General features: G+C 70.6%; 54 protein-coding genes (1 of these 54 only partly in view). 21 read left to right on the top strand and 33 right to left on the bottom strand.

Translation table 11 applies throughout. The features are described 5' to 3' along the window. The 12 genes from Acor_RS25610 to Acor_RS25560 all read right to left on the bottom strand — a co-directional run. On the bottom strand, positions 1-1135 hold a 1135-nt coding region (locus tag Acor_RS25610), incomplete at its 3' end, for an ATP-dependent helicase (protein WP_155339282.1). A gap of 428 nt (positions 1136-1563) precedes the next feature. Next, positions 1564-2094, bottom strand: a complete 531-nt coding sequence (gene rhuM / locus Acor_RS46660; protein ID WP_479688460.1) for a RhuM family protein — start codon at positions 2092-2094, stop codon at positions 1564-1566. Then, the gene (locus Acor_RS46655) at positions 1977-2471 is read right to left on the bottom strand and encodes a virulence RhuM family protein (RefSeq protein ID WP_479688459.1); all 495 of its coding nucleotides are present in this window, start codon (positions 2469-2471) and stop codon (positions 1977-1979) included. Before Acor_RS46655 ends, rhuM begins: the two co-directional genes overlap by 118 nt. A gap of 378 nt (positions 2472-2849) precedes the next feature. Continuing rightward, a complete protein-coding gene (locus Acor_RS25600) occupies positions 2850-5738 on the bottom strand; it encodes a CDP-glycerol glycerophosphotransferase family protein (RefSeq protein ID WP_155339281.1) in 2889 nt (962 codons plus the stop codon). Positions 5739-5789: 51 nt separating this feature from the next. After that, on the bottom strand, positions 5790-6092 hold the full coding sequence (locus Acor_RS25595; protein ID WP_155339280.1) for an MGMT family protein: 303 nt from the start codon (positions 6090-6092) through the stop codon (positions 5790-5792). 100 nt (positions 6093-6192) lie between these two features. Further along, the gene (locus Acor_RS25590) at positions 6193-6597 is read right to left on the bottom strand and encodes a hypothetical protein (RefSeq protein WP_155339279.1); all 405 of its coding nucleotides are present in this window, start codon (positions 6595-6597) and stop codon (positions 6193-6195) included. 101 nt (positions 6598-6698) lie between these two features. Next, positions 6699-7820 carry a S8 family peptidase gene (locus Acor_RS25585; RefSeq protein ID WP_155339278.1) on the bottom strand — a complete coding sequence of 374 codons (1122 nt, stop codon included), beginning with the start codon at positions 7818-7820 and terminating at the stop codon, positions 6699-6701. Further along, positions 7814-8647: a hypothetical protein gene (locus Acor_RS25580; protein WP_155339277.1), complete on the bottom strand. Its 834-nt coding sequence runs from the start codon at positions 8645-8647 to the stop codon at positions 7814-7816. Before Acor_RS25580 ends, Acor_RS25585 begins: the two co-directional genes overlap by 7 nt. A gap of 52 nt (positions 8648-8699) precedes the next feature. Then, on the bottom strand, positions 8700-9938 hold the full coding sequence (locus tag Acor_RS25575) for a S8 family serine peptidase (protein WP_246239098.1): 1239 nt from the start codon (positions 9936-9938) through the stop codon (positions 8700-8702). After that, on the bottom strand, positions 9932-10651 hold the full coding sequence (locus Acor_RS25570) for a hypothetical protein (protein WP_246239096.1): 720 nt from the start codon (positions 10649-10651) through the stop codon (positions 9932-9934). Before Acor_RS25570 ends, Acor_RS25575 begins: the two co-directional genes overlap by 7 nt. A gap of 61 nt (positions 10652-10712) precedes the next feature. Next, the gene (gene moeZ, locus Acor_RS25565) at positions 10713-11894 is read right to left on the bottom strand and encodes an adenylyltransferase/sulfurtransferase MoeZ (RefSeq protein ID WP_155339276.1); all 1182 of its coding nucleotides are present in this window, start codon (positions 11892-11894) and stop codon (positions 10713-10715) included. 112 nt (positions 11895-12006) lie between these two features. Beyond that, positions 12007-12909, bottom strand: coding sequence for an alpha/beta fold hydrolase (locus Acor_RS25560; protein WP_281353260.1), 903 nt, complete (start codon positions 12907-12909; stop codon positions 12007-12009). A 153-nt stretch (positions 12910-13062) separates the two neighbouring features. On the opposite strand from Acor_RS25560, the gene Acor_RS25555 reads away from it, so the two are divergent. Continuing rightward, on the top strand, positions 13063-13557 hold the full coding sequence (locus tag Acor_RS25555; protein ID WP_155339275.1) for a hypothetical protein: 495 nt from the start codon (positions 13063-13065) through the stop codon (positions 13555-13557). Between the two features lie 54 nt (positions 13558-13611). Continuing rightward, positions 13612-13950 carry a hypothetical protein gene (locus Acor_RS25550; RefSeq protein WP_155339274.1) on the top strand — a complete coding sequence of 113 codons (339 nt, stop codon included), beginning with the start codon at positions 13612-13614 and terminating at the stop codon, positions 13948-13950. Positions 13951-14067: 117 nt separating this feature from the next. Here Acor_RS25550 and ku read toward each other — a convergent pair whose 3' ends face one another. Further along, on the bottom strand, positions 14068-14931 hold the full coding sequence (ku, locus tag Acor_RS25545; RefSeq protein WP_155339273.1) for a non-homologous end joining protein Ku: 864 nt from the start codon (positions 14929-14931) through the stop codon (positions 14068-14070). A gap of 104 nt (positions 14932-15035) precedes the next feature. On the opposite strand from ku, the gene ligD (Acor_RS25540) reads away from it, so the two are divergent. The 5 genes from ligD (Acor_RS25540) (at position 15036) to Acor_RS25525 (ending at position 18046) form a co-directional block, all read left to right on the top strand. Beyond that, complete coding sequence (gene ligD / locus Acor_RS25540) at positions 15036-15956, top strand: non-homologous end-joining DNA ligase (protein ID WP_155339294.1); 921 nt, start codon at positions 15036-15038, stop codon at positions 15954-15956. After that, complete coding sequence (gene ligD / locus Acor_RS25535; RefSeq protein WP_246239094.1) at positions 15953-16819, top strand: non-homologous end-joining DNA ligase; 867 nt, start codon at positions 15953-15955, stop codon at positions 16817-16819. Before ligD (Acor_RS25540) ends, ligD (Acor_RS25535) begins: the two co-directional genes overlap by 4 nt. 43 nt (positions 16820-16862) lie before the next feature. Then, positions 16863-17027 carry a hypothetical protein gene (locus Acor_RS42350; protein ID WP_170317069.1) on the top strand — a complete coding sequence of 55 codons (165 nt, stop codon included), beginning with the start codon at positions 16863-16865 and terminating at the stop codon, positions 17025-17027. 77 nt (positions 17028-17104) lie between these two features. After that, a complete protein-coding gene (locus Acor_RS25530; RefSeq protein ID WP_155339272.1) occupies positions 17105-17737 on the top strand; it encodes a TetR/AcrR family transcriptional regulator in 633 nt (210 codons plus the stop codon). Between the two features lie 78 nt (positions 17738-17815). Continuing rightward, on the top strand, positions 17816-18046 hold the full coding sequence (locus tag Acor_RS25525; protein ID WP_155339271.1) for a DUF3107 domain-containing protein: 231 nt from the start codon (positions 17816-17818) through the stop codon (positions 18044-18046). Between the two features lie 293 nt (positions 18047-18339). Here the strand turns inward: Acor_RS25525 and Acor_RS25520 are convergent, their stop codons facing one another. Continuing rightward, the gene (locus Acor_RS25520) at positions 18340-19002 is read right to left on the bottom strand and encodes a ferritin-like fold-containing protein (RefSeq protein WP_155339270.1); all 663 of its coding nucleotides are present in this window, start codon (positions 19000-19002) and stop codon (positions 18340-18342) included. A gap of 370 nt (positions 19003-19372) precedes the next feature. On the opposite strand from Acor_RS25520, the gene Acor_RS25515 reads away from it, so the two are divergent. The 3 genes from Acor_RS25515 to Acor_RS25505 are packed head-to-tail and all read left to right on the top strand — an operon-like array spanning position 19373 to position 22429. Continuing rightward, complete coding sequence (locus tag Acor_RS25515; RefSeq protein ID WP_422664837.1) at positions 19373-21109, top strand: DEAD/DEAH box helicase; 1737 nt, start codon at positions 19373-19375, stop codon at positions 21107-21109. Positions 21110-21139: 30 nt separating this feature from the next. Beyond that, the gene (locus Acor_RS25510; RefSeq protein WP_155339269.1) at positions 21140-21496 is read left to right on the top strand and encodes a PLDc N-terminal domain-containing protein; all 357 of its coding nucleotides are present in this window, start codon (positions 21140-21142) and stop codon (positions 21494-21496) included. 57 nt (positions 21497-21553) lie between these two features. Beyond that, positions 21554-22429: an alpha/beta fold hydrolase gene (locus tag Acor_RS25505; RefSeq protein WP_155339268.1), complete on the top strand. Its 876-nt coding sequence runs from the start codon at positions 21554-21556 to the stop codon at positions 22427-22429. Here the strand turns inward: Acor_RS25505 and Acor_RS25500 are convergent. Genes Acor_RS25500 through Acor_RS25490 form a run of 3 tightly spaced genes read right to left on the bottom strand, consistent with a single transcriptional unit; the run spans position 22426 to position 24724 of the window. Continuing rightward, a complete protein-coding gene (locus Acor_RS25500; RefSeq protein WP_155339267.1) occupies positions 22426-23331 on the bottom strand; it encodes a RecB family exonuclease in 906 nt (301 codons plus the stop codon). The genes Acor_RS25505 and Acor_RS25500 overlap by 4 nt on opposite strands. Continuing rightward, positions 23331-24041: an MBL fold metallo-hydrolase gene (locus Acor_RS25495; protein ID WP_155339266.1), complete on the bottom strand. Its 711-nt coding sequence runs from the start codon at positions 24039-24041 to the stop codon at positions 23331-23333. The genes Acor_RS25500 and Acor_RS25495 overlap by 1 nt, the downstream gene beginning before the upstream one ends. A gap of 53 nt (positions 24042-24094) precedes the next feature. Next, positions 24095-24724, bottom strand: a complete 630-nt coding sequence (locus Acor_RS25490; protein WP_155339265.1) for a DUF6758 family protein — start codon at positions 24722-24724, stop codon at positions 24095-24097. Positions 24725-24797: 73 nt separating this feature from the next. Between Acor_RS25490 and Acor_RS25485 the strand changes: the two genes are divergently transcribed. Then, positions 24798-25172: an NUDIX hydrolase gene (locus Acor_RS25485; RefSeq protein ID WP_155339264.1), complete on the top strand. Its 375-nt coding sequence runs from the start codon at positions 24798-24800 to the stop codon at positions 25170-25172. On the opposite strand, the gene Acor_RS25480 is transcribed toward Acor_RS25485, so the two are convergent. After that, on the bottom strand, positions 25153-27519 hold the full coding sequence (locus Acor_RS25480) for a beta propeller repeat protein (RefSeq protein WP_155339263.1): 2367 nt from the start codon (positions 27517-27519) through the stop codon (positions 25153-25155). The genes Acor_RS25485 and Acor_RS25480 overlap by 20 nt on opposite strands. Before the next feature lie 745 nt (positions 27520-28264). Continuing rightward, positions 28265-29083 carry a CPBP family intramembrane glutamic endopeptidase gene (locus tag Acor_RS25475; RefSeq protein WP_170317073.1) on the bottom strand — a complete coding sequence of 273 codons (819 nt, stop codon included), beginning with the start codon at positions 29081-29083 and terminating at the stop codon, positions 28265-28267. A gap of 433 nt (positions 29084-29516) precedes the next feature. On the opposite strand from Acor_RS25475, the gene Acor_RS25470 reads away from it, so the two are divergent. Together Acor_RS25470 and Acor_RS25465 are read left to right on the top strand one after the other, a co-directional pair. After that, positions 29517-30221, top strand: a complete 705-nt coding sequence (locus Acor_RS25470) for a hypothetical protein (RefSeq protein WP_155339261.1) — start codon at positions 29517-29519, stop codon at positions 30219-30221. A 14-nt stretch (positions 30222-30235) separates the two neighbouring features. Beyond that, the gene (locus Acor_RS25465; RefSeq protein WP_155339260.1) at positions 30236-30796 is read left to right on the top strand and encodes a DUF6529 family protein; all 561 of its coding nucleotides are present in this window, start codon (positions 30236-30238) and stop codon (positions 30794-30796) included. A 59-nt stretch (positions 30797-30855) separates the two neighbouring features. Here the strand turns inward: Acor_RS25465 and Acor_RS25460 are convergent, their stop codons facing one another. After that, complete coding sequence (locus Acor_RS25460) at positions 30856-31791, bottom strand: HpcH/HpaI aldolase/citrate lyase family protein (RefSeq protein ID WP_155339259.1); 936 nt, start codon at positions 31789-31791, stop codon at positions 30856-30858. Positions 31792-31865: 74 nt separating this feature from the next. On the opposite strand from Acor_RS25460, the gene Acor_RS25455 reads away from it, so the two are divergent. After that, positions 31866-32237 carry a hypothetical protein gene (locus Acor_RS25455; RefSeq protein ID WP_246239092.1) on the top strand — a complete coding sequence of 124 codons (372 nt, stop codon included), beginning with the start codon at positions 31866-31868 and terminating at the stop codon, positions 32235-32237. Here the strand turns inward: Acor_RS25455 and Acor_RS25450 are convergent. Further along, positions 32214-33146 (bottom strand): EamA family transporter, encoded by a 933-nt coding sequence (locus Acor_RS25450; protein WP_308805688.1) that lies wholly within the window; start codon positions 33144-33146, stop codon positions 32214-32216. The genes Acor_RS25455 and Acor_RS25450 overlap by 24 nt on opposite strands. Positions 33147-33245: 99 nt before the next feature. Between Acor_RS25450 and Acor_RS25445 the strand changes: the two genes are divergently transcribed. The 3 genes from Acor_RS25445 to Acor_RS25435 are packed head-to-tail and all read left to right on the top strand — an operon-like array spanning position 33246 to position 36065. After that, a complete protein-coding gene (locus tag Acor_RS25445; protein ID WP_155339258.1) occupies positions 33246-34451 on the top strand; it encodes a magnesium transporter MgtE N-terminal domain-containing protein in 1206 nt (401 codons plus the stop codon). Continuing rightward, the gene (locus Acor_RS25440) at positions 34444-34908 is read left to right on the top strand and encodes a DUF1003 domain-containing protein (protein WP_155339257.1); all 465 of its coding nucleotides are present in this window, start codon (positions 34444-34446) and stop codon (positions 34906-34908) included. Before Acor_RS25445 ends, Acor_RS25440 begins: the two co-directional genes overlap by 8 nt. A 17-nt stretch (positions 34909-34925) precedes the next feature. Continuing rightward, a complete protein-coding gene (locus Acor_RS25435; protein WP_155339256.1) occupies positions 34926-36065 on the top strand; it encodes an Mrp/NBP35 family ATP-binding protein in 1140 nt (379 codons plus the stop codon). 64 nt (positions 36066-36129) lie between these two features. Here Acor_RS25435 and Acor_RS25430 read toward each other — a convergent pair whose 3' ends face one another. The 4 genes from Acor_RS25430 to sigE form a co-directional block, all read right to left on the bottom strand. Beyond that, the gene (locus Acor_RS25430; protein ID WP_155339255.1) at positions 36130-36483 is read right to left on the bottom strand and encodes a sec-independent translocase; all 354 of its coding nucleotides are present in this window, start codon (positions 36481-36483) and stop codon (positions 36130-36132) included. 53 nt (positions 36484-36536) lie between these two features. Then, positions 36537-37976: a S1C family serine protease gene (locus Acor_RS25425; RefSeq protein WP_155339254.1), complete on the bottom strand. Its 1440-nt coding sequence runs from the start codon at positions 37974-37976 to the stop codon at positions 36537-36539. A 136-nt stretch (positions 37977-38112) separates the two neighbouring features. Further along, positions 38113-38616 carry an anti-sigma factor family protein gene (locus tag Acor_RS25420; protein WP_155339253.1) on the bottom strand — a complete coding sequence of 168 codons (504 nt, stop codon included), beginning with the start codon at positions 38614-38616 and terminating at the stop codon, positions 38113-38115. Between the two features lie 46 nt (positions 38617-38662). Then, positions 38663-39292 (bottom strand): RNA polymerase sigma factor SigE, encoded by a 630-nt coding sequence (gene sigE / locus Acor_RS25415; RefSeq protein WP_155339252.1) that lies wholly within the window; start codon positions 39290-39292, stop codon positions 38663-38665. 141 nt (positions 39293-39433) lie between these two features. Between sigE and Acor_RS25410 the strand changes: the two genes are divergently transcribed. Beyond that, the gene (locus Acor_RS25410; RefSeq protein ID WP_155339251.1) at positions 39434-40060 is read left to right on the top strand and encodes an O-methyltransferase; all 627 of its coding nucleotides are present in this window, start codon (positions 39434-39436) and stop codon (positions 40058-40060) included. Here Acor_RS25410 and Acor_RS25405 read toward each other — a convergent pair. Both Acor_RS25405 and Acor_RS25400 read right to left on the bottom strand, forming a co-directional pair. Continuing rightward, positions 40053-41417, bottom strand: coding sequence for a leucyl aminopeptidase family protein (locus tag Acor_RS25405; protein ID WP_155339250.1), 1365 nt, complete (start codon positions 41415-41417; stop codon positions 40053-40055). The two genes, Acor_RS25410 and Acor_RS25405, sit on opposite strands and share 8 nt — an antisense overlap. A gap of 123 nt (positions 41418-41540) precedes the next feature. Continuing rightward, on the bottom strand, positions 41541-41708 hold the full coding sequence (locus tag Acor_RS25400; RefSeq protein WP_083502187.1) for a DUF3117 domain-containing protein: 168 nt from the start codon (positions 41706-41708) through the stop codon (positions 41541-41543). A 183-nt stretch (positions 41709-41891) separates the two neighbouring features. Here Acor_RS25400 and Acor_RS25395 point away from each other — a divergent pair, with 183 nt between their 5' ends. Both Acor_RS25395 and Acor_RS25390 read left to right on the top strand, forming a co-directional pair. Then, positions 41892-42665 carry a PaaX family transcriptional regulator gene (locus Acor_RS25395; protein WP_155339249.1) on the top strand — a complete coding sequence of 258 codons (774 nt, stop codon included), beginning with the start codon at positions 41892-41894 and terminating at the stop codon, positions 42663-42665. Next, entirely contained in the window at positions 42662-43795 is a 1134-nt protein-coding gene (locus tag Acor_RS25390; protein ID WP_170317072.1) for a low temperature requirement protein A, read from the top strand. Before Acor_RS25395 ends, Acor_RS25390 begins: the two co-directional genes overlap by 4 nt. Here the strand turns inward: Acor_RS25390 and Acor_RS25385 are convergent. From Acor_RS25385 to dapE, 5 genes are all read right to left on the bottom strand, one after another. After that, a complete protein-coding gene (locus Acor_RS25385; RefSeq protein WP_155339247.1) occupies positions 43764-44333 on the bottom strand; it encodes a DNA-3-methyladenine glycosylase I in 570 nt (189 codons plus the stop codon). The two genes, Acor_RS25390 and Acor_RS25385, sit on opposite strands and share 32 nt — an antisense overlap. Continuing rightward, positions 44327-44749 carry a hypothetical protein gene (locus Acor_RS25380; protein WP_155339246.1) on the bottom strand — a complete coding sequence of 141 codons (423 nt, stop codon included), beginning with the start codon at positions 44747-44749 and terminating at the stop codon, positions 44327-44329. Before Acor_RS25380 ends, Acor_RS25385 begins: the two co-directional genes overlap by 7 nt. 51 nt (positions 44750-44800) lie before the next feature. Further along, the gene (locus tag Acor_RS25375; RefSeq protein WP_155339245.1) at positions 44801-45367 is read right to left on the bottom strand and encodes an LOG family protein; all 567 of its coding nucleotides are present in this window, start codon (positions 45365-45367) and stop codon (positions 44801-44803) included. A 10-nt stretch (positions 45368-45377) separates the two neighbouring features. Next, entirely contained in the window at positions 45378-46172 is a 795-nt protein-coding gene (locus Acor_RS25370; protein ID WP_155339244.1) for an LOG family protein, read from the bottom strand. 199 nt (positions 46173-46371) lie between these two features. Further along, complete coding sequence (dapE, locus tag Acor_RS25365) at positions 46372-47418, bottom strand: succinyl-diaminopimelate desuccinylase (RefSeq protein WP_155339243.1); 1047 nt, start codon at positions 47416-47418, stop codon at positions 46372-46374. Positions 47419-47456: 38 nt separating this feature from the next. Between dapE and Acor_RS25360 the strand changes: the two genes are divergently transcribed. After that, positions 47457-48257, top strand: coding sequence for a hypothetical protein (locus Acor_RS25360; protein WP_246239090.1), 801 nt, complete (start codon positions 47457-47459; stop codon positions 48255-48257). Here the strand turns inward: Acor_RS25360 and Acor_RS25355 are convergent. Then, a protein-coding gene (locus Acor_RS25355) for a DUF4178 domain-containing protein (protein WP_155339242.1) crosses the window boundary here: on the bottom strand, positions 48254-48284 show its final stretch. 584 nt of this gene lie beyond the right edge of the window; the window shows 31 of its 615 coding nt (coding positions 585-615); the start codon falls outside the window, past its right edge — the gene reads right to left on this strand; its stop codon occupies positions 48254-48256. The genes Acor_RS25360 and Acor_RS25355 overlap by 4 nt on opposite strands.

Below are 48284 nucleotides of genomic sequence, written 5' to 3'. Positions count from 1 at the left end.
GCCCGGCAGTCGGCGCTTGTCCGCCAGCGCCAGCGTCATGAACGGGCGGGTGGGTGGGAGGAACCCCCGTTTCGAATGGCATGTCCCACAGCGTCGGTTGGATGTAGCGGTCGCGTTCGTTTGTGGGGAGAGGGGCCGTGGGGAGGCGGGTGGCGATGCGTCGGGAGGCGGTGAGGAGGTCGGGGCCGCTGCGGCGGGAGAGGGGGAGGGCGAGGACGGGGGCCTCGCGGCCGGTGACGGTGCGGAAACGGTCGGGGAATTTGAGGATGCCCTGGACGTCGGCGCCGCGGAAGCCGTAGATGGATTGGTCGGGGTCGCCTACGGCTACCAGGTTGCGGCCCTCGCCGGCGAGTTGGCGGAGGAGGGATTCCTGGGCGGGGTCGGTGTCCTGGTACTCGTCGACGAAGATCCAGTCGTAGGCGGCGCGTTCGCGGGCGCGGGGTTCGCCGGTGGTGAGGAGGCCGGCGGCTTCGCGGATGAGTTCGGCGTAGTCGAGGGAGGGGGTGGGGTCGAGGTCGAAGCGGTCCTCGTAGCGGTGGGAGAAGTGGCCGGCGGCTTCCCAGTCGGCGCGGCCGTGGGTGCGGCCGAGGTGAATGAGGGCGTCGCCGTCGAGACCGCGTTCGGCGGCGCGGGAGAGGAAGTCGCGGAGTTCTTCGGCGAAGCCTCGGGTCTTGAGGCCTTCCCGCATACGTTCCGGCCAGCCGAGGGCGCCGTCTTCGAGTTCGCCGTGCAGGAGCCGGCGGATTTCGAGGAGCTGTTCGGGACCGGTCAGCAGGCGGGGCGGCGGGTCGTCGGCGAGCAGGGCTTCACGGCGGAGCAGGGCATAGGCGTAGCTGTGGAAGGTGAGGGCGAGCGGCGTCCTGGTGGTCCTGCGCAGCCGCGCGGTGATGCGTTCGCGCAGCTCACCGGCGGCTTTACGGCTGAAGGTGAGAACCAGAACGCGTTCCGGGTCGGTTCCGCGCCTTTCGATCCGTTCGACGACACTCTCCACTAGGGTGGTCGTCTTGCCGGTGCCGGGCCCGGCCAGCACCAGCAACGGCCCGCCCCGATGGTCCACCACGGCACGCTGATGCTCGTCGAGCACGGGAGCGGTCCCCCGCCCCACACCCCCACGCCGCACCAGCCGGTAACTCATAGCGCTTCATTCCACCAGATCGCGGGGACAGATCGTGCACGCTTCACGGCACGCTAACCCCGTCACCCCCACAGACCCGACACCGACACGGTCACAGGCCGTTTCGGTCTACCACCCCACAAACAGACCCCACAGCAGACCACCGCGTGACCCGGCGGCCGGAAACGCCTGACGATCAGGTGGTCGACCACGGCGGCGACCGACTCGCCGTGTCATGTGGCGCGTACGTACGGGCGAACGCGGCATACCGATCGGCGAGCCGGAGGACCACCGAGTCGATCGTGCGCAGCACCTCCACCACTTCGGCCGAACTGGCCAGCCGCGAACCCGGCCGGTTGGCCTCCAGATCCAGGTAGAGCCCTTTTAATCCTCGTCAGTACGGCGATTTAGCCGGTCAATCTCACTTTCGGCTCGTTCAAGCTCATCGATCAGACCGTCGTCATCGTTTCCGGCCAGCATCCGCCACAGTTCCTCTTCCGCCTCCGCGTCCGCGCGGGCGGCCTCCAAGGCGCGGCGCTGGGCCTCGAAACCGGCGAACCGGTCGTGTGCGATGGCGGTGGCGTCCTCGCTGGAAACCCGCCCCGCCCTGCAAGCACGTCCATGTCGTTCATATCGATGAACCGCTCCGTGGCCGCCACCCATTCAGCCATCGTGATCTGCTGGCGACGCCGGGCCCGCAACTCGCCGAAGTCGAGAAACTGGGTGGTCAGCATGTTGAGCATGCCGATCTCATCGGAGTCCAGGTAGTTCTTCGACACCGTGACGTCGGCCTTGCGAACCTGACCCCCCTTCCAGGAGGTCAGCCCCATGTTGGGCTCGGCCGCATCGGCACGTTCCACGATCAGCTCGGCGGCGGTCCGGCCGGTGACGGCGTAGACCAGCTTGTTCTGGATCGTGGCGAAGAACGTCCGAGCCACGTCAGACGATTTGTCGTAATCCGCGCTGGTCGCGGCAAACAGATCACGAACCTTCTGATAGAACCGCTTCTCCGAGGCGCGGATCTCCCGGATCCGCTCCGGAGTTCGTCGAAGTAGTCGAACCCGCCAGGTTCCTTGAGACGCTCGTCGTCAAGCACGAACCCCTTGATCAGGTATTCGCGCAAGGTCATGCTCGCCCACTGCCGGAACTGAATCCCCCGCAGCGACCGGACTCGGTACCCGACCGCGAGCACCATATCCAGGTTGTAGACCAGAACCTCTCGCCGCACCTGCCGCGAGCCCTCCTGGCGAACTATTAACTCCGAGTTAATAGTTGCCTCAGTCAGTTCGCCGTCCTCCAGGATCGCAGTAATCCGCTGGTTGATATTCGGCACACTCGTGTCGAACAACTCGGCCATCTGCGCCTGTGTCAACCAGACAGTTCCCCCTGCGGCGCGGAGTTGAATCTGCGACCGTCCGTCCTCCGTCCGGTAGAGGATCAACTCCCCATCTTGGCCTCTCACGTCGCCTCCCCCACCAACTTCTCGGCATCCCGAATTCTGATCTCGCTGGATATGAGCTTCGGCAGCAACGTATCGCGCAATTCAGCGAGGCACGTGGACTCCTCCAACGCGACTAGGTAAGGGACGCCGTCAGATGGACCAGACGGGCGGTCTCCTGATGCTTGGAGGGGATGGGCGTCAGGTCGACGAATTCGGGCCGTCTGTAGCCATACAGACGGTCAGCAAACCGCCGCATGGCCTGAGGCCACGCGGCGGTTCGGACGACTCGGCTGGTCAGGTCTTGAAGACGTGGTCGACCACGGCGGCGGCCGACTTGCCGCTGTCGTGTGGCGCGTACGTCCGGGCGAACGCCGCGTATCGGTCGGCCAGCCGGAGTGAGACCGTGTCGATGCTTCGCAGTACCTCCACCACCTCGGCCGAGCTGGCCAGCCGCGGGCCCGGGCGGTTGGCCTCCAGGTCCAGGTAGAGGCCGCGGGTGGAGCGGTACTTGTCCAGGTCCGGCGTGAACAGTACGACCGGACGGCCGGTGGCCACGAAGTCGAACATGGCCGAGGAGTAGTCGGTGACCAGCACGTCGGCGATCGCCATCAGGTCGGTCATGTCCGGATACGTGGTCACGTCGATGGCGAAGCCGTCGTGGGAGTGCACGTGTGGGAACGCCTGCATCAGGTGACCGCGCACCAGCACCACGTGATCGTCGCCCAGTGCCCGCTTGGCGTCCGCGAGGTCCAGCTTCACGACCGCGTTCCTGCGGTCGTGGTCCCGGAACGTCGGCGCGTACAGGATGACGCGCTTGCCGTCGGGGATGCCGATCCGCCGCCTGATCTCGGCGGCGGTGTCGCCGAGGTTGAACAGGCTGTCGTTGCGCGGGTAGCCGGACTCCAGGATCTCGCCCTCGTAGCCGAACGCCTTGCGCAGGATCGAGGACGCCCACGGGCTCTGCGAGAGCAGCAGGTCCCAGCCGCGGACCTCGGTGGCCTGGCGGTGCCAGACCGGCGGGCGCGGCTCGCGGCGCATGTGGGCCAGGTCGCGGCCGACGTGCTTGGCGGGGGTGCCGTGCCAGGTCTGCAGGCAGACCTGCTCGTCCCTGGTACGGAACCAGGCGGGCAGGAACTGGTTGCTGACGATGTAGCGGGAGCGGGCCAGCGCCTCGTAGTGCTCGCCGCTGCCCTCCCGGACCACGGTCGGCTCGATGCCCTCGCCCAGGCCGAGCTCACGGGAGCCGGGCGGGACGAACGCGCCGTCCCGCACCACCCAGATGTGCTCGCTGGCGTCGCCCCGGCGCAGCCGCTCCTCGTAGATCGCGCGCGGGTTGTCGGAGTAGGCCCGGCCGTCGAACGACGCGTACACGGTCGCCTCGCGAACCGGCTTGGCCCGGTGGGCGGGGTAAAGGTTGCGGCTGAGCGCCCAGAGCCCGGCCGCGCTGCGCTCGTCGCCGGGGCGCTCCTCGGCGGCGACCAGCACCGGCACGTCGAAGCGGGTGGCGACGAAGCGGTAGACGCGGCCGTCAAGGGTGCGTGAGTCCTCGTCCAGGGCGGCCAGCGAGGCGTGGTGCACGCGGACCGGGACCATGGCGGGGCCGTACTTGCCTGGCGGGGCCACGGACAGGTTCCAGGTGCCCTCCGACAGGGCGACGGTTCCCCCAAAGCGGGGCATCGCGCCGGGCGCGAGCCGTACCTCGAAGGAGGTGCCCTCGCGCTTGAGCGGGACCCGGAAGGTGAGGCCGCCGCGGTGGCGCAGCAGCAGGTCGCGCGGGCCGGCCTCGGGGTCGGGGTAGTCGCCGGCGAGCAGCAGCGCGCCGTCCTGCCAGGTCACCGAGGTGAGGATCGGCTGGATCTTGTGGCCGGAGACGACCACCCGGTCCCGCCGGTCGCCCTGCACGGTGATCTCGCGGTCGCCGACCAGCAGCCGGGTCTCCGGCGTGCCCTCCAGCATGACCGAGGCGGCCGGGTCGCCCTTCGGCTCCACCCAGAGGCGGCGCGCGTCGGCGGTGAGCAGCGTCTGCACGGCCAGCGACAGCGAGAAGCGGCTGCCGCCCTCGGCCGGGACGAAGTCGGCCGCCATCCGGTGGCCGCCCACCCTGGCCTTGCCCTTGTTGACCGGGCGGCCGGGCAGGAAGCCGGTGAGCTCGATGGTCTCGCCCTCCAGCTTGACGCCGGTGAGCTCGGCCCTGGTCGGGTGCAGCACGACCTGGAGCGCCTTGTCGGAGGTCCAGACCGGGCGGACCCACCAGCGTTCCCGGACCTTGAGCCCGGCGGGGCGCTCGGTCCTGCCGATGGCGGGGCCGCGCAGGACGCCGGTGGAACGGGCGGCCCGGCTCCAGATCACTATCTCGGCCCGCCACGTGGTGGTGTCGCGGACGGTGTGGCGGCGGCGCAGCACCCGCTTGGAGCCGCGGACCACCGCGCGCAGCCCGGCCCGCCAGCGCAGCGCGAACGGGCTGAGTTCTGCGGTGAAGCCGGCCCAGTCGTAGTTGCAGCCGGGCTCGCGGGCCGCGTGGGTGGCCTCGGGGCGGAAGGTGCGCTTGGTCTTCAGGATCACCGGCGGCAGCCAGCGCGGCCCGCGCAGCACCACGGTGGCGCGGTTGAACCGGCCGCTGCGGACCGACAGGCCGGCCAGGTAGGCGTGCCCGCTGATCCGCAGGCGCTTGCCCTGCCAGGTGATGTCGTCGATCTGGGTGACCGGCACCATGTCGGCGGAGCGCAGCCGCAGCAGTTCGCGGTCCACCTCCACCGGCAGGTCGGCGTACCAGCGCAGCCCGTGCCGGACCCGCCGAGACGGTTCGGCGCCGGCGGCGGCCAGTTTGGCCAGCGCGTCGCTCTCGGCCAGCTCGGCCGCGTCGACGGTCTCGATCAGGTGGTAGGCCACCCGGCGACCGACCGGAAGGGCCTTCTTGACCTTGGGGTCTACGCTCTCCAGGTAGGGGCGGAGAACCGCGATCGCTTGAGCTCGGCGGGCCGCTCCCCGCTTGGCCGCGGCGTCCAGCCGCAGGCCCAGGGGTCCGGCCAGGACCTCGCCGTCCAGAGTCCGGCGCGCGGCCTTGTCGAGGCCTTCCGCGCGGACGAGCTGGACCAGAGCGTCGATGGTCTCGCCCCGGTCATAGAGCTCCTGGACAGCCCGCAGTCGTTCAGCGGCGACATCGCCCTGGCGTGCGGGTGTCATAAGGGGGCACCACCCTTCAGATGACCGGGTTTCTGGAAATAGTAATGCCGGTCACAGAGGAGTTCCGTCCCATCGTGCGGTACGCATCTGGGCCCGGACCCCCGCGACCGGGGTTCCCTCCTCGCGCCACCTGCGCAGACACTCGCTTTCGTGGCCAGGCGGCGGAGTTCCATCTGTTCGGATGACGCGCCACCACGGAACGCCGCCACCCCAGGTCGCCAGCACCCTGCCGACCTGCCGCGGTCCGCCCTCGCCGAGGTATTCGGCGACGTCGCCGTAGGACATGACCCGCCCCGGCGGAATGCGCTCGACCAAATCGAGCACACGCTCCGCGTACGCCGGTATTTCGCGCATCAATCGCTACCTGCCTCACGGCCTGGGGCCAATGACGCTCCAGCCCGCGTCCAGCGGGAGCCAGGGTATGCGCGAAATATTGGCGCAGGGGTCAGGTCGGTCATTCGCTCCAGCTGCCCGGTCCGGCTGACAGGATCTCTTCCAGTTTGCCGAACTCGAACAGGACGGAACCGCTGCTCACCTGTTCCAGGATGCCATCGCGGACGGAGTACACCTCACCGTCCTCGCCGGTCAGGCGTCCGCCGACCAGACCGGACAGGATGGCCAGCTGGGCCAACTGCCAGTCGGAGCCGGGCTCGCCGACCAGGCGACAGGCCGAGGTGGCCCAGGTCGCGATGGTATGTGTCGCGTCGCCGAAGCGCACGACCACCTCGCCGGCCTCCCGCAACCCGCGTAGTTCGAACCCGGCCTCCGACGCCTCAGGCGAGGTGTCGGCCGCCAGCGACTTCGCGAGTTCGGTGTAGCCGAGCGGTATCTCCCGCTCCACGCGCAACTCGTAACCCATGAGGCGGGACCTTAGCGAAACTTTGCCCCGCCCTGTGACCAGATGGCCTAACTTGGGGCAGCACGCGCCCGAAAAGCACTCGAATCGCCACCGTTATGTAATCAGCTGCCACGGCGCGCCAGCAGTATCACCGAGGCGCCGAATGCGCCCAGGCCCAGCATCACTCCGATGCCGTACACCCAGAGCCTAACCGGATCGGGGCCCGGCCGGGTGGGTCCTTCCGAGAGCGGTCCACCGCCGAAGTGGAGCTCGCCTGAGACGTCGAAGGAACGCTTGTAACCGGCCAGCGTGTCGGCGCTCGCCATCGCCGCCTCGGCGTTCACCACGCCGAAGCCGATCTTGTCGTCGTAGCCGGCCGGCGGCTGGGCCCGGGTGCCCGCGGTGAGCGCGCGGCCGATCAGATCCGGAGTCAGCTCGGGGTGTTTGGCCTTGATCAGGGCGACCACGCCGGCCACCAGGGCGCTGGCCGAGCCGGTGCCGGTCACCTTGCCGCCGCCGGTCACCGTGATCTCCACGCCGGGCGCCGCGACCAGCACGGACAGGTTGTCGCTGCTGAACGGCGCGCCCGTGCCGTCGGGCTTGACCGCGGCCACCCCGATCACGCCGGGGTAGCCGGCCGGGAACTGCCAGTAGGACGAGCCCGTCTCCCGCGCGTACGGCGACTGCCCGTAGTCCCCCACGCCGGAGACGACGGCGGCCCCCCGGGACAGCGCGTACGCCACCGCGTCCCGGTCGATCCTGGCCACCCCGAACATGCCGACCGGCACCAGGATCACCTGGGCGCCGTGGTTGGCCGCGTACCTGATGCCACGGGCGATCGGGCTGTCGACCATGCCGCCGCTCCCGGCCTGCGGGTCGATCAGCTCCTCGTCCAGCGGCGGGGCGAACACCGGCACGGACAGGATGCGGGCCTCGGGGGCCACGCCCTGGACGCCGCCGCTGCCGTCCCCGGCGATCAGGCCGGCCAGCGCGGTGCCGTAGGGACCGGAGCGGGTGTCGGGCCCGGAGTAGTAGGTGCCGGTCATGTCGGGCGCCTGGACCACCCGCCCGGCCAGCCCGGGGGCGTCGGCGGCGACCCGCTGGTGCAGCACGGCCACGGTGACGTTGCCGCCCTTGGTCTGCTTCCAGACGGGGGCGACGTTCAACCGGTCCAACGGCGTCGGCGTGGGCGCGGCCACCAGGACCAGGGCGGTGGCCGCCAGCGCGGCGGCGGTCCTCAGCACGCGTTCCCCTGGGTGCAGCGCGGCACGTCGGGCTCCTCGCCCAGGGAACGGGCCACCCGGCCGCCGATCGCCTGCGCGGCAGGCCACATCTCGCTGTTCAAGGCCTCCTCCGTCGGGATCGAGTCGCGGGTCCTGCCGTCCGTATACCCCGCCGTGACGAAGACAATGTAGGGACCGACGCCGACCCAGGCGGAGCGCTGCCGCTGGGCCGCGCCGAACAGGTCGGTGACCGTGCCGGGGAAGGCCACCGGGCGCACCCCGACCCGGTCGTCCACCGGGAGTTTGGCGGCGGCGCCGACCCTGGCGTCCTCGTCCTTGAGCACGGCGATGCCGATCGTGATCGCGAACGTGGCCGACTGGTCCACGTAGGTGGAGCGGAGCAGCGCCTGGCAGCCGCTCTCGTTGAGCGCCGAGGCGACCGGCGCGTCCACCCCCGCCCAGCACGGGATCTCCGGCGCGACGCCGACCCGGCGGGCGAACTGCTGGGTGCGGGCCAGCCCCGTGTATTCGAGCTCCTCGGGGAAGACCACGGTGGCGGGCCAGTCGTACCAGCGGCGGGCGACGTCCTGTTTCACGTACTCCGCGCGTTCCTCGCCGGTGAGCGGCCGGGACCTGGTCTCCTGGAGCAGGCCGGCGGTGCCGAGCAGCACGACGACGGCCGCGGCGCCGAGCACCGCGGCCAGCACGGCCAGGAAGATCGAGCGGAGCCGGATCCCGAGGGCTAACTCGGCGCGCTCCCTGGCGGCCTGCGCGGCGGCGGCGCGTCCCCGCGAGGCAGGCCACGGGCGCACCCGGGTACGGCCGGTCCGTGGCTGCTGTGGCGACATACTCTGATGTTACGTCGATGCGTCCGTAAGCCAACGATTCGGTAGAGGTATCTCAGCGGATGGCATACGTATCCCGCCTAACGGCGACCACTCCGGCGTTTCGCCGCGCCCGGCGGACCAGGAAGACGACCACCATCAGGCAGCCGGCCGCGCCGACCAGGCCGGCCAGGCCGATCCCGGCGAAGACGGTGATGGCCTGCTGGTTGCGGTGCACGATGACGACGGGGCCCGGGTGGGCGGTGGCGATCGGGCGGTCGGGAGGCTGCACGCCGGGGCCGGTGGCGGTGACCCGGTGCCGGGACAGCACGGCGGCCATGGTGAGCGCGCGGGCGGCGTTGACGACGCCGAAGCCGGTGGCGGTGTTGTAGCGGGTGGCCCGCGCGCCGCCGGGGGCGACGGCGGAGGAGGCGAGCGCCTGCGCCACCAACGCAGGCGACATTTTCGGATATTTCGCCTTAATGAGGGCGGCGACGCCGGAGACGAGGGCGGTCGCCTGGGAGGTGCCCCGGCCCACCCAGTACTCGTTGTCGGGGCCGGCGCCCAGGATGTCCACGCCGGGCGCGGACAGCATCACCGAGGAGTTGCGGTTGGAGAAGGAGGCCCGGGTCATCGTGCTGGTCACCGCGGCCACCGAGATCACGCCGGGGATCGAGGCCGGGTAGGAGTAGGGCGCGGTCCTGCGGCCCGCGCCGTCGTTGCCCGCCGCCGCGACCAGGACCACGCCCTTGGAGATCGCGTACCGGATCGCGGCGCGCTCGGCCTCGGTGGCCAGGTCCTTGGAGATGGACAGGTTGATCACGTCGGCGCCGTGGTCCACCGCGTACCTGATGCCCTTGGCGACCACGCCCTCGTAGCGGGCCTCGGCGTTGAAGGTGCGGAAGCCGGGTTCCTCGTCCTCCAGGATCACCCGGACCGAGAGGATCCTGGCCTCGGGGGCGACGCCGATCACGCCGTCGCCGCGCTCGGGGCCGTGGCCGTGGCCGGCGATCAGGGAGGCCATGTAGGTGCCGTGCAGGCGGACCGGGTCGACGTCGTCGGGGTTGGCGCCCTCGGTGAAGTCCCTGCCGATCCGTACGGACCCGGCCAGGTCCCGGTGGTCCGGGTCCACCCCCGAGTCCAGCACCGCCACCAGCACGCCCCGGCCCTTGGTGACCTGCCACGCCTTGGCCAGCCCCAGCGTGCGCAGCACGACCGCCTGGCTGCCACGGACGTCGTCGGCGGCGACCGGACCGGCCAGCAGGCAGGGCAGGAACACCAGCAGCGCCAGCAGGCCGCGGAGCAGTCTCAGCACCGGAACTCCTTCGACGCGCAGTCGGGCAGCACGGGCGCGAGCAGTTCCTTGGCGATCCGGTCGGCCAGGTCGCCGGTGAAGGTGAACATGGTGGGCCGCTGCCGGCCCAGCGCGCGGGCCGGTCGCCCGTCGGTCTGGCCCGCGGTGGTCATGACCAGGTAGGGGCCGGCTCGCCGTACCGTCGCGACCTGGCGGCCGGCCGCGGTGAAACGGTCGGCCACCGTGCGCGGGAAGGACAGGGCCCGCAGGCCGGGCGCGGGTTTGCCGCCCTGCGGCAGGGCCGCGGCGGCGCTGTCGGCGGCGCCGGCGTCGGGGAAGGCGGCGACGCCGACCGTGACCACGATGCCCTGCAGCGCGTCCAGGTAGGTGGCGCGGAGCACGCCCTGGCAGCGGGCGGCCCGCATGGTCTGGCGGAGCGCGGCGTCGACGGCGGCGACGCAGTCGGTCCTGGCCGAGATGCCGACCCGGCGGGCCCGTTCCGCGCCGCCCTGCTCGCCGGTGTAGGCGACGGTGGCCGGGAAGACCTTCCCGGCCGGCCAGACCTGCCAGCGCCGGGAGATCTCGGCCGCCGCCGCCTGCCGGAGTTCCTGCTGGCTGGGCTGTCTGGTCAGCTCAGCCAGCGCGGCACTGGCCCCGACCCCGGCGACGATCGCGCAGCTCACCGTGAGAGCGGACGCCACCAGCATCGTCGGCCAACTGCGTCTCTCCCTCACGGCCCCGACCTTAACCCCCAGTAGGGACTGCCATCCCCACAAACGGATCGGAAGGGCTTTATCAGTAAGTGGGCAGCGCCGGGTCGATGGTCTTGATCCAGCTGAGCACGCCGCCCCCGACGTGCACCGCGTCGGCGAATCCGGCGCTCTTCAGCACCGCGAGCACCTCGGCCGAGCGCGCGCCCGACTTGCAGTGCAGCACGATCCGCTTGTTCTGCGGCAGCTTCTCCAGCGCGGCCCCGCTGAGGAACTCGCCCTTGGGGATCAGCACCGAGCCGGGGATCCTGACGATCTCGAACTCGTTCTGCTCGCGGACGTCGATCAGGTAGATGTTCTCGCCCTGGTCCTGCATCTGCTTGAGCTCGGCGGCGGTGATGGTGGCGCCCAGCGCGGCCTGCGCGGCCTCGTCGGAGATGGTGCCGCAGAACGCCTCGTAGTCCTCCAGCAGCTGGGTGACCGTCGGGTTCTTGCCGCACAGCACGCACTCGGGGTCCTTGCGGACCTTGACGTCGCGGTACTTCATCTCCAGCGCGTCGTAGATCATCAGACGGCCGACCAGCGGGTCGCCGATGCCGGTGAGGACCTTGATGGCCTCGTTCACCTGGATCGAGCCGATCGAGGCGCAGAGCACGCCGAGCACGCCGCCCTCGGCGCAGGACGGGACCATGCCGGGAGGCGGGGGCTCCGGGTAGAGGCAGCGGTAGCAGGGGCCGTGCTCGGCCCAGAAGACGCTCGCCTGGCCGTCGAAGCGGTAGATGGACCCCCACACATACGGCTTGCCGAGCAGCACGGCCGCGTCGTTGACCATGTAGCGGGTGGCGAAGTTGTCGGTGCCGTCCACGATCAGGTCGTAGCCGGCGAAGATGTCCATCACGTTGTCGGTGGTCAGCGCCACGTTGTGGATGACCACGTGGACCAGCGGGTTGATCTCGCGGACCGTGGCGGCGGCGGATTCGGCCTTCAGCCGGCCCACGTCGGACTGGCCGTGGATGATCTGCCGCTGCAGGTTGGACTCGTCCACGATGTCGAAGTCGACGATGCCGAGCGTGCCCACCCCGGCCGCGGCCAGGTACATGAGCGCCGGGGACCCGAGACCACCCGCGCCGACACAGAGGACCTTGGCGTTCTTCAGCCGCTTCTGCCCGGCCATCCCGACGTCGGGAATGATCAGGTGGCGCGAGTAACGACGCACCTCGTCGACGGTGAGCTCGGCAGCCGGCTCGACCAGCGGTGGCAACGACACAGTTCTCTCCCATTTCAGGGCATTCGGGGTACGGCTCACGCGGACTCACACGCCCACGTGTCGTATCTCAACCTAGCCGGGGTGTCCGTGCATTCCCCAATCCGGCAACCGCTTACCGCACACTCGTACGGCTCTCCGCCAGCAGCCGCCGCGCCTCCCTGGCGACGACCTCAGGAAACTCCATCTGGGCCACGTGGCCAGCTTTGGGCAGGGTGACGATCCGTACGTTCGGAAAGGTCCGCCCTGCCCGGATCGCCATCCGCGCGTCCACCAGCCGGTCCCGCCCGCCGTGCACCACCAGGGTCGGCACCGGGATCCTGGCCGCCTCCCGCCACAGATCGTTCTTGAAGTACTCCCTGACGATCCCGCGCGCCGACGCGATCAGCGCCCCCGCCGCGTACGGCAGGCCGTCCCGCCGCCGCAGCTCCTCGATCGCCTCCTGCAGCCGGGCCGGATGCACCCGGGCCAGATCCGCGTAACACATCTCCAGCGTCGCCTGGATCCGCCGCTCGGCCGGCACGGCGGTGAGCCGCTTGACCGCCCACTCGGCCAGCACCGGCGTGACCGACATGGCCACCCGGGCCGGCCCCAGCCGGGGCAGCAGATCCGGCAGCGCCGGGGAGACCAGGGTGAGCGAGCGCACCAGCTCAGGCCGGGCGGCGGCGAGCCGGACCGCGACGGCCCCGCCGAGCGAGTTGCCGAACAGGTGTACGGGCACATCCAGATGCTCGATCAGGCGGGTGACCGCGCGCGCGTGCGCGTGGATCGAGTAGTCGCCGTCGGCGGGGGCCGGGGAATGACCCGCGCCCGGCAGGTCGACCGCGTAGCCGGCCACGTCGTCGGCCAGCAGCGCCATCAGATCGGTCCAGTTCGTCGCGGAGCCCGCCAGCCCGTGCACGAAGACGGCCCGCTCGGGCGGGCCCTCCGGGGTGGCCCGGACGTTCAGCTCCAGGTCGCCCAGCTCGATCACTTCCGCCGGCCAGGCGGGGACAGGCTCCAGAAACCCCAGCTCCACCGCGCATCCTCCTGCCGTTTACGCACCGTCTGCCCCAGCATAAGCCACAACTACGCTAAGTGACCGCAAAGCTGCCTATCTGCCCGTTTTGATACGGAGAGTGAGGACATAACACGATTAGGCACCAGCCGAACACAAGGAGTCACGGAAGACATGCAATTCAAAACGATCTCTAGCGCGCTGATCGCCGCCGCCCTGGTCACCGGCGGCACGGCCCTCGCCACCGTCGCCACCGCGGCGCCCGCCCACGCCCACGCGGCCAGCTGGGACGACGACGACCACGAGCGCGACCGCCACCGTCACCGTCACCACGACGACTTCGACATCGCGATCAACGGCGACATCAACGGCCACCGCGGCCACGGCCACCACCGCGGCCTGCTCGCCATCAACGGCGACATCAACGAGGGCTTCGGCCAGCGCCACTTCGGCGGCGAGCGCAGCTTCGGCCACCACGAGGGCTTCAACCGCCACCACCACTTCGGCCACCACCGGCACTTCGGCACCGGCCACTTCCGGCACCACCACCGGCACTACGGCCGCATCCATCACCACCACCACCACGTGGGCTGCCACCGCTGGGGCCACCGTCACCACGGCTGCCACCGCCACCACCGCTGCCACCGCGGCTGCGGCGGCGGCTGGTAACCCCCGGATTCACCGCTCAACAAGTTCAACAAGTCCAACAGAGGGAGCACATGCATGCGTTTCAAGACGATCTCTAGCGCCCTGATCGCCGCCGCCATCAGCACCGGTGGCCTGGCCCTCGCGACCGCCGCCACCGCGGCGCCCGCTCAGGCGCACGCCGCCAACTGGGACTCGGGCGAGTTCGGCGAGTTCGGCGACTTCGACCGCGGCTTCGGCAACCAGGAGTTCGGTCACCACCGTCACCACGGCTTCGGGCACTTCCGGCACCACCACCGCCACTACGGCCACATCCGCCACGTCCACCACCACCGCGGCTGCCACCACCACCGCTGGCACCACCGTCACCACGGCTGCCACCACCGCTGCCACCGCGGCTGCGGCGGCGGCTGGTAACACCGGTCGGTATCCGCGCTACTGGGTGATCTGATACATCACCCAGGACGCGACAGCTGATGACGGACAGCGTGCCGTGATGATCATCGTTTCATCGCGGCACGCTAAGTCCCAGGATCAAGCCGACTTCCTGGCCCGGCGCTTCGGTGCGGCGGGCTTCTCCTCTTCCGGCTTCTTGGCCTTGGCGGCAGGCTTCTTGACAACTTCACGTTCCTTCTTGGCCGCCTCGACGCTGGCCCGCAGCGCGGCCATCAGGTCCACCGCCGGGCCCGGCTCGGCGGGCGCCTCGGCCGCGACCACCTCGCGACCGGCCACCTTGGCCTCGATGACCTCCTGCAGGGCCTCCCGGTAGGCGTCCTTGTACTCGGCGGGGTCGAAGTCGGCCACCATCGTCTCGATCAGCGACTCGGCCATCTTGAGCTCCTGCGGACGGACCTCGACCTCCTCCTCCAGAAACGGGAAGTCGGCCACCCGGACCTCGTCCGGCCAGAGCATGGTCTCCAGCACGAAGATCCCGTCCCGGACCCGGAGCGTGGCCAGCGCCTCCCGCTGCCGCAGCGCCACCTTGACGATCGCCACCTGCCCGGACCGCTCCAGGGCGTCCCGCAGCAGCACGTACGGCTTGGCCCCCTGGGCGTCGGGTTCCAGATAGTAGGTCTTGGCGAAATAGATCGGATCGATCTGCTCCGCCGGGGTGAACTGGAGCACGTCGATCCGGCGGGACGTGCTCAGCGGCAGATCGGTGAAGTCCTCGTCGGTCAGCACCACGATCTCGCCGGTGGCCAGTTCGTAGCCCTTGGCGATGTCGGCGTAGGGCACCTCCTCGCCGTCCAGCTGGCAGACCCGCTTGTACTTGATGCGGCCACCGTCGGTCCGGTGCACCTGGTGGAAGGTGACGTCCTTCTGCTCGGTCGCCGAGTACAGCTTCACCGGGATCGTCACCAGACCAAAAGAGATGGCGCCCTTCCAGATGCTACGCATAGCCACATACTCGTCTCTTTGTTCGAATACCGCTATATCGGGATTCAAGGGACTTACCTAATGGGCAGATACCCACTGTGGCAATGCCATATCCGGTCGAACCGATGCTCGCCGTCCCGGGAATCCTCCCGGCGGACGCGGCCAACTACGCCCTGGAGGTGAAGTGGGACGGCATCCGCGCGATCGTCTACCTGGACCGTACGATCCGGGTCACCGGCCGCAAGGGCACCGACTTCACCTCCCGATACCCTGAAATTTCAGCACTCAGGGTCCCGGGGCACGAGGTGATCCTGGACGGCGAAGTGGTCGCGCTGGATCCCCTCGGACGGCCCAGCTTCGAACTGCTCCAGCGCCGCATGCACATCACCGACCCGGCCGGCCACGGCCTGCTGACCCTGGTGCCGGTGCGGTACATGCCGTTCGATCTCCTCTATCTGGACGGCGCGAACCTGACCCATCTCCCCTACGCCGCCCGCCGCGAACTGCTGGCGGGCCTGCCCGGCCTCGACGTGCCGCCCAACTTCCCGTGCGATCCGGACGTGGTGGCCGCGACCAGGGCGCAGGGGCTGGAGGGGGTGGTGGCCAAGCGGCTGGACTCGCCGTACCGGCCGGGACTGCGCAGCCCGGCGTGGGTCAAGGTGAAGAACCTGCGGGAGACCGAGGTGGTGGTCGGCGGCTGGCGGCCCGGCAAGGGCCGCCGCGAGGGCGGCCTGGGCTCGCTGCTGCTCGGCAAGTACACCGAGCTCCCCGGCGGCGGCGCCGAGTTCGTCTTCGTCGGCCACGTCGGCACCGGCTTCAGCGACGCCGCGCTGGACGAGCTCTACCGGGTGCTCCGCGCGCTGGAGGTCCCGCGCAGCCCGTACTCGCGGCCGCTGCCCCGGGAGATCGCCAGGAACGCGCACTGGGTCCGCCCCGAACTCGTCGGCGAGGTCACCTTCACCATGTGGACCGAGGAGCACCGGCTGCGCCACCCGGCCTGGCGCGGCCTGCGCCCAGACAAGATCCCCGCGGAGGTACGGCTGTGAAGGTTCCGGTGGTCGTGGACGGCCGGCAGCTGGTGCTGACCAACCTGGGCAAGGTCCTCTATCCGGAGGCCGGGTTCACCAAGGCCGAAGTGATCGACTACTACTCCCGGATCGCCCCGGTGATGCTGCCGCACCTGCGTGGGCGCCCGCTCACCGTGAAGCGGTATCCGAACGGGGTGGGCGGCGCCTTCTTCTTCGAGAAGAACGCGCCCCGGCACACCCCGGCCTGGGTGCGCCGGGTCACCCTGCCGGTGCCGGGCAGCTCGATGGGCCGGGAGAGCATCGACTTCGCGATCGTCGACGACCTGCCCACCCTGGTCTACTACGCCAACCTGGCCGCGCTGGAATTCCACGTGCCGATGTGGCAGGTCTCCGCCGAGGGCCGGGCGCTGCCGCCGGACATCCTCGTCTTCGACCTGGACCCGGGGCCGCCGGCCACGATCGTGGAGTGCTGCCGGGTGGCCCTGCTGCTGCGCGACGCGCTGGCCGCGGACGGCCACGACAGTTACCCGAAGACCAGCGGCAACAAGGGCATGCAGCTGCATGTGCCGTGGCCGTACCAGGACCGGGACACCTCGGCCTACGCCAAGGCGCTGGCGCAGCGCCTGGACGGCGCGCACGAGCTGGTCACCAGTGTGATGACCAAACGGCTGCGGCCGGGCAAGGTGTTCATCGACTGGAGCCAGAACAGCCCGGCCAAGACCACCGTGGCCGCCTACTCGCTGCGCGCCAACCCCCGGCCCACCGCGTCGGCCCCGCTCGCCTGGGCGGAGGTCGAGGAATGCGAAAGCGCAGGTCAGCTGGTTTTCACGGGGCCAGATGTGCTGGCGCGGGTCGAGGAAGTCGGGGACCTGTTCCCGTAGGGTGGGAGGTAGGCAACCACCGCGGGAGGACACCGTGTCCGAGATGAACTCGCTGGACGCATCCGAGGCCGACCTGGTCGAGCAGAGCATCGCGCTGCGGCCGGAGAACGGTCCCTGGCCTCTGGAGATACCGCTGGAGGCCGATCCTGCGGACCTCGTGGAACAGGGCCGCGAGGTCCCTCAGGACGACGAGGACGACTATCGCTGACCTGGTTACCCGCGCGTAGGATGAGTCCCCGTGAACGCCAGGCGCGGGACCCGCAAGCACCCCTCAAGGAGACCGTCGTGACCGCTACCCCGGACGCCAAGCCCCGGGGCACCCGGCTGCCCCGGTTGGCCCGCCGCCGTCAGCTGCTCAGCGCCGCGCAGGAAGTGTTCGTGGAGAACGGCTACCACGCGGCCGCGATGGATGAGATCGCCGAGCGGGCCGGGGTCAGCAAGCCGGTCCTCTACCAGCACTTCCCGGGCAAGCTGGAGCTCTACCTGGCGCTGCTGGACCTGCACGTGGACGACATGGTCGCCCGGTGCAAGGAGGCGCTGGCCGCCACGCCCGACAACAAGCTGCGGGTGCAGGGCGCGATCGGCGCGTTCTTCGACTTCATCTCCAGCCAGGGCGAGGCGTTCCGGCTGGTCTTCGAATCCGACCTGCGGAACGTGGCGCCGGTGCGGCAGCGGATGGAGCGTTCGCTGCGGGAGAGCGCCGACGCGATCGCCCAGGTGATCCAGGAGGACACCGGCTGCTCCAGCGACGAGGCGCACCTGCTCGGGGTCGGCCTGGTGGGCATGGCCGAAGTGAGCGCGCGCTACTGGCTCACCTCGCACGGCTCGATTCCCAAGGAGGCCGCCACCCAGTTGATGGCGCGGCTGGCCTGGCGGGGCATCGGCGGCTTCCCCAGACATACGCCTGATATGTCCTGAGTCCGTTCGCTTGCCGCGATCACCCACCCGAAGACTCCGCCGACAGGCCACGATGGAGGTCAGTCGAAAGGGGTCCTGATGGAAATCAAGATCGGCGTGCGATCCGTGAATCGCGAAATCGTGCTCGAGTCCGACCTGACCGCCGAGGAGGTCGAGCAGGAACTGCGCAACGCGCTCGCCGCCGACCGCGGCGTCTTCTCGCTCACCGACGTCAAGGGGACCAGGTACGTCGTGCCCGTGGCCTCACTCGGCTTCGTCGAACTCGGCGAGGGGGAGACGCGCTCAGTCGGCTTCGGCGGCAGCCTGTAGGACATCCCCCCGCAATCAGGCGCGCCGGGGATGAGGTCCCGGCACGCCCGAACGCGGAGTCAATGGTCCCGGAGATCACACCCGGGAGGCCGTCGGCGTGGCTGTGGTCCATGTTCTCGCCGTTGCCCGATGGTCGGGCAGCCCGTGCTCCCTCTTCTCAGCACAGGGCGGGAAACCCAGCGGTTCGGTCCACATCTCGTCAAGGAACTGCCGTAGCGGCGCGAGGCCCTCATGACTCGCACGGTACAACCGTTTGGACCCTGCACGCCCCTCGAACGGCAGACAGGTTGGCCTCAGCCCCCCGGGGTGAGGCCGATCGCGGCCATCCGTTTGCCGTGCTCCTCGGTGATCTGAGCGAACATCCTGCCGATCCCGGCCAGATCGGCCGACTCCGCCGAATCGCCGAGCAGCCCGGCCAGTTCTGGGCGGGCCGCCGCCACCCGGTAGGCCTGGCTGAGCGCCTCGCCGACCAGCCGCCTGGCCCACAGCGCGAGCCGCCCGTTCAGTCTCGGGTCCTCGGCCAGCGCCTGCCGGACCCGCTCGACCGCGAACTGCGAGCGGCCGTCGTCGGCCAGCGCCCGGTCGACCAGTTCCCGGGTGGACTCGTCCACGTGCCTGGCCGCCTCCCGGTAGAAGTCCCCGGCGATGCCCGTCCCCACGTACGCCTTGACGAGCGCCTCGTACCAGTCGCCCGGGCGGGTCTGCTCGTGCCAGGCGTCCAGCGCCTCGGTGAAGGGGGCCATCGCCGCCTCGGGGTCCGCGCCGAGCGAGTCGAGGCGGTCGCGCACCAGCCGGAAATGGCCGTATTCGGTGGCCGCCACATCCCCGAGCGCGGCCCGGTCGGTCAGCGTGGGGGCCAGCAGCGAGGCGTCCTCGGCCATCCGCAGGAAGGCGGTGAGCTCGGCGTACGCGAGCACCCCCAGAAGATCGACGACGCCGGGCGGAGATTCAGTCATGGCAGCAGCGTAGGGGCACCTTCTCCCTGAAAAACATGCGGAACACGCGGAAATCGGTTCACGGTTGTGGTATCGAGTAGACTGCTCTGTGAAAGTGCGACCGCACTGTGTTGATCCGGGGTATAAGTTCCCGGAACCCCCAGAAATCTTGGATGCCGCGGTCGCTGATGACGTCGAAGGCGTCACCTCCGCGAGGACCCGGCACGGTTGGTTGCACGAGCTCCAAGACGCCGGAGGTCCCGAAGGCCGTCTTCGACAACGACTGAGGCAGGCGACGATTACGACGACGTTCCGAGACCTGGGAGTGATCCCGGAGATCGCCGATGCCCTGGAGACCGAGGGCATTACTTCACCATTCCCGATTCAGGAGATGGCGCTTCCGCTGGCACTGGCCGGGCAGGACGTCATCGGGCAGGCGCGTACTGGCACCGGCAAGACCTACGCCTTCGGCGTCGCGATGCTGCAGCTGGTCGGGAAGCCGCGAAAGAACCGGAAGAAGCCGCGGGGCCTGGTGCTGGTGCCCACCCGCGAGCTCGCGTTGCAGGTGACCGAGGACCTGGTCCTGGCCGCCGGCAAGCTCGGTTCCCGCATCCTCACCGTGTACGGCGGGCGCGCCTACGAACCCCAGATCGAGGCACTCAAGAACGGCGTCGACGTCATCGTCGGCACGCCGGGGCGGCTGCTCGACCTGATCAAGCAGAAGCACGTGGACCTCGGCCAGATCGGCATGCTGGTGCTGGACGAGGCCGACCGCATGCTCGACCTGGGCTTCCTGCCCGACATCGAACGGATCATCAAGCTGGTTCCGGCGGAGCGGCAGACCATGCTGTTCTCCGCGACCATGCCCGGCGAGATCGTGGCGCTGTCCCGGCGCTACCTGACCCGGCCCATCCGGGTCAGGGCGGAAAACGAAGACTCCGACCCGGAGCAGCCGCCGCAGACGGCCCAGTTCGTCTACCGGACCCACCGGATGGACAAGATCGAGATCCTCTCCCGCCTCCTGCAGGGCAAGTCCACCGGCCTCACCATGGTCTTCTGCGAGACCAAACGGGCCTGTGACATGGTCTTCGAGCAGTTGCGCGAGAAGGGCTTCGCCGCGGCGGCCGTCCACGGCGACCTCGGGCAGGGCCAGCGTGAGCAGGCGCTGCGCGCGTTCAGGAACGGCAAGATCAGCGTGCTGGTGGCCACCGACGTGGCCGCCAGGGGCATCGACATCGACGACGTGACGCACGTGGTCAACTACGACTGCCCGCAGGACGACAAGACGTACGTGCACCGGATCGGCCGGACCGGCCGGGCCGGGCGGACCGGGGTGGCGGTGACCTTCGTCGAGTGGACCGAGATGACCCGCTGGAAGGTCATCAACAACACCCTCGGCATGAACTTCGCCGAACCCGTGGAGACGTACTCCAGTTCGCCGACCCTCTTCACCGATCTGGACATCCCGGCCGGCACCAAGGGCGTGCTGCCCCGGGCCAACCGGTCCAGGGCCGGTCTGGACGCCGAGCAGATCGAGGACCTCGGCGAGACCGGGCGCACCCGCAGCCGGTCCCGCGCCGGGAACTCCGGCGGCGAGGAACGCGAGCGGGAGCGGGAGAAACGGGAACGCCCGGCCCGCACCCGGGAGCGGCGGCGGACCCGGAGCGGACGGTCTCTCGAAACGGCTGGCGAGACAGCCGAGGGGATCGTCGAGGAGATCGAGGAGACTGCCGGGGAGGTCGAGAGCATGGTCGCCGCGATGCCAGAACCGATGCCAGAACAACTGATTGCGGAGCCGCCCGTGGAGATCGTCGAAGAGCGCAAGCCGGCGCGCAGGACGCGGACCCGCAAGGTGGTCGAGCCAGTCGTCGAACCGGTGGTGGAGCCCTCGTTCGAGAACTTCGAGGAGCTTCCAGAACCGGTGGCCGAGCCGGTGTTCGTCCCCGAGCCGGAACCGGTCGCCGCGCGGCCGGAGCCGGCCCGGATCATTCCGGCCAGCCCGTTCTCGGTGATCTTCCAGTCTCCGGACCTGGCCACCGAGGACGACACGCCGGCGCCGTCCGCCGCCACCGAGCGGAAGGCCGCGCGCCGGCAGCCCAACCGGCCCCGACCCCGCCGCACCGGCTGATCGCGGACCGGACGGAAGGGTGCTCGGGTCATGGTGATCATTCGCGGCGTGATCACGCTGCTGCTGATCGGGTTGTGGCTGTACTGCGTGCTGGACGTGATCACCACGGACTCCTCGCTGGTCAGGAACATGCCCAAGCTGGTCTGGCTGGTGGTGGTGATCCTGCTGCCGACCGTCGGTTCGCTGCTCTGGCTGATCGCCGGGCGGCCGCGCCGTACGGTTCAGGCCGCCCCGCCCCGGGCGGCCCGGCCGCTCAACCCGGACGACGACGAGGAGTTCCTCCGCCGGCTCAGACAGCGGGCGGAGGAGCAGCGCCGGGCGGGGCGCGAGAAAGCGGATCCGGAAAGTCCGGATACGTCCAAACCAGAACCAGCCCCTGAAGACTAACCGTCGAAGAAGTTTCGACGGTGTCGGTGTCAGGCTTGTTCAGTATCGTGGCTTCACGTGAGTACGCCGAGATTCCTTACCTTGCCGCCGGGCGTGACCGCTCAGCGGATCGAGACGCCGGTGGGCGGCTTCGCTGTGCTTGAAGCCCGCCCGACCACCGGTGTCGCGGAACGGTGGCCGGCCCTGCTGGTCCCCGGTTACACCGGCAGCAAGGAGGACTTCATCGCGATCCTGCAGACCCTGGCCCAGGCCGGTCGGCGGGTCTTCGCGATCGACCTGCGGGGGCAGTTCGAATCCCAGGGTCCTGAGGATCCGGCGGCCTACAGCTGCGCCGCGCTCGGCGGCGACGTGGACGTGATCGCGTCCACGGTCGGCGACGGCGAGCCGGTGCACCTGCTCGGCCACTCCTTCGGCGGCCTGGTGACCAGGGAGAGCGTGCTCGACGGGACCGCGAAGCTGGCCTCGTACACGCTGATGAGCTCGGGCCCGGCCGGGATCGTCGGGCCCCGCGAGCACGCCGGGCGGACCATGCTCGCCGAACTGCCCACCCACGGGGTGGAGCGGATCTGGTCTGAGCGGCTCGAACCGGAGGCGCTCAAGGCCGGGGTCCCCGACGACATCATCGCGTTCCTGCGCCGCCGCCTGCTGGCCAACTCCCCCACCGGCCTGCTCGCCATGGGCCGCGCGGTGCTGGACGCCACCGACCGGGTGGACGAACTCTGCCAGACCGGCCTGGCCACCCTGATCCTGTACGGCGAACACGACGACGGCTGGCCCCCCACCCTGCAGGCCGAGATGGCCGACCGGCTGGACGCCGACTGCGTGGTCGTGCCCGGCGCGGCCCACTCCCCCGCCGTGGAGGCGCCGGAGACCACGGCCGCAGCGCTCACCCGCTTCTGGAACGCCGCGGAGAGCGAGATCCTGCACCGCTAGACTGCCGGCTCCGGGGTCGCGAGACCGTCCCACGGGGACCGGTCGGGGGCCGCCACCTGGCCCTCCGGGCAGTGGCGGCGGAAATCACAGTAGGAGCAGATCGGGCCGGGCGACGGCGGAAAGAGCGCGTCCACCTCCGGCGGCACCACCACGCCCGGCACCGGCTCACCCGGCGGACGGCGACGGCCACTGGCCGGCAGGCGCTCACGATAAGCCTCGTCCGCGGCGGACGCCTCTTCGGCGATCTGCTCAGCCCTGCCGATATGGCGGGCGAGCGTCTCGTCGGTGTGCTCCCACTCGGCGACCTGACCACTCGGTAAGTGGTGCAGCTCGACCCGATGGCACGAGCGCCGGAGCACCCGGGACGAGGCCACCGCGTAGATGGCCAGCGCCAGCGAGGACCTGGCCTCGTCCGGCCCCGGCGGGCGGCGCCCGGTCTTGTAGTCCACCACGACCAGTTCGTCGCCGCGCCGGTCGAGCCGGTCGATCCGCCCGGACACGGCGATGACCGCGGTCCGGGTGGCGACGGTGCGCTCGACCCCGACCGGCTCATCCGCCGCGTCCAAAGTGGCGACATACGCCGACACCATGTCGCGGGCCCGGTCCCGCCACGCCAGCGACTGCTCCTGGTCCCTGAACCCTTCGGCGATCCAGCCGTTGCTGACCAGGATCGCCGCGGTCATCGGCGTACGCCGCTCGTACGGCTCCCGCCACCACGCGGCCAGCGCGTTGTGCACCGAAGCCCCGACGCTGTTGTGCGCCCACGGCGGGCCCTTGGGCGGCGCCGGCCGGTCCAGGTAGGCGAACCGGTAGCGCCTGCGGCAGTCGAGCCAGGAGTTGAGCCGCGACGGCGTGCACGAGTACAGCCGCCGGGGCATGCCCTCAAGACCGAGCTGCTCCACTAATCGTCGTCGAGGTCGAGCTTGATCCCGGACGCGCGGGTGCCGTCGGTCAGTGGCAGCTCCGGCTCCTCCAGGGTCCCGGTCAGCGAGCCGGACAGCCACCGGTCGAACTGGGGCTCCAGGTCGCCGATGGTGCTCTCCTCGCCGTGCGCGGGCAGCACCCGGGTCTCGTGCGGCAGCGTGAACAGCCGCTCCCCGATCGAGGTCAGCTGGTCGGCCAGGGACGGGTACTCACCGCCGAGCTTGCCCGGCCCGTCGGCCAGCAGCGTCTTGCCGGTGAACACCACGCCCAGCGACTCCGACAGGAGCGACACGCCGCCGGGGCTCACCCCGGGCGTGATCAGGACCTCCAGCTCGGTGTCGGCGACGGCGAACAGGCCCTCGTCCTCCATGTCGATGTCCGGCCAGGTGTCCTCCCAGGTCTGGCGCCAGATGCGCTTGTCCTTGGGATGGAGGGCGATCACCGCCTCGTCCTTGGCCGCCACTTCGATGGCCGCGCCGACATGGTCGGGCAGGCCGTGCGTGCAGATGACGGCGAGGATCTCGCGCTCGCCCACCTGCTCCAGAATCTTCTCGGCATCCCGCGCCGGGTCGATGACGATGACCTCGTCGTCGTCGCCCACGATCCAGGTGTTGTTCTCCACCTTGTGCTCGACGTCGTCGATCTCCACGACCCCGGCGGTCACCACTCGCTCGATACGCGCTGTCACGATTCAGAACCTTACCGGTCCCCGGCCGCAAGCGGGATTCCAGTCGGAATCCATTACTCGGCGGCCAGCCGGGGTGAGAAAGCCCCGAAGGGGACATCCCACTCCACTTCTCGGAAATCAATCAGGGTCAGCTGGGCCGGCACCAGCAGCAGGCCCGCGTCGGCCGGCCAGGCGATCGTCCACAGCCAGCGGCCGAGCGCCTCGCCCGCGTAGACGGCCCGGTCGCCAGGCACGTCGGGCACATGCCAGAGCGGGGTCGGGTGGCCGTTCACGCTGACCTTCACATGCGGCGGGCCCGCGCCGACGAAGTCACCCGGGTCCGGGCCCGCCAGTCCGGCGTAGGCCGCGCCGAGGCCGATGCCGGGCTCCTCGGCGATCAGCAGCAGGTCGGCGGGGCCGTCCGTGATGGACGGGCCGGAAACGGCCACCACGCTGCCCCGGATGTCGGTGCGCTCGTCGCCGGCCGCGCCGAATCCGGTCACCAGCCAGCCGGTGGGCAGCGGCCAGGGGATCCAGAGCGGGACGGTGGCCGACTGCCGGACCTGGGTGAGGGCGGCGTCGGACGGGCGGTGTGAGGTGTACGGCAGCACCTCGCCGTGCGGGCCGCAGCGCCAGGAGCTGGACCAGACGTTCGGCTCCTGAAGCGGTCCGAAGCAGCGGGGACAGGTTGGCGGGGCTCTCACACCTACTCACGGTGCTTCGACCGGCGTGGCCAAGTCAAGGGTTTTCCTGTTATCCAGTCGTAATCTTGCATTTATGCGATGTGTAGGGGCCGTAATCCGGGCCGCGGACGGGCGGCTGCTGCTGGTCAGGCGGGGGCGCCCGCCGGGGGAAGGGCTGTGGTCGGTGCCGGGCGGGCGGGTGGAGGCCGGCGAGTGCGACGCCGAGGCGCTCGTCCGGGAGGTCCGGGAGGAGACCGGCCTCGACGTCACGGCCGGGGGGCTGGCGGGGACGGTGATCCGGCCGCCATACGAGATCCACGACTACTACGCGGCTGCGGTGGGCGGCGAGTTGCGGGCGGGGGACGACGCGGCCGAGGTGCGCTGGGTGAGCGACGCCGAGCTGCGCCGGTTGCCGCTCACCGACGGCCTGCTCGACTTCCTGGACGGGCTCAGCGGTCCGCCGAGGTGAGGGTGCTGCGCCAGATGGTGAGGTTGTCGCTGGTGCCGGTGGTGGATCGGCCGATGGCGATCACCCGTTCGCCGGAGATGGTGACCGCGCCCAGCCACTGCGCGCCCGCCCCGCCCAGGCCGTCCTCGACCAGGGCGTGCCGCTGCCAGGCCAGCCCGTCGCCGGAGGCCCAGACCGCGCTGTCGCCCTCGCTGGAGCGCCCGTGCGAGCCGACCGCGACGATGCCGCCCTCGGCCGCGGTCAGGTCCAGCACGACGGCGGCCTCGTCGGCGGGTAGAAAGCTGTATTCCCAGGTCGAGCCCTCGTCCAGGGAGACCGCGGAGAACGGGCGGGAGCCCTCGTCGGTGAGAGCGGTCCCGACCGCGACGATCCGGTCCTCGCGGGCCACCACGTGCCGCAGCCCGGCAGAGCGGGCGCCCTCCGGGATGACCCGGCGTTCCGCCGTCCAGGTGAGACCGTCCGGAGAGAGCCACACCACGCCGGTCTCCCGTTCGGCCGGTCCCGAACCGCCGACGGCGACGAATCCACCCGGGGTCGCGGCCACGTCGTGGATCCGGACCCCGGCGCCACCCGCCGGCAGCTTGCCGATCCGGTTGAAGCGTTTGAGGTCGGGGCTGAACCACATCGCGGGCACGATGCCGGAGGCCGTCTGGTCCTCCCCGGCCAGCACGTAACCGGCCGATCCGGCGGCGACCGTACGGGGAGCCAGGAACAGATGCCCGTCCGGCACCTCGATGATCGGCCCTGGCCGCCACGCCTTGCCGTCGCCTGAGGTGACCAGCAGCGGCTTGGTGATGACCGGGTCGGCCATCGTGCTGCCGACCGCCAGCCAGCCCTGCTCGCCGTGCGCGACGTCGGTCAGCTCCTGGCGGCCCAGGCCGCCCAGCCACTCCGACTCGATGGCCTTCCAGTTGGCGCCGTTGTTGCCGCTGGTCCAGATGCCGGCGTCGCCGTTGGCCGAGCCGACCGCGACGGCCGCGCGGCCGGAGGCGAGCACGCTGGCGGTGTTGCGGGCCAGCCGGTTGAGCCCGGCCACCGCCTCCAGCGGCACCGCGCGGGCCGCCTTGCCCCGCTCGGCGGTCATCAGCACGGCAAGATTCTCCACATCGCCGGGGCCGCGCGCGTCGCCGCCCGCCACCAGCAGCCCGGCCCCGGTCATGGTGACCGCGCGGAGCGTGCCGGGGATGTGCCCGAGGTCGGTGCTCTTCGCCCATTTCCGGCCGTCGCCGCTGCGGAAGACCACGTACTGCTCCCACTCCGACTCGGCGACCGCGGCGATCCCGGCGGAGGAGGAGGCCAGGCCGCGCACGCCGGTGCCCTGCGGGCTGAGCGGGCCGATGGCGCCGCACTCCCGCCACTTCTCGCCATCCGGCGAGCAGTGCACCGGCACGCCGTCGCCGCTGAACCGCTGCCCGGTCGGGACCAGCACGAAGCCATCCTTCCCGACCGCCAGCGCACCGGGTTCCGGCCGGATGTCGGGTAGCTCGGTCGCGGTGCGGGCCCAGGTGGCGCCGCCGTCGGCGGAGCGCAGGATGACCGTGGCGGTGCCCGAGCCGGGGTTGGCCAGCGCGACCACCTGGTCACCCTTGGCGATCACCGACTGGATGCCCCTGATCTTGTCGGAGGTGCCGATCCTGGCGTTGTCCACCCGGGCCCAGGACCTGCCCTCGGGAGACACCCAGGCGACCGCGCCGAGCGAGCCGTCGGGCAGCACGGTGGTGCCGACGGCGACGAACCCCGAGGCGGTCCGGGCCAGGTCGGTGATCTTGTCCTGCCCTTGGAAGGCGCTCAGCTGGACGGCCTCGACCGCCGTCCAGGTACGGCCGTCGGCCGAGGTCCACATGCCCCGGCCCTCCGGACCTGGCTCGTCGGTGCCCACGGCCAGCCAGCGGCCGGAACCGCCGGTGACCCGGCCTGGCGAGCCGGGGACCGGTTCGTAGCCGGGCGGGCCGATGACGTTGCCGAGCTGCCAGTCCTTGCCGCCGTTGTCCGACACGATGAACAGCGGCCTGGCGATCGCGCTGGTGGTGTCGGTGCCGACGGCCACGATGGTGGACCCGGCCGAGGCGACCGAGGTGAGCAGCTGGCGGGAGCCGTTGCCCGGCTGCCCCGGCGCGGCGAAGGCCGAGTCGCCGGACTGGCCGTCGCCGACCGCGAGGGTGATCCCGGTGGCCGGGGGCGCGCTGGCCCAGCGGATCACGAACAGGCCGACCGCGGCCACCGCGATCAGGGAGACCAGCACCAGCAGCGGCAGCGTGAACATCGACCTGGGGTTGACCCGGCGCGGCACCCGGACGGCCCGGCGGTGGTGCCGGCCGCCGCGCGGCGGGCCCAGCGAGACCAGCACGTCGGGCCGGGCGGGGCGGCCACCGGGCGGGCGGCCGATGCGCTGCGGGGGCGGCGGCGGAGGCGGGGGCGGCGGCGGAGCCAGTCGGGGAGACAGCGGCTGCGACTGTGGCGGCGGTGCCAGCTCCTCGGGTTCGGCCTGGGATCTCGGGGCCGCGGCGGATGCCGCTGGGCGGCGGTCCGGAGGCGACGAGTTTGTCGGGGCGGTCGACCAGCCGCCGGGGCAGCCGGGGTTCGTCCTCGACTTCGGCCTGCCAGGACCAGCTCGGCTGCGGGCGCGGCTGGTCCCCGTACGGGGGGCGGCCGGTCCTCGGTTCGGGGTCGGGGGGTTCCGGGCGGCTGTAGGGACGGCCGTGCCGGAACTCCGGCTCGCGGGCGGGCTCCGGGGCCGGGTCGGTCGCGGGGGCCGGGTCGGGGGCGGGGTCACCGTACGGGCGGCGGCCGGTCCGGGGAGTCGGCGACCAGGAATTCTCCTCCGCGGAAGAATCGCCGGAACTGTCCTCCATGTCCTCGGGGACGGGCGCGCCGAACGGTGGCAGCGCCCATGGCGAAGAGCCCGGGGGGCGTGATCGCTCCTCGGCGGGTCCCGGCGGCGAGTGATGCAGCGTCGGGGGTGACTCCGCCGGCTCCTCGTCTTGGGGGGACACGACCGGTACCTCCTATATCAGGACCGTTCCAGACATATCGCAGACGCGTTCGCTTGATACCCCCTCACTGCCGGGCGATCACCTCTTCTCTAGTCAGATTTATCGCGACACCGTCTGAACTGCGGCTTTCCGCACGAATACCAGGATCAGCCCGGTGAAAACAGCGAACTGCGTCACTGTTCCGACCACCGTCTGCCACGGCAACGACCCCTGTTCCAAGGCTCCGTCCAAATTTCCATCGGCCGCGCTGAACCCGAACGCGATGACGTTGTTCACCACATGCAGCGCGATCGGCGCCTCCAGCCCCCCGGTCCGCACCGCCAGCCAGCCCGACAGAATGCCGAACCCGAACACGTAGGCGATCCCCCAGTCCGTGTACCCGTGCAGCGCCGCGAACCCGGCCGATCCGATGATGAAGGCCGGCCACGGATTGCGCATGTACGCCCCGAACGCCTGGATGACCCAGCCGCGGAAGACGTACTCCTCGGCGGCGGCCTGGAACGGCACCAGCAGCAGGATGACGGCCATCGCCTGCAGGAACGGCGCCCAGCCGCCCCACTCGTAGGTCACCGGCGCGCCGCTCAGGAACAGGGTCAACTGCTGCGCGCCCTCGCCGACCACCACGGCCAGCAGCCCGAGCGGCACGCAGGCCACCAGCCAGCGCCAGCGCAGCCGCCCGGCCACCGACGAGACGGTCCCCGGCCGCCGCCGCTGGATCAGCCAGACCGTGCCCAGCACCACCGGGATCGCCAGGGCCAGCACGAGCAGCTGGAAGCCCACGTCCAGCAGCGGCTCTGTGAAGATCCGCGAGCCCTCCGCGACCATCTCGACGCCGGCCATTCTGGCCACCACCCCGACCACCAGGCCGAGGATGAGCGAGCTGGCCAGGAAGCCGCCGATCAGGAAGAACGTGCCCACAATGGGCCGCCACCAGGCGTTGGCCTCGTTCCTGGCCAGCAGGTCGAAGCGCAGGCCCGGCGGGGTGGGCAGCGACCACGGCTGGGGCTGGCGGGGCTGCTGTGTCGGGAACCACCCCCCTGGTGGGTACTGCGGCTGATAACCTGACTCACCCGATTGCGCCGCATATTGTGCCGGATATTGCGGTGCGTCCGAAATACTCGGTGAACCCGAAGGAGGCGACGGGTCAGTCGGTGCGGGATTGGCAGATGCCCAGGTCGGAGGATGGGCAGGCGGCGGCGTCCGGTCCGGGCGCGGCTCATGGTCGGTCATGCGACCCATTCTCCGTAATCAGAGCCGATTTCGTCGCGATCCACTTTGCGCATTTGTTCACAGACAGAACGGGGCCGCAGAGAGTTCACTCGCGGGGTACGAACTATCCCAGGAGATGTAAATGAGTCGGTTAGGACCTGTCTATACCTTGGCCGTCGGCGCGGTGCTCACCGTCGCCCTCGGCGTCGCCAGCGCCCAGGCCTCGCCCGCAGTCGAGCAGGCCACGGCGGTTCCCATCGATACCACGTCCACCGCCCCTCCGGTCGAGGAGGAGGCTCCAACCCCTGAAGAGACCCCAGCCCCGGGCGAGACCGCGCCCCCAGAAGAAGCGGCGCCCGCCGACACCACCCCCAAGAAGGTCGACTACGCGGGCGTGGTGCAGGGCAACGGCGGCCTCGTGGCCATCTCGATCAGGAACGGCAAGGCGGTCGCGTACTTCTGCGACGGCCACATCGAGGCCTGGCTGAAGGGCAAGGCCGAGAACAACACGGTCACCTTGGAGGGCAAGAACGCCCTGATCACCGCCAGCCTGGGCGGCGGCAAGGCGCAGGGCCGGGTTGAGTTCAAGGGCAAGTCGTGGCGGTTCTCCGCCGCGGTCGTGAAGAAGCCGTCCGGTCTGTACCGGGCGACGGCCCAGGTCCGGGGGGCCAGGATCGTCGGCGGCTGGATCAAGTTGCCGAGCGGGCAGTCGGTCGGCCGGCTCACCATCGGCGAAAGCGGCGCGGGCGAAGCCGCCGCCGCGTTCGACGGCGGCGTCGTCACCTGGTACGGGATCCCCCTGACCCCGACCGAGCCCGACGCTTTCATCGACACTATCAACCCCTGATAAGCGAGCCCGAGATGAGCCACACACAGCAATTCACCCCCCATCGGCGCTCCGCCATCGTCCTGCTCCTCGTGCCCGTCCTGGTCGGCGGCGCGGTCGCCACCGCCCTCGGCGTGTACGGCGAGCTGCACCCCCCCACCGGCTTCGCGGTCAGCCTGGCCGGATTCTCCGGACCACTGGCCATGAAGGCGTGGCTGACCACCGGCGCGGCGCTGCTCGCGATCGTGCAGGTGCTGACCGCGATGGCGATGTGGGGCAAACTCCCGTTCGAAGGCGGCTGGGTGGAGCCCACCCACCGCTGGTCGGGCCGGATCGCCTTCCTGCTGACAGTGCCGGTGGCCTTCCACTGCCTGTACGCGGTCGGCGCCCGGTACGACGAACCCCGGGTGATGATCCACTCGATCCTGGGGTGCCTGTTCTACGGCATCTTCGCCACCAAGATGCTGGCGCTGCCGAAGCGCGGCGTGCCGGGCTGGACCCTGCCCGTGCTCGGCGGCCTGCTCTTCACCCTGCTGGTCGGCCTCTGGCTGACCTCGTCGTTCTGGTTCTTCACCACGATCGGCGTGCAGTTCTGAGGTAACACCCCGGGACCGCTTCAGGGGCCACCCCACAGCCCCTGAAGCGCCCGCGGCGGCTATGGCCGCTCGAAGGCGGTAGTCCGGGTCAGCCCGGCCGCCCGGCCCTTGGCCGAGATCACCAGGGCCATCTTCCGGGACGCCTCGTCGATCATCTCGTCCCCCAGCATCACCGCCCCTCGCCCCTCCACGGTCGTGTAGTACTCGTACGCGTCCAGGATCAGCTCCGCGTGGTCGTAGTCGGCCTGGGCCGGCGAGAACACCTCGTTGGCGGCGTCCACCTGCCCCGGGTGCAGCACCCACTTCCCGTCGAATCCCAGCGCCGCCGCGCGCCCGGCCGCCCGCCGGAACCCCTCGACGTCCTTGATCTGCAGATACGGCCCGTCGATCGCCTGTAGATCCCGGGCCCGCGCCGCCATCAGGATCCGCATCAGGATGTAGTGGTAGGCGTCGCCCTCCGGATACCCGGGCGGCTGCTCCCCCACCACCAGCGTGCGCATCCCGATCGAGGCCATGAAGTCGGCCGGCCCGAACACCAGCGTCTCCAGCCGCGCGCTGGCCCCGGCGATCTCGTCCACCGCGACCAGGCCGCGGGCGCTCTCGATCTGCGCCTCGATCCCGATCCGGCCGACCGGCAGCCCGACCGTGCGCTCGATCTGGCTGAGCAGCAGGTCGAGCCAGCGCACCTGGGCGGCCTCCTCGACCTTGGGCAGCATCAGGCAGTCGAGCCGGTCGCCGGCCGCCTCCACCACCTCGATGACGTCGCGGTAGGTCCAGGCCGTGGACAGGTCGTTGACCCGGACCACCACCGTCTTCCCGGACCAGTCGCCCTCCTTGAGCGCCGCCACCACGGTCCGGCGGGCGTCCTCCTTCGCGATCGGGGCGACCGAGTCCTCCAAGTCCAGGAAGACCTCGTCGACGGGCAGGCTCTGGGCCTTCTCCAGGAACCGGGAATTGCTGCCGGGCACGGCCAGGCAGGATCGTCGCGCACGCATGATCCCCACGCTAGCGCGGTGGCGTGGAAGCTCATCGGCCGGACGGAACGGTGAAAGCGTGAAAAAGTAGCAGTATGACCCTGCGGCTGATCGAAGAGGGCGCGAAGAAGTCCAGTGTGCTCTGGCTGGCTCTGCCGGCCGGGACCAGGCTCGCCTGGCACGTCTGGCACGACGGGGCGATCCACCTGGTCACCGGCGGCGACGAGCAGGAACTCCCCGGCCTGGCGAACACTCCCGAGATCGAGGTCATCCTGCGCAGCAAGGACAACGGCTCCCAGCTCGTCCGTTTCCCCGCCACCGTGGCGGTGCTCGACCAGGCCGAGCACCCCGAGGTGGTGGCCGCGCTGGCCAAGGAGCGCCTCAACGCCATCGACAGCGCCGCCCTGACCGCCCGCTGGGCGGCCGGCTCCCTGGTGGTACGGCTAACGCCCGTCAACGCCGGTTAGCACCGGCTGCTCCACCGCGACCGGCTCTGGCCGTCGGCTCGCGGTGGCGGTCTGCGCGAGCAGCGCGCCCAGCAGCACCACCGCGCCCCCCACGATCTGGTAGACGCCCAGGCTCTCGCCGAGCAGGATCCAGGCCAGCATGGCGGCGCCGATGACCTCCAGCGTGGCGACCGTCGCCCCGACCGCCGCCGAAAGCCGCCGCACCGCCGTCACCCCCGCGATGTACGCCACGACGGTGGCCACCACGATCAGCCAGGCCGCCGCCCCCGCCACCGGCAGGGTGAACCCGTTCACCGTGGCGCTCCGGCCGAACGCCGACCAGTCGATGCCCCACGGCTGGGAGACCGGCACCAGCACCAGGGCAGCCCCGATCATGCCCCAGGACACCAGGCCGAGCGGGTCGACGTGCAGGTTCTCGCTCATCAGGAAATATCCGGCGCAGCACGCCGCCGCCAGCAGCGCCAGCACCAGCCCCAGTGCGTCCAGCCGCAGTCCCTGCCAGACCTCCACGACCACGCCCAGGCCGAGCACGGCCACCAGCGCCCCCAGGTAGGCGGCGCGCGGGAGCCGTACCCGCCGGATGAAACGCACCCAGAGCACCACCAGCACCGGCGCGGTGTACTCGATCAGCAGGGTCACCCCGACCGGCAGCCGGGTGATGGCCAGGAAGAACAGCGCCTGCACCCCGGCCACCGCGATCACCGCGTACGCGGCGAAGAAGCCCAGCCGGTCGCGGGGGATGCGCAGCGCGCCCGGCCGGAAGACGGCCAGCACGAGCAGCAGGATCAGCCCGGCCCCGGCCATCCTGACCCACACCGATTCGAGCGCGGTGAGCCCCGCGGCTCCCAGATATTTGGCCATCGGCCCGGAGAATCCGAAGCACAACGCCGACAGAATCGCGATTCCCAAGCTAATTGACCGGATCATGACCCATCCATGTAACTACCGTTTAGTGCTATTGATCCTGTCATACCGTGCGGGATGGACGCAGCCCCATAACCTTCGAGCGTGGATCGGATCTTCGTGGCCCGGCTGGCGGGGCTCCCGGTGTTCGACCCGGCCGGGGACCGGATCGGGCGGATCAGGGACGTCGTGGTCGGGCTGCGCGGGACGCAGCCGCCCCGGGTGCACGGGTTCGTGGTCGAGGTCCAGCCCCGCCGCCGGGTGTTCCTGCCGATCACCCGGATCATCAGCATGGAGACCGGCGCGGTCATCTTCACCGGCCAGCTCAACCTGCGCCGCTTCGAACGGCGCGAATCCGAGACGCTCGCCATCGGCGAACTGCTGGACCGCCCGGTCAGCCACGACGGCGAGGCCGGCACCGTGCTCGACCTGGCCATGGAGCACCGCCCGCCGGAGTGGCTGGTCACCAAGGTGGCGGTCCGGCACGGCACCCGCCGCCGGGGCCAGACGGCCATCGCCGACTGGCACGAGGTGCCCGGCCTGGACCGCCCGCCGCAGGACCAGGGCGCGGCCAGCCTGCTCGCCGCGTTCGAGACCATGCGCCCCGCCGACCTGGCCAGCCTGCTGCACGAGCTGCCCGACAAACGGATGGCCGAGGTGGCCGCCGCGCTCGACGACGACCGCCTCGCCGACGTGCTGGAGGAGCTCCCCGACCGGGACCAGGTCGTGGTGCTCGGCAACCTGGACGCGGTGCGCGCCGCCGACGTGCTCGCCGAGATGGGCCCGGACGACGCCGCCGACCTGCTCCAGGACCTGCCCGCCGACCAGGCCGAGACGCTGCTCGAACTGATGATCCCGGAGGAGGCCGACCCGGTCCGGCGGCTGCTCGACTACCCGGAGGAGACCGCCGGGGGCATGATGACCACCGAGCCGGTGATCCTGCCCCCCGACGCCACCGTGGCCGTGGCGCTTGCGCACATCCGCAACCAGGAGCAGACCACGGCGATGGCCGCCCAGGTGTTCGTCTCCCGCGCCCCCACCGAGACCCCCACCGGCCGCTACCTGGGCCTGGTGCACTTCCAGCGGCTGCTGCGCGAGCCGCCGTCCACCCTGATCGGCGGCCTGGTGGACCCCTCGCTCGACCCGATCAGGCCGGAGTTCACGCTGCACGAGGTCGCGTCCTACCTGGCCACCTACAACATGGTCGCCAGCCCGGTGGTGGACGGCGTGGGCCGGCTGCTCGGGGCGGTCACGGTCGACGACGTGCTCGACCACCTGCTGCCCGACGACTGGCGGGAGCGGCATGACTGACCGGCTGGACCAGCCCAGGGACCTGCGGCCGCGGCTGCGCCCGCACTACGACCCTGAGTCGTTCGGGCGGCTGGCGGAGCGGATCGCCCGCTTCATCGGCACCGCCAGGTTCCTGGTCTACATGACGGTGTTCGTCGCGGTGTGGGTGGGCTGGAATGTGCTGACGCCGCTGAAGTTCGACCCCTATCCCTACATCTTCCTGACGCTGATGCTGTCGTTGCAGGCGTCCTACGCCGCGCCGCTGATCCTGCTGGCGCAGAACCGGCAGGCCGACCGGGACCGGGTGCAGAACGAGCAGGACCGGCTCGCGGCCGAACGGAACCAGGCGGAGATCGAATATCTGACCCGGGAGATCGCCGGACTGCGGATCGCGTTGAGCGAGGTCACCACCCGGGACTACCTCAGAACCGAACTCCAGCGGCTCGGCGAGCAGCTCGGTTCGTCGGAACGCCGCTGAGTTCGTAGCATGAACGTATGGCACCGACCCCAGAACTGGTGACAGCCGCGCTGGCCAAGGTCAACGACCCCGAGATCCGCCGGCCGATCACCGAGCTCGACATGGTGAAGAGCATTGACATCTCCCCCGACGGGGCGGTGCGCGTGGGTATCTATCTGACCGTCGCCGGCTGTCCGATGAAGGACACCATCACCCGTGACGTGACCGCGGCCGTCTCCGCCATCCCGGGCGTCGCCCGGGTGGCGGTCGAGATGGACGTGATGAGCACCGAGCAGCGCAAGGTGCTCCAGACCAAACTCCGCGGCGACCGCGGCCCCGAGAAGGAGATCCCGTTCGCCAAACCCGGCTCGCTGACCCGCGTGTTCGCGGTCGCCAGCGGCAAGGGCGGCGTCGGAAAGTCCTCGGTGACCGTCAACCTGGCCGCCGCGATGGCGGCGAGCGGCCTGAAGGTGGGCGTGCTGGACGCCGACATCTACGGCCACAGCGTGCCGCGGATGCTCGGCGTCGGGGAGCGCCCCACCAAGGTGGAAGACATGATCATGCCGCCGGTGGCGCATGACATCAAGGTCATCTCGGTGGGCATGTTCAAGCCGGAGGGCAACAGCGCGGTGGTCTGGCGCGGCCCGATGCTGGACCGGGCGCTGCACCAGTTCCTGGCCGACGTCTACTGGGGCGATCTCGACGTGCTGCTGATGGACCTGCCGCCGGGCACCGGCGACATCGCCATCTCGGTGGCCCAGCGCATGCCGACCGCCGAACTCCTGGTGGTCACCACGCCGCAGCAGGCGGCGGCCGAGGTGGCCGAGCGGGCCGGCTCCATCGCCGCGCAGACCCACCAGCAGGTGGCCGGGGTGATCGAGAACATGTCCTGGCTGCCCTGCCCGCACTGCGACGAGCGCATCTCGCTGTTCGGCGAGGGCGGCGGCCAGGTGGTGGCCGACGCGCTGACCCGCACGCTCGGCTCCCGGGTGCCGCTGCTCGGCCAGGTGCCGATCGACACCCGGCTGCGCGAGGGCGGCGACGAGGGCAAGCCGCTGGTCCTCACCGCGCCCGACGCCCCCGCGGCGGTGGAGCTGCGCCGGATCGCGGCCGGGCTCAGCAAGCGCTCCAACAGCCTCAAGGGCCGCAAGCTCGACCTCACGCCGACCTCACGCTGACCTCACGCCGACCTCACGCCGAACAGCCAAAAGCCCGCCCATCCGGGCGGGCTTTTTCAATCGCTCAGGTCGCCTCGTTGTCGTAGGGCGGGATCTCCCCGCTGTTCAACTCCACGGCCGCGGGAACCGGAACCGGCGGCTCCAGTGGCGGCGGCTCCGGCTCGTCCCAGTCCTTCTCCACCTCGTCCAGCAGATGCTTGCGGACGAACGTCTTCGGGTTCAGGTCTGCCGGGTCGAAGTTCTTGAACTCCGGCCCCAGATTCGCTTCCAGATCGCTGCGCGCGTTGTTGGCCATCTGCCGTAGTTGCCGCAGCGTGCGCCCCGCCTGGGAGGCCGCCTGCGGAAGCTTCTCCGGGCCGAAGACGAGCAGCGCGATCACCACCAGCGCTATGATCTCCGGCCAGCCGAGTCCGAACACGGCGATCTCCCTCCACTACCAATGTGTTCAGACTAATGCCGTCATGAACATGCTCACGAAGGCTGGGCACTCGGAGCGGGCGCGGCCCCGATGGTCACCGTCGTGGTGCGGTCGGAACCCGCGCGCTGGTATTTGAATACGACCTGGTCACCGGGGGCCTTGCTGCGGATGGTGACGATCAGTTCCCGGCTGTCACTGACCGGCTGCCCGTCCACTTCCAGGATTACGTCGCCGGGCCGCAGCCCCGCCTTGTCGGCGGGCCCGTCCGGAGTGACCGGCTCGACCCCCCGCTCGGCCTGCGCCGCGATCCGCACGCCCTGCCCCTGGTACTGCTGGTCGATGCTGATCCCGATCCGCGAGGTACGGGCGCTGCCGGTGGTGATGAGCTCCTCGGCGATCCTGCGCACCTGGTTGACCGGGATGGCGAAGCCGAGGCCGATGCTGCCGGTCTGCCCGCCGAGCGAGGAACCGCTGCCCAGGGTGGCGATCGCCGAGTTGACGCCGATCACCTCGCCGCGCGCGTTGACCAGCGGCCCGCCCGAGTTGCCGGGGTTGATCGCGGCGTCGGTCTGGATCGCGTTGATCAGCGCGGAGTCCCGGCCGCTCTCGCCGCCCGCCTCGACCGGGCGGTTCAGCGAGCTGACGATGCCGGTGGTGACGGTGCCGGTGAGGCCGAGCGGTGACCCTATGGCGATGACCGGGTCGCCGACCACCATCGAGTCCGAGTTGCCCAGCGCCACCTCGGGGGAGCCGAACGTCTCCTCCGGCTTCACCACCGCGATGTCGGAGTTGGGGTCCCGGCCGACGATCCTGGCGGTGGTGGACTTGCGGTTGCTGAACTTGATCCGGATCTCGCCGCCGGTGGAGGCCACCGCGACCACGTGGTTGTTGGTGACGATGTAGCCGCCCTTGATCAGGAAGCCGGAGCCGGTGCCCGACTCGCTGCCGCCGCGCACCTCCAGCGAGACCACGCTGGGCAGCACCTTGGAGGCCACCCCGGCGACCGACTCCGGCGGCCTGGCGGTGGTGCCGGCCGGCGCGGACGGGATCACATAGTTGGGGTCCAGACCTGCGCTGGACCCGCTGAGCAGGTAGGTGCCGTAGCTGCCGGCCGCGCCCGCGACCAGCGCGATCAGCACGGCCAGGAACGCCATCAGCCCGGTGCGCGGGCCCTTGCCGTCCCGCGTGTCCCGGCTCGGCTGCGGCGGCGCGCCACCGGGCGGGGGCGCCCAGGACGGGCCCATCCCGTACGCGTTGACGGGCGGCGGCGGACCGGCGGGCTGGGTGGGCGGCGGGCCGGGAGGCTGGCCGTACTGATCCCCGAACGGGTCCTGGTACGGACCGGTCGTGTGGTGTGGGGTGAACTCCGGCCCCGGCCGACGGTACTGCGGGGCGGGGCCCCCGGCGGGGTTGCCCCAGCCGGGACGCGGTCCTTCCGCTGGAAGGAACTCAGGCCGGTCCGACGCGTCGAATGAACGCGTGTCGTCGGTCATCGGTGCTTTTCACTCCCACGCGAGTCAGCGGTGGCCTTGTGCCATCCTCCGGCGAACGGCATACGACTGATGTAAAGCGAAATCGTATGCCGTCTCGATCCCCATCATTCGGCAGGGTAGTCGCCCGATCAGGACATCAGTGCACAAGCGACGGCCGTGCGCTCGGGGTGGCGCTCGGCGAGGGCCGGCCGAACGGGGCGGCGGTGTTGGGGGCGGGCACCATCATCTCCGGGGGCCTGGTCGGGCGAGGCTCGCCGCTGACCATGAACAACGTCCCCAGAGCGACGGCGGCGGACGCGACGCCCACCGCCACATACCCGACCCGGCGACTACCACGTCCCGGTCCTGAGGCGCCGGCTGACCGGCGCGGCCGGTTGTCGACCGGCGCCAGGCTGTACATGCCCGGCAGCGCCCGCAGGTCCGGCGGGCCCGGCTCCGGCATGCGCAGCAGCGACATGGTCAGATCGGCCGGAACGGGCGGCGGATCCATCAGGCGCAGCCGGCTCTTGAGCGCCCGGAACGCCTCCACCTCCGCCCGGCAGTCGGCGCAGAAGGTCAGGTGGGCCAGGGCGCGTTCCCGGTCGTTGTGACCGAGTTCGCCGTCGATCAGCGCGGATACGCGCTCTCCAAGATGCGTCATGCTCCCTCCTCGTGGTGCTGTCGGGGGCAGGCGGCGCGCGAGTCGCTCATCTGCCCTCCCGGGTGAACGACGAAGGGGGGAGCTGGTCGTCGCGCGGAGCCCGGTGGTCCAAAGCTTCGCGCAACTGCGAGCGGGCTCGGTGGATGCGGCTGCGGACGGTGCCGAGCTTCACCCCGAGCGTCGCGGCGATCTCCTCATAGGACAGGCCTTCGATGTCACAGAGCACGACGGCGGCCCGGAACTCCGGCGCCAGCGCGTCGAGCGCGGCCTGGATGTCGGGTTCGAGATGGGCGTCGTCGTAGGCCTGGGCCGGGGACGGCTCGCGGCCGCGAAGCCGCTCGGCCGCGTCGTCGGCCAGGCCCTCGAACCGGATGCGCTGCTTGCGGCGCGCCTGGTCCAGGAACAGGTTGGTGGTGATGCGGTGCAGCCAGCCCTCGAACGTCCCAGGGGTGTAGCTGGACAGCGAGCGGAACACCCGGACGAAGACCTCCTGGGTCAAGTCCTCGGCGTCGTGCACGTTCCCGGTCAGTCGGTACGCGAGCCGGTATACCCGCGCGGAGTGCGTGCGAACGACCTCCTCCCAGCTGGGAGGTGTCCAGTCAGACACCGAAGTGTCCGCCTGGTGGTCCGCGTCGTCCACCAGCAACCCTTTCTCCAAGACCGTAGCTACCCCCATTGTGCCCTTCTGTTCTCATTGCCGCGCCGTACTGGGCGGCAGCTGCCTGGGACTGCGAGAATAAAGACCGTTCAAAGCGTGCAACGTCCTCGTTGTGGCGTGAGTTCCCGTTCGGGGCTTACTCCCCTACGCTTCAGAACCATGAATACGGCGAGCCTGGCTCATGCGGAGGACTTCGTCCCGGAGGACGAGGTGCTACGAGCCGCGCGGCAGCGGGGCACCGAGGTGGGCGCGCCACCCATCCTTCCTGGTGGCGGGGCCGCGCTCAGCTTCCTCGCCACGGCGATCAACGCGCGCGCGGTCGTCGAGATCGGCACCGGGTGCGGGGTGTCCGGGCTCTGGCTGCTCCGCGGCATGCGCGCGGACGGAACTCTCACCAGTGTGGACTCCGAGCCCGAGCACCAGCGCCTGGCCCGGCAGACCTTCGCCGAGGGCGGTTTCTCCGGCAGCCGGATCCGGCTGATCGTCGGCCGCGCCCTGGACGTGCTGCCCCGCCTCGCCGACGGCGGCTACGACCTGGTCTTCTGCGACGCCGCCAAGCAGGAGTACGGCGACTACCTGGCCGAAGCCATCCGGCTGCTCCGGGTCGGCGGCATCGTCGCCTTCGACAACGCCCTCTGGCACGACCGGGTCGCCGACCCCACCCAGCGCGACCCGGACACCGTCGCCGTCCGCGAGCTGGGCAAGCTGGTGCGCGCGGACGAGCGGCTGCGCCCGCTGATGCTCCCGCTCGGCGACGGGCTGCTGGCCGCCGTCAAACTCAGCTGAGCCAGTCCAGCAGCATCCGGACGCCGAACCCGGTCGCGCCCTTCTCGGCCCTGGCCGGTCCTGCGATGTCCAGGTGCGCCCACGGGCGCTTGCCCACGAACTCGCGCAGGAACAGCGCCGCCGCCACCGAGCCGGCCACGCCGGACATCCGCTTGTCCACGTTGGCCAGGTCGGCGACGTCGGAGTCCAGGTCGCTCAGGTAGTCGTCGATCAGCGGCATCCGCCACAGCCGGTCGCCGGTGCGCTCGCTGGCGGCCAGCAGTTCGGCGGCCAGGCTCTCGTCGTTGGCGTAGAGCGCGCCGATGCCGGCGCCGAGGGCGACCTTGGCCGCGCCGGTCAGGGTGGCGATGTCCACCAGCGCGTCCGGGTTCAGTTCTGCGTCGGCGTAGGCGAGCGCGTCGGCCAGGACCAGGCGGCCCTCCGCGTCGGTGTTGAGCACCTCGACGGTGCGGCCGCCGTACTGGACGATGACGTCGCTGGGGCGCTGGGACGAGCCGGAGAAGGCGTTCTCGGCGCAGGCGATCAGGCCGGTGACCCGGACCCCTGAGCCGAACTCGGCGAGCGCGCCCATCGCGGCGATGATGGCCGCGCCGCCCGCCATGTCGGTCTTCATGGTCTTCATGCCCTCGGAGGTCTTGAGCGAGAGACCGCCGCTGTCGAAGGTGATGCCCTTGCCGACCAGCACCACGTGCCGGTCGTAGGAGGCGGGCTCGTAGGTCATCTCCACCAGGCACGGCGGGTTGGCCGAACCCTGGCCGACCGCGCGGATGCCGCCGAAGCCGGTCAGTTCGGTGTCGACCCGGACGCCGAGGCCGGCGCCCGCGCCGAACTCCACCGCCTGGGCGGCCAGCCAGCCGGGGGTTTTGACCGAGGCGGGGGTGTTGACCAGGTCGCGGGCCACGGCGGTGGCGCGGGCCGCCGCCTCGCCGCGCCGGATCGCGGCCGCGTCGCCGCCGACGAAGACGATCTCCTCGACGGCCTTGGTGCGGATCTCGCCGATGGTGAAGGTGTAGACGGCCAGCAGCGCGCTCTCGACCAGGGCGGCCAGGTCGCCGGACGGGGGGAGCAGGATTGTCAGGCTCGGCCGGCCCTTGACCCGGCCGCCCAGGGCCGCGCCCGCTTTGCGGAGGTCGTCGCCGATGCCGTACAGGAGGATGCGCCGGACGCCGTCGCCGTGCGCGACGGGGAGCTCCAGGACCTCGCCGGGCTCGCCTTTGACCTGGTAGTGCGCCAGCAGGGCGGCCAGCGGGATGGGCAGCTCCACCGCCGGCTCCAGGTCGGGGCCGAACGGGACCGCCAGGAATTCCGCGTCGGCGGCGGCGTGCGGCGCGACGGTCAGTCGGGTGTGAATGGGCACGGTCACTCCTGGAAGACATTCGAGGCGGACGGTCGAGGGCGGAGGTTCGATGGCGGAAACAGAGCGGCCCCGGCGCGGGACGCACCCGCCGCCAGGGCCGATATCGATTGATATGCGGCTAGGTCAGCCGACCACGTTCTTCAGTGCGTCGCCGAGGGCGCTGGCCTCATCCGCGGACAGTTCGACGACGAGCCGCCCACCACCCTCCAGCGGGACCCGCATGACAATGCCCCGGCCTTCCTTGGTGACCTCCAGCGGACCGTCACCAGTCCGCGGCTTCATCGCCGCCATGCGTGTATCCCTTCCCGCGTTGTCGACCGCCCCCGAGGAGGCGGTCGGCGCATTCACGTCTTCTGTGATGTCCTATTATCCCGCCTCCGAGCTCAATAGGGTAATGCCCGGGGCTCTTTTGTGGATCAAAGCGTGCCCACCTATGCATTGTCGGAGACAGATCCTGACCCCACACTTGGTGGGGTGAACGCCCGAGCCGCGCTTTTCGATCTCTACGGGGACCACCTGCGCACGCGGGGCGGCCGTGCCTCGGTGGCGGCCCTGGTCCGGCTGCTCGCCCCGCTGGAGGTCGCCGCCCCCGCCGTCCGCACCGCGATCTCCCGGATGGTGCGACAGGGCTGGCTGGACCCGGTACGGCTGCCGCAGGGCCCCGGTTACGGGCTCACCCCCAAATGCGCCAGACGGCTCGACCAGACCGCCGCGCGGATCTACCGGGGCGCTGCCGTCACCTGGCCGGGCCGCTGGCATCTGCTGGTGCTGGAGCCGATCCGGGAGCGCCCGCGCCGCGAACGGCTCCGCGCCGACCTCTCGTTCCTGGGCTACGCCCCGCTTTCTGAGACGACCTGGATCGGTCCGAGACCGTCGCCCGAACTCGACGGATTAGGGTTATCGGCTGACCGATTCGAGGCGGTGCTGGAAGGCGATCCGCGCGATCTGGTGGCCCGCGCCTGGGACCTGGACGCCATCGGGCTGGCGTACGAGGATTGGCTGGCGGGCGCGATGACCTTGGTCGCCTCGCTGCCGGACGACGCCCCCGACGATCAGGTGTACGCGATCCGCAGCCAGCTGGTCCACACCTGGCGGAACTTCCTGTTCCGCGACCCGGGGCTGCCGCCCGCTCTGCTGCCGCCCGGGTGGCCGGGCGAGAAGGCACGGGCCTACTTCGACCAGGAGGCGGCCCGGCTGCTTCCCCGGGCCGCCGCGTTCGTCGACCGCAATCTGGATGGCAGCCCGTGACCGTCACCCCCGAGACCGCCAGCTCGCGCCCCGGCTGGCTGGAGCTCTTCTTCGACCTGGTCTTCGTGGTCGCGATCGCCAAGCTCGCCCACCACCTGGAGGGCGACCCGGGCTGGCACGAGTTCTGGGAGTTCCTGGTCCTGCTGCTGCCCGCCTGGTGGGCCTGGCTCTCCTTCACCGTCTACGTCAACACGGTCGGCAGCGGCGGCACCAGGACCAGGCTCCTGATGCTGGCCGGGATGCTCTTCCTGGGCGTGCTGGGCGCGGCCGTCCCTGACGGGCTGGGCGAGCGGGCGCCCGCCTACGTGCTCGGCTTCGTCGGCACCCGGGTAGTGCTGTTCCTGCTCTGGCTGCCGCTGGGGCGCGACCCCGGCGTCGAGTGGAACCTGAACCGGATCATGCTGTTCAACGGCGGCAGCATCGCCGTCTTCTCCGCCTCGCTGCTGGTCGCGGAGGACGTGCGGCCGTTCGTCTGGCTGGCCGCGATCGCCTTCGAGCTGGTCGTCCTGGTGTACGCGCAGCGCTCCCAGGTCCGCGACTACAACGTGTCCCACATCGTGGAGCGGGTCGGGCTGTTCGTCATCATCGTGCTGGGCGAGTCGGTGGTGTCCTCGGTGAACGCCGTCGACGCGACCTGGGCGCCGGGCGCGTGGCTGGTCGCCGTCCTCGGGTTCGTGCTGTTCGCGGCGCTGTGGTGGGGTTACTTCGAGTTCGGCGCGACCACCGCGGCGGCCAAGCTGCGGGAGGGCGAGAACCAGCGGATCAGGGACGTGATGGGGATCGGGCACTTCCCGGTGGTGGCCGCGCTGATCGCGATGGCGGCCGGGCTGGGCACCGCGATCACCGACCACGCCCACCATCTGCCGGCCGGGGCGGCGATCACGCTGTGCGGCGGTCTCGCGCTGTTCCGGCTGACCTTCGCCGGGCTGGGCATGCGGCTCGGGTTCTCGCTGCGGCGCTCGCTGCGCTGGGCCGGGCCCGGGGTGCTCGTCCCGCTGGCGGTGCTGGCGGTGGCCGGGCAGCTGCCGCCGTGGGCGGTGCTGGCGCTGCTGTGCGCGGAGGCGATCGGGCAGGTGGTGCTGGTGACCGGGAAGCGGATCAGGCTCCGGCTCGCCGCCTACCCACCCTGACCACGCAGTCCGCGAGGTGGTCGTCGACCAGGCCGATGGCCTGCATCAGCGCGTACGCGGTGGTGGGGCCGACGAAGCGGAAGCCGTGCTTCTTGAGGTCCTTGGCCAGCGCGACCGAGCCGGGGGTGGTGGCGGGGACGTCGGCCATGGTCTGCGGGATGGGTGCGTCCGGGTCGGCGTACTTCCAGATCAGGGCGGACAGGCCGGCCGGGAGGTCCAGGGCGGCACGGGCGTTGGCGACGGCGGCCTCGATCTTGGCGCGGTTGCGGACGATGCCGGGGTCGGCCAGCAGGCGGTGCACGTCGGCCTCGCCGTACGCGGCGACCTTGGCGAGGTGGAAGCCGTCGAAGGCGGCCCGGAAGTTCTCGCGCTTGCGCAGGATGGTGATCCAGGACAGGCCGGACTGGAACGCCTCCAGGGTGACCCGCTCGTAGACGCCGTCGTCGTCCCGGACCGGGCGGCCCCACTCCTCGTCGTGGTAGCTCAGGTAGAGCGGATCCGAGGTCGCCCAGGCGCAGCGGACCACGTGATCTACCACGCCTCCTCCACGTCGGCGCGGTCACCCTCCCAGGCGGGCGCGCCGTTGGGCATCTCAGGCAGGTGCTCGGTCTTCGGCGGTTCGGCCGGGCGCGCGTACGCCTCCTGGCGGGCCTGCAGGCGGCCGGTCAGGAGTTCGGCGACCCGCTGCTCCAGCACGGCGATCCTGGTGTCGCGCTCGCTCAGCGCGGTGGCGGCCCGTTCCAGGGTCTCGTCCACGGTCTGGGTGTGGTAGCCGACCAGGCCGATCGGCAGGTGCAGGGACATGAAGTCGACCGCGTTCAGCTGCCCCGCCTCGGGCAGCTCCAGCGGCGGCACGTCGGGGTGGAACTCGGCGAGCTCACCGCCTCGGCCCAGCGAGACCAGCACCACGCATCCCAGCACGGCCAGAGCGGCGACCACGAGTACGACCAGCACATACGAATCGTGCCACAACTCCCACGGGTCCCATGCCGTCAACCGGTACGGTCAGTCTGGATCGGTCAATGGGATGACGTGCTGGCGTTTGTCCAGAAGGTCGAAGGCTTCGGGGACCTCGGTGGCCCAGGAGATCGCGTCGAACACGTTCGGCCGGGTGAAGCCCTGGTCGTACATGCCGTCGACCAGGGCCTTCAGCGGGTCGTACAGGCCCCAGGGGTCGAGGATGACCAGCGGTTTGACGTGCAGGCCGAGCACCCGTGCGGTCCAGATCTCGAACAGCTCCTCCAGCGTGCCGATGCCGCCGGGCAGCACCAGGAAGGCGTCGGAGCGGGTGTCCATCATGCCCTTGCGCTCGCGCATGTCGGTGGTGACCACGAGTTCGGCCGAGTCGGTGTCGGCGATCTCGATGTCCACCAGGGCCTGCGGGATCACCCCGACGGTGGCCGCGCCGCCCGCGCGGGCGGCGCGGGCGACCTCGCCCATGCAGGACACGATGGCGCCGCCGCTGACCAGGCCGTGGCCGCGCCGGGCCAGCTCGCCGCCGACCTCGCGGGCCAGCTCCAGGTATTTGGGGTGGATCCGCTGGCTGGACGAGCAGAACACACAAACAAACATTTAACGCATCTTATTGGGCGTCCGACACGGTCTGCCGGACCGACTCCCGCTCGTGGACCTCGGTCTCGCCGCGCACCCGGTCGGCCTCGGCGATGATCTGGATGGCCTCGTCCACGTCGTCGGTGCAGCGGATCAGCTCCACGTCCGGCGGCGAGATCTTGCCCTCGGTGAGCAGCGTGTCCTTGATCCAGTCGATCATCGGGCCCCAGAACCGGCGGCCCATCAGGACCACGGGGAAGGAGGTGACCTTGCGGGTCTGCACCAGGGTGAGCGCCTCGAACAGCTCGTCCAGGGTGCCGAAGCCGCCCGGCAGGGTGATGAAGCCGGAGGAGTACTTGACGAACATGGTCTTGCGGACGAAGAAATAGCGGAACTCGACGCCGAGATCCACGAACTCGTTCATGCGCTGCTCGTGCGGGAGCTCGATGCCGAGGCCGACCGAGATGCCGCCCGCCTCCAGCGCGCCCTTGTTGGCGGCCTCCATGCAGCCGGGGCCGCCGCCGGTGATGACCGCGTAGCCCTGCTCGGCCAGCGCCCGGCCGAGCCGGATGCCCAGCGCGTAGTCCGGCGAGTCCGGTTTGGTACGGGCCGAGCCGAAGACGGTGACCGCGGGCGGCAGCTCGGCCAGCGCCCCGAAACCCTCGACGAACTCAGCCTGGATGCGCAGCACCCGCCACGGATCCATGTGCACCCAGTCGGCGGGGCCGCGCCGGTCGAGCAGGCGCTGGTCAGCGGTGGAGTCGGTCACCAGGTTGCCGCGGAGGAGCGAAGGTCCCTGGCGTCGTTCTGGCCGGATCGTGTTCATGCCGACCCACGGTACCGGCGGCTCGGGAAGCTCCCGAAAAGAATCTTGAAATTCTTCGGAAACGAGCGGAACCGGTTTTCGCGGAGGCCGCGTCTAAGAGTCGAGGGTGCTGCTCGGGACTGAAAGTGGCTTTCCCCGCCAAATGGCCGGCGAGGAAAGCCACTTTCTTCTTTCCGGGGACATTCCCCCAGGTCAGCGCTCAGGTCAGCCAGGTGGTCATGACCCGCTCGGCCTCCACGATCTTGGATAGTTCCACGTATTCGTCCCGCTTGTGGGCGAGTGCCGGGTCGCCGGGGCCGTAGTTCACGGCCGGCACGCCGAGCGCGGAGAAACGCGCCACATCCGTCCAGGCGACCTTGGCCTGCGGCGTGCCGCCGACGATGGCCGTGAACGCCGCCGCGATCGGGTGGTCCAGGCCGGGCCTGGCCCCGGGCGCGCTGTCCACGATCCGGACCTCGAAGCCGTCGAACAGCTCCGCCAGATACGCCTGAGCCTGCTCCTCGGACCGGTCCGGCGCGAACCGGTAGTTGACCGTCACCACGCACTCGTCGGGGATCACGTTCCCGGCGTGGCCGCCGTTGATCAGGACCGCGTTCACGCCCTCGTGGTAGGCCAGGCCGTCCACCACCGGCTTCCTGGGCTCCAGCGCGATCAGCCGGTTCAGGATCTCGGCGGAGCCGTGGATCGCGTTGACCCCCAGCCAGGACCTGGCGCTGTGCGCGCGCACGCCGGTGGCGACCACCTCGGCCCGGACGGTGCCCTGGCAGCCGCCCTCGATCTCGCCGGCGGTGGGCTCCATCAGCACCGCGAAGTCGCCGCGCACCCAGTCTGGGTGCTCGCGGACCAGCAGGCCGAGGCCGTTGCGGGCCGCCTCGATCTCCTCGCAGTCGTAGAAGACCAGGGTGAGGTCGCGGTTGGGCTCGGCCAGCAGGGCCAGTTTGAGCTGGACGGCCACGCCGCTCTTCATGTCGGTGCCGCCGCAGCCGTACAGCCGGTCGCCCTCGACCCGGCTGGGCAGGTTCCCGGCGATCGGGACGGTGTCCAGGTGCCCGGCCACCACCACCCGCTCGGCCCGGCCGAGGTGGGTGCGGGCCACGATGTTCGCGCCGTCCCGGTCCACGGTGAGGTGGCCGAGGCCGGCCAGCGCCGCCTCGACGGCGTCGGCGAGCGGCTTCTCCTGGCCGCTCTCCGAGGCGATGTCCACCAGTTCTGCGGTGAGCGTCCTGACGTCCTGATCCAATCGCATGGAACACCAGCCTAGGGAGTCCGGGTAGGTTCTGGGACGTGACAACGCGCGTCCCCAGAACTCTCCTGATCATCCTGGCCATCCTCGTGGTTCTGGGCGCCGGCATCTTCTTCGCGGTCCAATACCTGCTCAACCGGGCGAAACCGTTCGTGCTCGGCGAGCACTGCCAGATCACCACCCCGGACGGCACGCTCGAACTCGACATCGAGCAGTCCCAGGTGGCGGCCACCATCGCCGCCGTGGCGGCCCGGCGCAAGCTGCCGGAGCGGGCCCTGGAGATCGCCTATATCACCGCCATCCAGGAGTCCAAGCTCAGCAACATCCCGTACGGCGACCGCGACTCGGTCGGCATCTTCCAGCAGCGCCCGTCCCAGGGCTGGGGCACCGTGGACCAGTTGCTGGACCCCGTCTACTCGACCAGGAAGTTCTTCGCCGCCCTGGAGAAGGTGGACGGCTACCTGGACATGCCGCTGCACGACGCCGCCCAGGAGGTGCAACGTTCCGCCGACGGCGGCGCGTACGCCGACCACCGGGCCACCGCGGTGATCCTGGCCGGCGCGTTCGGCGGCCGGGTCCCGAAGGCCGTGCACTGCTGGTACCCGCCCGCGGAGAAGCCGGTCAAGCTCACCCCGGAAGCCGCCCGCAAGGAGCTCACCCGCGCGCTCGGCGCGGCGGCCAAGAAGGACAGCTGGCTGGTCGCGACCTGGTACGTCACGCACGCCCAGCAGTACGGCCTGCGTCAGATCGGCTACGACGGCGTCCGCTGGGTCGCCGAATCCGGACACGACGGCTGGAAAGACGATAAATCCACCAAGGGCGCGCCGATGGCGATCGGCTAGCCCAGCCGCTCCACCTGGATCGAACCA

The sequence above is a fragment of the Acrocarpospora corrugata genome, from assembly GCF_009687845.1.
GTDB classification, from domain to species: Bacteria; Actinomycetota; Actinomycetes; order Streptosporangiales; family Streptosporangiaceae; genus Acrocarpospora; species Acrocarpospora corrugata.
This window is presented reverse-complemented; position numbering and strand designations above follow the sequence as displayed.

Excerpts from the sequence above, each read along its gene's own strand:
- Acor_RS25470 (WP_155339261.1), top strand. The coding sequence starts at position 29,517 with ATGAGTCGGTTAGGACCTGTCTATACCTTGGCCGTCGGCGCGGTGCTC.
- Acor_RS25485 (WP_155339264.1), top strand. The coding sequence starts at position 24,798 with ATGCGATGTGTAGGGGCCGTAATCCGGGCCGCGGACGGGCGGCTGCTG.
- Acor_RS25370 (WP_155339244.1), bottom strand. The coding sequence starts at position 46,172 with ATGAACACGATCCGGCCAGAACGACGCCAGGGACCTTCGCTCCTCCGC.
- Acor_RS25400 (WP_083502187.1), bottom strand. The coding sequence starts at position 41,708 with ATGGCGGCGATGAAGCCGCGGACTGGTGACGGTCCGCTGGAGGTCACC.
- Acor_RS25555 (WP_155339275.1), top strand. The coding sequence starts at position 13,063 with ATGCAATTCAAAACGATCTCTAGCGCGCTGATCGCCGCCGCCCTGGTC.
- Acor_RS25525 (WP_155339271.1), top strand. The coding sequence starts at position 17,816 with ATGGAAATCAAGATCGGCGTGCGATCCGTGAATCGCGAAATCGTGCTC.
- Acor_RS25520 (WP_155339270.1), bottom strand. The coding sequence starts at position 19,002 with ATGACTGAATCTCCGCCCGGCGTCGTCGATCTTCTGGGGGTGCTCGCG.
- sigE (WP_155339252.1), bottom strand. The coding sequence starts at position 39,292 with ATGGGGGTAGCTACGGTCTTGGAGAAAGGGTTGCTGGTGGACGACGCG.
- Acor_RS25435 (WP_155339256.1), top strand. The coding sequence starts at position 34,926 with ATGGCACCGACCCCAGAACTGGTGACAGCCGCGCTGGCCAAGGTCAAC.
- ligD (WP_155339294.1), top strand. The coding sequence starts at position 15,036 with ATGCTCGCCGTCCCGGGAATCCTCCCGGCGGACGCGGCCAACTACGCC.
- Acor_RS42350 (WP_170317069.1), top strand. The coding sequence starts at position 16,863 with ATGAACTCGCTGGACGCATCCGAGGCCGACCTGGTCGAGCAGAGCATC.
- Acor_RS25465 (WP_155339260.1), top strand. The coding sequence starts at position 30,236 with ATGAGCCACACACAGCAATTCACCCCCCATCGGCGCTCCGCCATCGTC.
- Acor_RS46655 (WP_479688459.1), bottom strand. The coding sequence starts at position 2,471 with ATGGCCGAGTTGTTCGACACGAGTGTGCCGAATATCAACCAGCGGATT.
- Acor_RS25600 (WP_155339281.1), bottom strand. The coding sequence starts at position 5,738 with ATGACACCCGCACGCCAGGGCGATGTCGCCGCTGAACGACTGCGGGCT.
- Acor_RS25420 (WP_155339253.1), bottom strand. The coding sequence starts at position 38,616 with ATGACGCATCTTGGAGAGCGCGTATCCGCGCTGATCGACGGCGAACTC.
- Acor_RS25375 (WP_155339245.1), bottom strand. The coding sequence starts at position 45,367 with ATGTTTGTTTGTGTGTTCTGCTCGTCCAGCCAGCGGATCCACCCCAAA.
- Acor_RS25510 (WP_155339269.1), top strand. The coding sequence starts at position 21,140 with ATGGTGATCATTCGCGGCGTGATCACGCTGCTGCTGATCGGGTTGTGG.
- Acor_RS25515 (WP_422664837.1), top strand. The coding sequence starts at position 19,373 with ATGGCGCTTCCGCTGGCACTGGCCGGGCAGGACGTCATCGGGCAGGCG.
- Acor_RS25460 (WP_155339259.1), bottom strand. The coding sequence starts at position 31,791 with ATGCGTGCGCGACGATCCTGCCTGGCCGTGCCCGGCAGCAATTCCCGG.
- dapE (WP_155339243.1), bottom strand. The coding sequence starts at position 47,418 with ATGCGATTGGATCAGGACGTCAGGACGCTCACCGCAGAACTGGTGGAC.
- Acor_RS25425 (WP_155339254.1), bottom strand. The coding sequence starts at position 37,976 with ATGACCGACGACACGCGTTCATTCGACGCGTCGGACCGGCCTGAGTTC.
- Acor_RS25455 (WP_246239092.1), top strand. The coding sequence starts at position 31,866 with ATGACCCTGCGGCTGATCGAAGAGGGCGCGAAGAAGTCCAGTGTGCTC.
- Acor_RS25590 (WP_155339279.1), bottom strand. The coding sequence starts at position 6,597 with ATGGGTTACGAGTTGCGCGTGGAGCGGGAGATACCGCTCGGCTACACC.
- Acor_RS25580 (WP_155339277.1), bottom strand. The coding sequence starts at position 8,647 with ATGTCGCCACAGCAGCCACGGACCGGCCGTACCCGGGTGCGCCCGTGG.
- Acor_RS25595 (WP_155339280.1), bottom strand. The coding sequence starts at position 6,092 with ATGCGCGAAATACCGGCGTACGCGGAGCGTGTGCTCGATTTGGTCGAG.
- Acor_RS25550 (WP_155339274.1), top strand. The coding sequence starts at position 13,612 with ATGCGTTTCAAGACGATCTCTAGCGCCCTGATCGCCGCCGCCATCAGC.
- Acor_RS25440 (WP_155339257.1), top strand. The coding sequence starts at position 34,444 with ATGACTGACCGGCTGGACCAGCCCAGGGACCTGCGGCCGCGGCTGCGC.
- Acor_RS25410 (WP_155339251.1), top strand. The coding sequence starts at position 39,434 with ATGAATACGGCGAGCCTGGCTCATGCGGAGGACTTCGTCCCGGAGGAC.
- ku (WP_155339273.1), bottom strand. The coding sequence starts at position 14,931 with ATGCGTAGCATCTGGAAGGGCGCCATCTCTTTTGGTCTGGTGACGATC.